27 protein-coding genes, 1 rRNA gene and 1 pseudogene (1 of these 29 running past the window's edge) are annotated in these 50,000 nt (G+C 35.3%); 21 read left to right on the top strand and 8 right to left on the bottom strand.

The features are described 5' to 3' along the window. Positions 1–1,327 precede the first annotated feature (1,327 nt). Both UABHE_RS00005 and UABHE_RS00010 read right to left on the bottom strand, forming a co-directional pair. A pseudogene (locus UABHE_RS00005) lies at positions 1,328–7,207 on the bottom strand (isopeptide-forming domain-containing fimbrial protein); the annotation flags it as partial. Positions 7,208–7,755: 548 nt separating this feature from the next. Then, entirely contained in the window at positions 7,756–8,547 is a 792-nt protein-coding gene (locus UABHE_RS00010; RefSeq protein ID WP_372368051.1) for an efflux RND transporter periplasmic adaptor subunit, read from the bottom strand. A gap of 254 nt (positions 8,548–8,801) precedes the next feature. On the opposite strand from UABHE_RS00010, the gene UABHE_RS00015 reads away from it, so the two are divergent. The 5 genes from UABHE_RS00015 (at position 8,802) to UABHE_RS00035 (ending at position 16,889) form a co-directional block, all read left to right on the top strand. Further along, on the top strand, positions 8,802–10,628 hold the full coding sequence (locus tag UABHE_RS00015) for a TolC family protein (RefSeq protein ID WP_372368052.1): 1,827 nt from the start codon (positions 8,802–8,804) through the stop codon (positions 10,626–10,628). Beyond that, on the top strand, positions 10,628–11,014 hold the full coding sequence (locus UABHE_RS00020; protein WP_372368053.1) for a DUF3467 domain-containing protein: 387 nt from the start codon (positions 10,628–10,630) through the stop codon (positions 11,012–11,014). The genes UABHE_RS00015 and UABHE_RS00020 overlap by 1 nt, the downstream gene beginning before the upstream one ends. 9 nt (positions 11,015–11,023) lie before the next feature. Then, on the top strand, positions 11,024–12,856 hold the full coding sequence (locus UABHE_RS00025) for an efflux RND transporter periplasmic adaptor subunit (protein WP_372368054.1): 1,833 nt from the start codon (positions 11,024–11,026) through the stop codon (positions 12,854–12,856). After that, positions 12,856–14,988 (top strand): efflux RND transporter periplasmic adaptor subunit, encoded by a 2,133-nt coding sequence (locus tag UABHE_RS00030; RefSeq protein ID WP_372368055.1) that lies wholly within the window; start codon positions 12,856–12,858, stop codon positions 14,986–14,988. The genes UABHE_RS00025 and UABHE_RS00030 overlap by 1 nt, the downstream gene beginning before the upstream one ends. A 104-nt stretch (positions 14,989–15,092) precedes the next feature. Continuing rightward, positions 15,093–16,889, top strand: a complete 1,797-nt coding sequence (locus UABHE_RS00035; protein ID WP_372368056.1) for a TolC family protein — start codon at positions 15,093–15,095, stop codon at positions 16,887–16,889. Positions 16,890–17,003: 114 nt separating this feature from the next. On the opposite strand, the gene UABHE_RS00040 is transcribed toward UABHE_RS00035, so the two are convergent. From UABHE_RS00040 to UABHE_RS00050, 3 genes are all read right to left on the bottom strand, one after another. Continuing rightward, positions 17,004–19,184, bottom strand: a complete 2,181-nt coding sequence (locus UABHE_RS00040; RefSeq protein ID WP_372368057.1) for a protein kinase — start codon at positions 19,182–19,184, stop codon at positions 17,004–17,006. A gap of 100 nt (positions 19,185–19,284) precedes the next feature. After that, on the bottom strand, positions 19,285–21,249 hold the full coding sequence (locus UABHE_RS00045; protein WP_372368058.1) for a BatD family protein: 1,965 nt from the start codon (positions 21,247–21,249) through the stop codon (positions 19,285–19,287). Continuing rightward, positions 21,246–22,028 (bottom strand): hypothetical protein, encoded by a 783-nt coding sequence (locus UABHE_RS00050; protein WP_372368059.1) that lies wholly within the window; start codon positions 22,026–22,028, stop codon positions 21,246–21,248. Before UABHE_RS00050 ends, UABHE_RS00045 begins: the two co-directional genes overlap by 4 nt. A gap of 314 nt (positions 22,029–22,342) precedes the next feature. On the opposite strand from UABHE_RS00050, the gene UABHE_RS00055 reads away from it, so the two are divergent. The 12 genes from UABHE_RS00055 to UABHE_RS00110 all read left to right on the top strand — a co-directional run bounded on the left by UABHE_RS00055 (position 22,343) and on the right by UABHE_RS00110 (position 38,619). After that, entirely contained in the window at positions 22,343–23,665 is a 1,323-nt protein-coding gene (locus UABHE_RS00055; RefSeq protein WP_372368060.1) for a hypothetical protein, read from the top strand. 110 nt (positions 23,666–23,775) lie between these two features. Continuing rightward, positions 23,776–27,174 carry a tetratricopeptide repeat protein gene (locus UABHE_RS00060; protein ID WP_372368061.1) on the top strand — a complete coding sequence of 1,133 codons (3,399 nt, stop codon included), beginning with the start codon at positions 23,776–23,778 and terminating at the stop codon, positions 27,172–27,174. A 1-nt stretch (position 27,175) separates the two neighbouring features. After that, entirely contained in the window at positions 27,176–28,129 is a 954-nt protein-coding gene (locus UABHE_RS00065) for an SIS domain-containing protein (protein ID WP_372368062.1), read from the top strand. 26 nt (positions 28,130–28,155) lie between these two features. Next, entirely contained in the window at positions 28,156–29,841 is a 1,686-nt protein-coding gene (locus tag UABHE_RS00070; protein WP_372368063.1) for a peptide ABC transporter substrate-binding protein, read from the top strand. 3 nt (positions 29,842–29,844) lie between these two features. Beyond that, positions 29,845–31,494, top strand: coding sequence for a peptide ABC transporter substrate-binding protein (locus UABHE_RS00075; protein ID WP_372368064.1), 1,650 nt, complete (start codon positions 29,845–29,847; stop codon positions 31,492–31,494). A 90-nt stretch (positions 31,495–31,584) separates the two neighbouring features. Beyond that, the gene (locus UABHE_RS00080; RefSeq protein ID WP_372368065.1) at positions 31,585–32,511 is read left to right on the top strand and encodes an ABC transporter permease; all 927 of its coding nucleotides are present in this window, start codon (positions 31,585–31,587) and stop codon (positions 32,509–32,511) included. Position 32,512: 1 nt separating this feature from the next. Then, positions 32,513–33,394, top strand: a complete 882-nt coding sequence (locus UABHE_RS00085) for an ABC transporter permease (RefSeq protein WP_372368066.1) — start codon at positions 32,513–32,515, stop codon at positions 33,392–33,394. A gap of 10 nt (positions 33,395–33,404) precedes the next feature. Further along, the gene (locus tag UABHE_RS00090; RefSeq protein ID WP_372368067.1) at positions 33,405–34,397 is read left to right on the top strand and encodes an ABC transporter ATP-binding protein; all 993 of its coding nucleotides are present in this window, start codon (positions 33,405–33,407) and stop codon (positions 34,395–34,397) included. A gap of 18 nt (positions 34,398–34,415) precedes the next feature. Then, the gene (locus UABHE_RS00095; RefSeq protein WP_372368068.1) at positions 34,416–35,414 is read left to right on the top strand and encodes an ABC transporter ATP-binding protein; all 999 of its coding nucleotides are present in this window, start codon (positions 34,416–34,418) and stop codon (positions 35,412–35,414) included. Then, positions 35,407–36,603: a bifunctional phosphopantothenoylcysteine decarboxylase/phosphopantothenate--cysteine ligase CoaBC gene (coaBC, locus tag UABHE_RS00100; protein ID WP_372368069.1), complete on the top strand. Its 1,197-nt coding sequence runs from the start codon at positions 35,407–35,409 to the stop codon at positions 36,601–36,603. The genes UABHE_RS00095 and coaBC overlap by 8 nt, the downstream gene beginning before the upstream one ends. Before the next feature lie 10 nt (positions 36,604–36,613). Beyond that, a complete protein-coding gene (locus tag UABHE_RS00105; protein ID WP_372368070.1) occupies positions 36,614–37,243 on the top strand; it encodes a hypothetical protein in 630 nt (209 codons plus the stop codon). 5 nt (positions 37,244–37,248) lie between these two features. Next, a complete protein-coding gene (locus tag UABHE_RS00110; protein ID WP_372368071.1) occupies positions 37,249–38,619 on the top strand; it encodes a hypothetical protein in 1,371 nt (456 codons plus the stop codon). Here the strand turns inward: UABHE_RS00110 and UABHE_RS00115 are convergent. The 3 genes from UABHE_RS00115 to UABHE_RS00125 are packed head-to-tail and all read right to left on the bottom strand — an operon-like array spanning position 38,594 to position 46,361. Beyond that, the gene (locus UABHE_RS00115) at positions 38,594–42,484 is read right to left on the bottom strand and encodes a protein kinase (protein ID WP_372368072.1); all 3,891 of its coding nucleotides are present in this window, start codon (positions 42,482–42,484) and stop codon (positions 38,594–38,596) included. The genes UABHE_RS00110 and UABHE_RS00115 overlap by 26 nt on opposite strands. 11 nt (positions 42,485–42,495) lie before the next feature. Next, on the bottom strand, positions 42,496–43,707 hold the full coding sequence (locus tag UABHE_RS00120; RefSeq protein WP_372368073.1) for a prenyltransferase/squalene oxidase repeat-containing protein: 1,212 nt from the start codon (positions 43,705–43,707) through the stop codon (positions 42,496–42,498). Continuing rightward, a complete protein-coding gene (locus UABHE_RS00125) occupies positions 43,704–46,361 on the bottom strand; it encodes an amino acid adenylation domain-containing protein (RefSeq protein WP_372368075.1) in 2,658 nt (885 codons plus the stop codon). Before UABHE_RS00125 ends, UABHE_RS00120 begins: the two co-directional genes overlap by 4 nt. A gap of 552 nt (positions 46,362–46,913) precedes the next feature. On the opposite strand from UABHE_RS00125, the gene UABHE_RS00130 reads away from it, so the two are divergent. From UABHE_RS00130 to UABHE_RS00145, 4 genes are all read left to right on the top strand, one after another. Next, a complete protein-coding gene (locus UABHE_RS00130; RefSeq protein ID WP_372368078.1) occupies positions 46,914–47,738 on the top strand; it encodes a cyclopropane-fatty-acyl-phospholipid synthase family protein in 825 nt (274 codons plus the stop codon). A gap of 16 nt (positions 47,739–47,754) precedes the next feature. After that, a complete protein-coding gene (locus tag UABHE_RS00135) occupies positions 47,755–48,195 on the top strand; it encodes a lipocalin-like domain-containing protein (protein WP_372368079.1) in 441 nt (146 codons plus the stop codon). After that, positions 48,182–48,961 carry an SDR family oxidoreductase gene (locus UABHE_RS00140; RefSeq protein WP_372368080.1) on the top strand — a complete coding sequence of 260 codons (780 nt, stop codon included), beginning with the start codon at positions 48,182–48,184 and terminating at the stop codon, positions 48,959–48,961. Before UABHE_RS00135 ends, UABHE_RS00140 begins: the two co-directional genes overlap by 14 nt. A 474-nt stretch (positions 48,962–49,435) precedes the next feature. Further along, positions 49,436–50,000, top strand: a 16S ribosomal RNA gene (locus tag UABHE_RS00145) (it continues 993 nt past the right edge of the window).

The raw sequence follows: 50,000 nt of genomic DNA on the forward strand, positions 1-50,000 counted from the left end.
GTACAGGAACATCGTCACCAATTTGGAAGTTCGTTAGGTCAACAACTCCATCATTATTGTTGTCTACACCAATGTTGGTTTCGACAGCAATTTGCTTAACAGATTCCATATTAATAGTATCTGCAACGCTTCTTGTTCGCTCTTCGATAATCTGATCGTTTGCATCGTCATCCACTGCACCTTGCAAAGTGGTAAAATCAACATCAAAGTCTATCGCAAATGTATCGCCTGGATTTGCTTGGTCTTGAACTACTGTGTCGTATGTTATTGTCAAAGTATTGTTAAGAGCCAAATCATCTAGATTAGCAGAAATATTGTTTAAGTCATCTGCACTTAGTTCTATGCTTAAATTACCGTTTCCATCGTCAACAATAAAAGGCGTTGGATCGACTGCAATGCCACCTATGACAAAACTTGTAGCATCAATCACAGTGTTTGTTGGTATATCTAATGATATATTTAAGTCAAAGGCGTCACTTTGACTGTCTCCAGCATGAGAAATATCAGCGGTATATGTAATTATGTCGCCAGCATCGAAATTGGCAATGTCTCCAGTGTTTATTACATTTCCATTTACTTCTTGTGTGAGTGCTGTTTGTAGTATTGGTTCTTCAACATTTAATTCAACTTCATTGGAAGTTCTTGCGTCTTGTAATTGATCACCGTTTAGATCAAAGGTATTGCGATGTTCAGTGTTGTTGACATTTATTGCTAGATCGTCGGTAACAAGAGCATCAAATTCGATGATGATTCTCTCAACGCTATCGTCGCGGTCGTTGTTTTGGATATCGCCTAAGTTGAATTGAATATCTTGCCCGTTTTGTACAACCGCACCAGCAACAGCGTCTAGATCAAAAGTAGGTGGAATTGCGTCGTTGTCTGCACCTTCTAAGTTTACGTCGTTACTAAAATCTTCGTCAGCAATAAAAGATAGTGTTGTGTTACCCAAAAATTGTAAACCATCTGCTAGAGTATCGCTTATAATTACAGCATCAAGGACTGTTTCAGGAAATTCTATATCGAGTCGGAAACGAACAACTTCACCGATAGCTACTTGTACATTATTTGGGTCGTCTGCATCTGTATGGTCAGCAGAGGTAGCTACTATTGATTTATTGAGTACCGGTTCAAATATAGTAACGAAAGCATTATCGTCATCTATAAAATTATTGTCTTCTCCAGGATCATTAGGGTCTCCTGTTCTTTCTACAGCTAGAACATTTGTTGGTGCAGCATCCACTAGTAGTTGTTCTTCCACGTCTCCTAAACTTGTAAAAGTAATATCTGCAACGTTTTCAATTGCTTCACCTAGTACTACATCATCCTCAACATCTATTTGAAATTGAACTGTAATACTTTCACCTACAGCTAATTGTTCAACAATAACTTCAATGCTATTGTTAGCTACATCTTCATTGAGCTCATCAGCGTTACCTGATATTGTTTGTAAAGACCCTGCAACTAAAGAAATTCCGTCAGGAATTAAGTCTGTTAAAACAATATCAAAAGCATCTGCGTTACCATCGCTTTCTAGGGTAATTTGGAAGAACAGTTGGTCTCCAGCATCACCTTCAGTATTTTCGACTGGTAAGCCAGTTTCTGCATCGATAACCACTTTTGATACTGTTACATTTGGTTCAACGACGTTTATGGAGGCTGTAGCATCATCAGCATCAGGGTTACGCCCTTCGTAACTAATGGTTACAGTGTTATCAAAGCTTTCACCGTCTTGCACTATGTTTGCATTGAGTACAACTGCTTGGTATTCCACTGTAATTGTATTGTTAGCTGCAGCTAATCCATCAGTAAAGTTTGTATTAACTACTGTTCCAAAATTAAGATCAAGTTGTCTTGCTACACTGGTGTCGCCAGCACCGATATCGCTAATTGCCTGATTTGTAGCTACATCAGCGAAGTTACCAATATCGGTTGTAATTCCCGTTGCTGCCACAATGGATGTTACACCTACAAATGCTAAACCTTCATCAAGAATGTCATTGAAGGTAAACTCTTGCAGTGTCGCTTCAGGAAGTTCTATCGTTACACGATAGTTAATAATGTCACCAATGGTGAAATCTGTGTCTCCAATGATTTCTTTTTGCACTTCTATTGTGTTTATTTGTAGTTCAACTTCATTGGAATCAACAGCGTCAAAAGTTCTTTGGTTATCAATCGCTGTTGCATCATCATCTAACTGTCTTTGCTCTTCTTCTGAAGGATTATCTTCATCTAAGGGGATACTGTCTGTTAAATTTGGAACAGAGGAATATTCTGTAACGCTAAAAGTGTTGGTGATAAATTCATTCCCATTTACACTTGTAGCAAGTTTTACAGAAAAAGTGAAGGTCAACTCTTGGTCTACAGCAATCGTATTTGATACATCAGTGTCTACTGGATTTGCAAATTGTATGGTACTCGTGCCATCGCCATTGTCGATTTCTAAACCGACAAATCCGTCTGGTGTATCTGTAAATATTACAGTTCCTGCTGTAAATAGTTCGTTGTCTAGTACATCTTCTATAACAATATCGAAAGCAGCTCCCGTAGCGCCAAGTTCTAAGTCTTCACCAGTAAAAGGGTTAACAGCACTAGGGTTTGCTATCTTGAGAGTGATTTCTATTGTGTCACCCGCATCAAAAATCCCTTCGCTCATTTCTTTTTCAACAACGATTTGCGGTTCAGTGACAATTACATGCTCGATATCTTTTACCGCAGATGTCCCATCATTGAGAACATCCGCAAAAACCTCGTTGTTGAGTACTGTTTGTTCTGCGCCTAGAAATTCTACAGAGCTTTGATCATCAACATTAGTTATTTCTCCTGTCTCAACAGATGTGTAACCTATAATTACTGCTTGTCCTGGTTCAAGATCTTCAATATCGCTTAAATCGAATATATTTAAAACACCGTTTTCTACAGTAAAGTGTGTACCCTCTATTAAACCAAACCCTTCCGCTGTTACAGAGTTGGTATCTAATTTTCCTACAGGAGTATCTGTAAAGATAATACGCGTTGCAGCTTCTAGGGTATCTTCTGCGCTGTCTATATCACCATTTCTTATTTGGTTTTGGTAGTTGATCGTTGTTTGGTTTTTGTCGGCATCAAATAATGTTTGTATTACTTGAGCGTTACTAATTTCAGGTGTAGTAAGTGGATTGTTTAACCCAACATTTGCGGCATCATTGGTTACAATTGCTTTGTATTCTACTATAAATGTGCCACTGTCATTAAATGTTTCGACATCACGAAAAGTAAAGGCTAAGTTACCAGAGACATCTCCGCCAAAATTAACACTTGGTATATCACTTAGGTCTGTTACGGCGACTGGCTTTATATCGACAACAACATCGTTTTCTAGTATTTCATTTTCGGCAACAGGATCTTGCCCAACAACAACGCTAAAATTTACTCTCATGCTTTCACCAACACTTAGATCCTGTGTACCGCCAAATTGCGTTATTTCTAATTCTCCGGTGGCGTTGTTGAATGTAAATGAGTTTGCGTTTAATGGACGAATGAATCCTTCTGATATAATTGCTACCGATTCAGGATCAAAAGTTGTGTTTGTTGGTATTGTTTCTAAGTAGGAAACAGGCGGATTTATAGTAAAAGATGTTGTTCCATTATGAGTTAGTGTAGTAGAAAACTCTATAACATCACCTTCTTGTAACGCAGCAATTCCTGCGGCATCTAATTCTACATCGTTTACGCGCGCAACCTGTTCTATGTCAATAGTTGTTGAGTCTACGTTGGCTACAGTTGTATCAATAGTAAATACCATTGTGCCGCCAAGACCGAGATCGTCTGTCAAACTTAGTTCGATATCATCAATTCCATCGAAAATAACTTTACCTTCTCGTAAAGTAAAGTGTTTGCCTTCTTGTAGTTCGACTGCTCCATTTGTTACACCTGGAATATCAAGAGAAACACTATTAACTACTGTTGTCGGTGGAATGTCGCTAGTTAATACGATATCTAAAGCATCCGTGTCACCTGCCCCAGTAAGAGTCGTTTGAAAAACAAGATTGTCCCCCGCTGCAATAACATCAGCCGCCGCATTAACATCATCTACAAGAACACCTTCAACGAATACTTCTAGTTCTATTTCTACTTCTGGTGATAGAACTGTGTCACGAGAAATGACTTGCGTAAAATCAAAAGAACCATCTGCTGCATTTTGTCCATCAAAGTCATCGTTTCCATCACCATCAATATCAGTAATTACACGTTCACTACCCTCAAGAAAATCGAAACCTGGAGGAAGGTTGTCTACTAAATTTAAGTCGTTGGTTCCGTCTGGTAATGTTACTTCTAATTGAAAAGTTACTACTTCACCGATGGCAACTTCGCGATTAACGTCGTTATTAACCGAGGTATTGGTAATTTGCTTGTCAATTTGTACGTCTTGAATAATGGCAACAGCTTTGTCACTTAGATCAAGGCCAGGATTACCGTTGTCAGCGATCGCAAAATTTTCGCCACCTTCTGCGGTAGCAAAGTTATCAATAAAAGCTTCATTGACATGCTTGGAGTTAGCAGGAACTTGATCGACAACTACAAGGTCGTAGGTAATAACGACAATATTTGAACCTGTGTTATTGGCGACTTCAACTTCACCTTGTACAGGATCGATTTGCAAAAATGCAGCAGGATCAAGGGCTCCTGACGGTAGTACACTGTTATCTGGATCACCAGGGTCGTCTATAAGTTTAATTCCGTCTTCAAAAATCTCTAAGCCTGTGACTATATCTCCGTCATCCGCTCGCGTAAAATCTAATACGTTTCCTGCTCCATCGGTTACTTGTAGATTTAACCCTTCAGGAAAATCATTTAAATCTGGAATTTCAAATCCTGGAGGAAAGTTGTCGGATATTACGATGTCGAAAGCTCCGTTTCCGGCAGTTCCGGTATTTTCAACAACAATTGCAAACTTAACTAAGTCCCCACCATTCACATCTTCAACATTTGAGTTGATGCGGTTGTCTTCTAAATTTTCCGAGTTGATGATTCCAGAAAAAGCAACTCCATTACTTCCTGGATCAGCAAAATTTACTGGGCCTATTGGACCAACTAATTCAGCATCGGGATTTGAAATAGAGACTACTGCTTTATCAATGTCAAGTACAGCTTCGCGAATTGTAAAGTTAATGATTCCTTGTTCAGCTAAGCCAGAAAAGCTACCAATCATTTGGTTCGTCAGTTTTAAACCTTCGCCAAATGGTGCATCGGTTGTTGTTACTGTAAAAAGAATCTCTATTTGGGCACTGTTAGCGTTTTCTACTTCAATATCGCCAAAATCAAAAAGAATGGAGTTTTGCGCTTCGTCTATAACTATATCAGGAATAAATTCATCGATGATTGTTCCGTCTGGATTGGTTGGTAACCCTGTTGTACGATCACCGAAACGTATTACTCCTGCTTCGGGAGGATCAGCACTAATTTCGTTAGTAAATACAACACCATCAAACTCTATAGCTTCGAAAACTGGCAGTGGTAAAAAGTCTTTTATGAAAAAATCTTCGACATCTGTAGTTGGTAAATCTATGAATAAACTAAAAGTTACTGTGTCCCCTGGAACAACGGAACCTGAGTCGGAATTGATTCCATTTAATGCAACTATTTGCTTTTGGGCTTCAATGTCGTCGATAGTTAATACAGTGCCACTGTCATCGAATAAAAAACGATTACCATCTATTTCTGCACTAACTGTTATATTGTTGGTTATGTTGTCACCAACATCTACGTTTTCGCCGTCGAGTTTAAACTCTTCCAAGACGGTTGTTTGGAATTTTATTTGTCCTGTTAAACCACCGTTATTTTGTGCCCTATCGTCGGATAGTCCACCTGTAAAATCACCGTCTATACGAAATTCAACGCTAGTGGTTTCATCTGCGTTAACAACAACATCAAAATCTGTGGCTGCAAATTGGGTAGCTACTGTAGCTTCGCCGTTATTATTAAAAATTTCAAATGTAGGTGAAAAGTCTTCAAAAAATATTTGTCCATCGGAGAATGTGTCGTTGAACACTAAATTTTGCAGTTCAAAAAAGTCAGAAACTTGGAAATTAATTGTGTATTCAATTGTATCTCCAGGTGAAACACCCTCTACATTTGTGTTGGCGTTTTCGACAATAGCTGCATTTTTTTGGATCGCAAGAGCTAGGTCTTCTATGGTACTTTGTGCGTCATCTGTTAACACAACTGTTTCTGGGGCGTCGGCAATGCCATCGTCATCAGTATCGATAACAAGATTGTCAGGGTCGGTAAACTCTGCTGTTACCTCTGCTTCGTTTATGGAGACACCAGCTCCACCATTGACGGGGTTTACAACATTAGAACCATCACCGGCGAACTCTTTTACAAACGCCTGGTAGGATATTGTACGATCAACTCCTAGTTCCCCGTCAATGCTTCCAAGGTCTATAGTCAGTTGATTTGTGTCAGCATCGAAATTAACAATTCCACCGCCGTTGTCGGTAACACCGACAAATTCTAGGTTGTCAGGAAGTGTGTCGACTATAATTATGTTGTCTACTGTTTCCTGATCAGCAATATCAAGACTTAAAGTGAATGTTCTTACGAAGTTAGGCCCTGTTGCTGTTTCTCCTTCTGGAGCGTCGTTTTCTTTCTCTAATTCAATTACTGTTGGAGTAATTGGTGAAGTGAGCAAATCACCGCGTATTGCTGGATCTTGCCCAGGGTTGTTTAGAGCGTCATTTCCAAAAGCGAACAGTCCTTGCGCTTTTATGTCAATTGGAACTCCAAGTAGTGATTCGTTATTTAGGGTTCCTGTTATATCAAGGTTTACTGTTTGTTCTGTTGTGAAGCTACCAAAGGGAATCTCTACAGCAAATACTGTGGCAAGTGCTATTGTTCCATCTTGGGTATCTTGTGTTAGTGGTTCGCCTGTGATTGGGTGATTGGCGGTAAATACACCGTCGCCATCTGCGTCTTCAAATTCTATTTCTGATTTTGTTAGTTCTGTTCCTGCGAATTGAATACTATCTATATCTACACCTTGCGGTACAGTTAAGTCAATAAACGGTTTAAAACCTTCTTGGTCGCCACTGTTCTCGAATGTAATATCAAAAGAGAAGGCTTCATTCAAGAAACCTGACTCAGGAACATCTAACTGTACATCGGGTACAGCATCTAGCATGATCCGTTGTTCTAGCGGTTCAAGTAGTAGTTTTTTTCTTTTATTCATATCTATGCCCCCGAAAATTTAATTTTAATAGTGCTACTCAAATTGCGTTAGTAATATTTATATATTTGTATGATATGATTTTTGATATATGTATGTATATTAATGCTATGCAGCAATTTTAATGCCGATTTTTGAGTAGGCGTGTGATTTTATTTGTTTTATGCTTATAATAGGGCGTGTCATCATTCAATACAGATAAAAATATAACGGATTCATTTAATGGTACGCCAGTAGTATTGAGCCCGAGCCCGTTTGCGAGCCCGCGCCCGAAAACTTTTTGAGAGCGACAGAAAGTGATTTATTGGTTCAATACTAGTTTTTTGCGATGGAAAAAGAAACTTTGCTTCTTTGATAAATTGTTAGTGAAAGTTTCGGAAACGGGCTCGCAAACGGGCTCGGGCTCGAAAAACACACAATATTTTGAATGATGGCACGCTCTAGTTAAAATTGCATAAAAAAATTAACTAAAATTTATTAATTCGGAGTTTTTTTTGACGACGGGCCGTCAATCAGGGGCGAGATTTTGCGACGAAAAATCGTTATTATTTCTAGGACTGTGTTATAGCCGTTTGTATTTTACAAATAATTCCTGTTTTTAATGAACGACTTTTGTTTGGTACAGTAATTGTTACTTTTACTGTATTGCTTGCCGCATCAGTGACTGGATCAATAAACGATATATATCCATCATATATTGCGTTGTTATAGTCAACTGAGATTTTTACTTTTTGCTTGAGTTTGAGCTTTAGACTTTGTTTGAAGTTGGGGTAGGATATAATTCTTATTGGATCTAACTGTACTAATATACAAAGTGGTTCTGAAGGAGAAATACTCTCGCCTTTATGTTTTAGTAATTGACGAATGATACCAGCGATCGGAGCACGGATAATATGGCGATCAATTTGTCGCTTTATGCGCTCTGCTTCGTAGCGGTGGACTCGTTGAGCTTCTCTTGTTGATAATAGTTTTGCTGTGGCAAGGTCTACTTCTGCTTGGGATTTCTCTACCTCTTCAGCGCGTATGTGATTTTGTCGTTGCAACTGTAAAATCTTTTGGAGCTTTTTTTGCGCTAGCTTCAGGGTTGTTTGTGCTGCATCAATATTTCCCTTACTTTTAGCGCGTGCGATTGCTATTTTGAGAGACGAACGTAGCAATGTTGCGTCGAGATAAGCGATTACTTGACCTTGTTTCACAAAGTCACCTTCTGTTGATTTGATTTTGTATAGTATACCTGGTTCTGGCACCGCAACCTCTATTTGCCGAAAGGGTTTTGTTGTACCTGAAAATGTTTCTTGGGCGCTTAAGGTAACTAGCAAAAGCAGTAGGTATAAATAGCGCATTTTTTTAGATCTTTCATTAAAAAGTAAGCTGATACTAATGAATGGCATGTATTTTGCGTTACACTAAAATCAAATTATAAGGCGTATACGAATATTTTTTGAAAAATATACGCACGATTTATTATATATAATATAAGTATTAAAAGAAATAAAAAAATAAAAAATAAAAGAGAAATATTAAAAAGAGATGTGCTCTTTGTTTATTAAATTAGCTTATAACTGCAATTATTTGTGTCTATAGTAAAGGATGTTGTATGAAAAAAATCATAATAACACTGTTGATTTTTATAGTCATATGTGGTTGTACTCCGTACGGAGCATCAAGGGATTCAGTTAAACCATTAAAAGAATATCGTAATTTTTTGACCAAAGAGTATAAAAAACGTGCCCAGAAAAAGGTAATGTATACAAAGAAGGAACCACTGATTGAGATTCACAATCTTTGGTGGTATCGAGATATACAAAGCCAGGTAGGGAAGACTCCCGGAAGTTACTTACAGTTAGGTGAGCTCTACAAAAAAGCTTTGAAGTATTCTAATCAAGTGCGTGTATTTTCCGATATACCTGTTATTCGTGAAACTGGTATTATGGAAGCAAAAGGGGATTTTGATCCGATTATTTTTGCTGAAGGTGGCTATAATCGTATTAATCGTCCTGTTACTAGTGTATTAGAGGTAGGTGGAAATGATAATCGTTTGAAAGAGAACGAGCTATATTCTGAGTTTGGTATTCGCAAAAAATTTGCCCCAGGGACACGCGTAGAGTTAAAAGAAAAACTACAAAGAATTCAGAATAATTCTGATTTTTTTGACCCAAATCCACAGTCAGTAGCTACATTAACTTTATCTATTATACAACCTTTTTTGCGCGGAGCTGGAATTGAGTATAATGAGAGTGTTATTCGCCTTGCTGAGTTAGATACAGAAATTGCCAAAAATGAATTTAAGAGGCAGATGGAGTCACATCTGCTGGAGATTACACGTGCTTATTGGACTTTGTATCTAGCGCAAGTGAATTTAAAATTAAAAGAAAAATCGTATGAGAACATTCAAAAAATTGCGCAAGAAATGAAGCAGCGCAAACAATTTGATGCTTTGGAAAGTCAAGTTTATCATACTCAAGCGAATGCTGCATTACACGAAGCGCAGATGATAAGACTACGTTCAGAAGTAAAAAATTCTCGAGATCGTTTATTGTCACTTATTAATGCTCCTGAATACCAAAATGTGAAAATTGAAAATTTCATTCCTCTTGATGTACCTTACACGCGTTGGAGAAATATAGATATGCAGACCTCCATTGAGCGTGCACTTCACAATCGCCCTGAATTGGAACAATCTTATTTGCAGATTAGAGCGGCCACCGTACGTTTAAATATGAGCAAGAATGAATTATTGCCGATACTTGATGGAATTGTTGAATTTGGGCTTAGTGGCTTGCGCGCAGAAAATGATATGGAAGGGGCTATTGGAGATCAATTTTCCGAAGGCAACCTAGGATTTCGCGCTGGTTTTCGTTTTGAATTTCCTTTGCCAAATAATACAGCAAGAGCAAGACATTTGCGTAAGCAAGTGGAAAAAAGACAGTTACTTCGTCAATTTAAAACAACAGCTGAAGGTATACTTTTCGAAGTACAGGTATCTGTTCGCGAAGTGCAAACAGCTTATCAGGAATTTTTAGCGCAACAAGCGGCATATGTTGCGAGTACAAAAGAGGTAGAATCTCTTCGTAAGAGGCGTGTTCTCGAAACAATACTTGAAGGAAATAAAAATACAGCTCATTTTTTGCAACTAGTGCTGCAAGCCCAAAATGCTTATCTTGATACACAATTTAGACTTGTAAAATCTATGGTTGATTACAATTTAGCACTGACAAATCTTAAACGAGCGGAAGGAACATTTTTAGCTTTCGAGCGCTTACGACAAATAAAAGAAACAGATGAAAATGATTTGCCTACTTGGAAAACCGTACTTGATGAACGAGGTAAGTTGGAAAGCAATAACAAGAATGTACGTATTTTTCAAGATGATGAAAAACAGTTTAAATATGATGATAAAAAAACAACGAAGGAGAGCAAGTGATGTCTGGTAAAACTAACAAAAAAATTACGGTACGACCTGCACAAAAAAAACAAACATCGGCGCCTGTAAAACTAAGCTTTCAAAGTACAGATGTCTCTTACTGTAGCCAGTTTAGTGTACAAGCAACTACCCATGAAGTTTTTTTGAATTTTGCAGCTTCATTATTTCCAGGGGTAAATCCTGGAGAAATCGTTCTTCCCGTGCATACTAGAGTTGCAATGAACTATGTAAATACAAAACGCTTACTTGCTGTTCTTTCTGAAACGGTAATGAAATATGAGAAAGAGTACGGCGAAATAAAAGATGTTGTAAAAAATGAACTTCCTGTTGATAAAGGTGGGACTGCATCAAAAACGACGGCATCATTTCCTAAGATTAAACGTTAGTAAATTATTATGTCTAATGAAATAGCTCATCAACAATCTTTGTCTGTTAATCCACTCGAGATCCAAAGTACTGTACTGCAAATTTTTGAAAATTATCATCAACAAGAGGATTTTTATCGAACGTTGCTTGACTTTATAAGTGTGTTAACAAATGCTCGCGGAGCATTGCTTTGTGAAATCATCAATAAAGAAGTTAATTTATCAATTAAAAAATTATTAGAACCTGAAAACAAACATTGGCAATTGGTGTGTACGGCAATAAAGAAAAGTGTAAAGAATAGCAAAAAAAATAGAAATGTTGTTATTGGGAACCTATCTCTTGCTAGTCGAAAATGGCGCTTTATTTTAGCTCCTATTATGGGAACAAACAAATTTTTATGTTTGGTTGTTGAGATTGAAAAAGAAGAGCAATTAACACCTTTTATTCTTATTTTACAGTTGATTGCTACCTATGTTCCTTTTATGCAAATAGGTAAAGATGCTCAGAAAAAAGAAAAAATTGCCGACCGAGTTGGTGTTGCTATCGAGTTAATCCATGGCGCTATTTGTGAAGGAGAACTGTATAAATCTGCGCAAAATATTGTAGAAAAAATACAGAGGCATTTAAAATGCCAGCGTATAGCTATGGGTTTTGTAAAGACGTTTAAAACTAAGTTAGTTGTAATGTCTGATGGCGAAACATTTGATAAACGTAGTTCTCTGGTAAAGAAAATAGAAGCAGCGATGGAAGAAGCTGTGCGCGAGAAGAAAACTATTTTTTATCCTTTACCTGATGAAGATCGCACTTTACAGCTTGATGTGGCGCATAAGGATTTGAAAATTCAAGCAAATAGTGATCATATAATTACTGTTCCAATGTTTAATCATAAAGAGCAAGCTATTGCAGTGTGGATTTTTATGTGGGAAGACACAGCTCCGCAACAAGAAGATATGAATCTTATTGAAGCGGTTACACCGCACGTTGCAGAAGTTATGTCTTTATTAAAAAAAACGCGAGCCAATATATTGGTGCGCGGAGCAAGATATTGTGGAACTTTTGTTCGTAAGTTGAGAACTTGGGTTTTTGTAGCAACTTTTGTTGCCGTTTTGTGGTTAGTTCAATTACCTTGGGCTCATCACATACGTGCAAAATGTCAAGTTGTTCCTACAACACGTTATACTATTTCAGCTCCTTTTGCCGGTATTTTAAGAACTTCGCATTGTAAACCTGGAGATTTAATTCAGAAAAATCAACTACTGGCAACTCTAGATGATCGCGAATTACAAATTGAATATATTGCTACAGAGCAATCCTTGGCAGCAATTACAAAAAAAATGTCTTTGTTGTTTGCGGAAGAAAAAATGGCTGATTATCATATAACGCGCGTGGAAAAAAAGAAAATTATACAACGATTAAAATTACTCAAATATCGTTTACAGCATTTAGAGATTCGTTCTCCTAACTCTGGCGTTCTTTTACAAGGAGATTTAGATAAGTTTATTGGTACTCCTGTATCTGTAGGAGAAGTACTTTTTGAAGTAGCGCCTGTTGATAAACTACTTGTGGAGTCTTACGTTGATGAAAAAGACGTAAGTTTTCTTGAATTAGAATCTTCGGTAGAATTGCGTGTTGACGCCTATCCTGAAAAATCATGGGAAAGCTCTTTGAAGTATATGTCACCTATATCCGAAGTAAAAGATGGAAACAATGTTTTTGTGTGTGAGATGGCTTTAGCTAATGATCAAAAACAACTGTTACCTGGAATGAGCGGTGAAGTTCGTATTTTGGCTGGAAAGCAACCCATTTGGTGGCTGTGGTTACATCGTCCTCTATCGTGGATTAAAACAAAGATGTGGTGGTAATGATGGATTCTCTAGTTGACTTAGCTGTTCAAGATTTAGAAAATTTACGCCCGCGTATGAGAAGTAATTTGAAATTTACGTTTCAAATAATCAAAAATGTCCCATGCTATGTTATTGAAGATCCTGTAAATTCTAGGTATTATCGGGTTGGAGTAAATGAGTATAAGTTCCTTTCTTTACTAAACGGTAAGAAATCTGTGGCAGAGGCTATGCGGATTATGGCTGATACCATGGCTGAAGATGCTTTGTTACAAAACGAAGTAGTGCAAATGTTGCACTGGCTTGGGAATGTTAATTTACTCGAAACGAATAAGCCTCAAGAAATAGATGACACTTGGAAACTTTTTGGCTTGTCGCATGGAGTAAGCAAACTACTATTTCCTAAGTTTCCTTTTGGTAGTCCCGATAAAATTTTAAGTAAGATATTGCCTTTAATGCGCCCTTTGCTGGGTTGGGGATTTTTCTGTGTGTGGATAGTGTGTGTTGTCGGGGCTTTGTATTTGGTTCTTAGTCAGTGGGATCGTTTTGCTTTGACAGCTGGTCGTGTTTTAAGTGTTAATAATTGGTTACATTTAGCTATTGTATGGTGTTTATTGAAGGTAGTGCACGAATTGTGGCATGCTTTAGTTTGCAAGTATCATGGTGCTGGAGTTCGCGAAACAGGTATTCTTTTTATTTTGTTTATTCCTATGGGATATGTAGATACTAGTAGCTGCTGGAATTTGTCTTCAAAATGGCGAAGAATCCATGTGGCTTTTGCAGGTATGAAGATAGAGCTTTTGGTTGCGGCAGTTGCTACTTTTATATGGAGTGAAACGTCTGTTGGTTTGCTTAACCAAGTATGTTACGAAATTATTTTGATGTCAAGTATTACCACTCTATTTTTTAATGCTAATCCGCTGATGAGATTTGATGGGTATTATGCTTTAGCTGATTATATCGAAGAAGTAAATCTCTATTCAAGAGCACAAGGATATTTACAATATCTTGGAAAAAAATATCTATTAGGTGTTTTATGTTCGTTTAATGAAGATTCGTTTAAAACGCGGCTTTTCTTGTTTACTTATGGTTTAAGTGCCCTGATTTGGCGCATTTTGATCTATGCAGGAATTGCTTTAGCAACAAGTTTACTTTTTCTAGGTGCAGGAATTGCTTTAAGTATCGTGTACATTTTTGTGTTTGCAATACTACCTTTTGTAAAATTACTCAAGTACATGTTCATTGGAAATGAAATGTTAAGACCAGCTTTGTGGCGTTCTGTTGTTCTTACAAGTGGTTTAGTTTATTTTGTGTATGCTATATTTACTACAATTACATGGGAAAAGGGACTTGAAGCTTCAGGAGTTATTGTTTATAAAAAACAAGAAATTGCGCGCGTGTATTGCCCTGGTTTTGTGAAAAAAATATATGTTGATGTTGGGCAGTCTGTACGTAAAGGTGAAAAGTTGTTAAAGCTAGAGAACCGCGATGCAGACAATGAGTATATGAATTTACTGTTAACTATACAGGAAACAAAACTTAGAATTCGTCAACTGCAACAAGAAGATTTAGTTGCTACAAAGATAGAAAAAGAAAAGCTTCTGTATCTTGAAAAGCAGAGAACAGAACAAAAAAAACTAGTAGATTCCCTGGTGATTGTTTCACCTATAGATGGAATTGTTGCAACGCGGAATATTACGCAGTTACTTGGAACTTATCTTGCTGTTGGTTCTGAGGCAGTTACTATTTTTGACTCTAAAGACAAACAGTTTGTCATTGCTATTCACCAGGATGATATTGACCAGTACAGTGTGCTTTTGAGTAAAAGAGATTTGGTTATTTATGTTCCGAGTTTGGAGAAAAATTTTTCAGGAACATTGGATAAAATTCATCCAACAGCAACAACTAATATATTGCATCCAGCACTTGCAGCTATTGGTGGAGGTAATTTACCAGTACAAAATGATGGTGAAGGAAATTATCAATTTGTTGTTCCTTATTTTCGAGCTGAAATTTCACTTTCTAAACATAAAGATTTAAAAAGTGGTCACCGTGGTTACGTGCGTATTTATGAACAAAAGAAAACTATTGGTATGCATCTTTATTTTATGATTGAAGATTGGATTCAAGATACGTGGAGTCAAAACTCTTAGGGATGTGGCGGAAACGAGATTTGAGTCTGTTGCTTAAATTGATGGCTCGTTTAAACACGCTGCAAGGTGTTGACCTTTGGTTCTGTGGTAAATGGAGGAAAAAAATGAATATATTTTTAAATTATTTATTTATTGCAATTATAATAGTAGGTTGTACGCCTTATGGCTCTCCCAAAGAAGAGGTAAAGCCTGTAAAAGAATATCGCGAGGAGCTTACAACTGAGTATGTAGAACGAATAGAAAAAGAAAAGAAAGAAACTACAGAAGCAAATAGAACATTGAAACCAAAAGTGAAAAAAGCAAAATATGAAGATCCGTTAATTAATATTCATGAATTGTGGTGGTATAAACAAGTAAGAGGCAAAAAAGGCGAAAAAACTAAATCTATTGTTTTAAAAGATTTATATTTGAAAACTTTGAGCCACTCAAATCAAGTGAAAGTATTTGCTGATATTCCAGTTATTCGTAGTACCGGAATCCAAGACGCTGAAGGTGAGTTTGACCCGGTTGTTTACGCTGAAGGTGGCTATAACCGTGTCAATGAGCCTGTGGGGAATGTTTTGAAGACAGGTAATGACAATGACTTTAAGGAAAACGAGTTATATTTTGAAGCAGGTGTTAAGAAAAAGTTTTCTCCAGGTACGCAGTTGCATATTGGTGAAAAACTACAGCGTATACAAAATAACTCAGAATTTACAGATCCTAATGCTCAATCCATAGCTACTTTGTCTGTAAGCATTATTCAGCCTTTACTTCGCGGTGCAGGTATTGAGTACAATGAAAGTTTATATCGTTTAGCACAAATTGATTCGCAAATAGCAGAGAAAGAATTTAAACGGCAATTGGAGACACATCTCTTAGAGGTAACAAGAGCATATTGGGGGCTTTATCTCACACAAATAGGTTTGATGTTGCGGCAAACAATGTTAGAGAATATAGAAAAAATCCATCGTGAAATGAAAGAACGCAGTAATTTTGATGCTTTGGAAAGTGAAATTTATCATACAGAAGCAGCTTTAGCATTTCATCGCGCTCGTATTATACGAGCAGAAACTGCTGTGAAGAATGCCCAAGATAGACTTCTTGCCTTAGTTAATGATCCGCAATATGTTAATCAAGCAATAAGTGATTTAGCTCTTCTTGATATTCCTTTTACTAAGTGGGCTGATGTTGATTTAAACAATTCGTTATTGTTGTCGATTAAAAATCGTCCAGAACTAGAGCAAGCGTATTTACAAATACGTTCTTCAACAATTCGTTTGAATATGACAAAAAATGAGCTACTGCCAATTTTAGATGGTATAGTCGAGTTTGCTTTTACAGGGCTGCGTGCTGATAATGACATTGGAGGAGCCTTTAGTGACCAGTTTGCTGGAGGAGATCCTGGAGCTAGATTTGGATTTCGTTTTGAGTATCCTATATGGAACAGAAAAGCGCGCGCTAGGCACACTAGGCGTCAAGTAGAGAAGCGTCAGTTGATCAATCAATTTAAAACAACAGTAGAAAATGTACTTTTTGAAGTAAAAGTTTCTATTCGAGAGGTAGAAACTGCTTACCAAGAGTTTTTAGCTAGGCAAAAAGCTTTTATTGCAGCTCAAAAAGAAATTGATGCTCTTAAGAAGCGTCGTGTACTAGAGACTATATTACAAGACAGCAAAGGTGTTAGTAGTTTCTTGCAAGCATTACTTCAATCACAAAATAATCACCTAGAAACACAGTTTCAACTAGTAAAGTCTATGATTGACTATAATCTAGCGATAACTAATCTAAAACGTTCAGAAGGAACTTTTCTTGCATTTGAGAAAATCGAAAATGTGATTGAAGAGGACGAAAATGGCTTACCTGTGTGGCGCACAATACTACGTGATTATGAAAATAAATACGGAGTGCATACGAAATAATCTATTGATATTTAACAATGCTAAATATTGTAAGATGCGCTTAAACTAAGCGGAAGTGTAGGGCGGTATTATGCCCTACACCTTTAAATTGACTCAGAATTAAAAATAGCATTACTAACTATGATTGTCTGCTTTTGGATTGTGTAGTCTTTCTGTTTTTTGGTTGGCTAACTTTTGAGGTTGTTTTAGGCTTTTTTGGACTTCTTCTATATGAGATATTAATTCATCAACGCAATTGTGTCTGAGTTTTAGTTCTTTGCTCATCATTTTTTGTACTAACTGCGAGATATTGTTAGAAAGTGTTTTATTTTTTTGGCGTGGGTCTGGTGTTGAAAACAAACGTTTTTGCATGACGTCTATAGGTGTTTCACCGTCAAATGGAACGCTACCAGTAAGCATATGAAAGAGTGTTGCGCCTAGGCAATATATATCGCTGCGAATATCAATTTCACTTTGATATATTTGTTCAGGTGACATGTAGTAAGGTGTTCCCAGGACAACTCCTACTGTTGTAAGAGAACATGGACGCTCTGTAGTTTTTAGTATACCAAAGTCAATTAATTTTGTGGTACCGTCTTTTGTGACTAAGATGTGTTCTGGTTTTATGTCGCGGTGAACGAGACCTTTTGCCTCCATGTATTTTAAAGCATATGATATAGATTTGATCGTTTCCAATGAGTATTTAGGAGACAATTGTTGGTTATGGTCGATCATTTCCATTACGGAAGTTCCAGAGATGTATTCCATGACAATATAACATATTTTGCTGCTTTGGAAATAATCGTAGCCTTTTATTAGATTTGGGTGATCTAGTTTTGCTATGGTTTCTGCTTCCTGTAAAAACCGCATCGCGTCTTTCACATTGGAGCTGTATTCTGGAGACAGTACTTTAACCACCACTTTTTTTGCTGTTATATTTTCACTTGCAACATAAGTGATTGACATCCCTCCACGGGCCATCACCGATTCAATAGTGTATGAATTTCCTTTTGTTCCTGGTATAACAGTATTGCGTGGAATCTCGCTGCTTTCAGGAAGCTGCTTTATATCACCTATCTCTTTTTCTAGTTGCTTTATTTTAGTTTCCAGACTAACAAGTGTTGACTGTGCTTCTTTTACCTCTTTTTCTTTTGAATTAACTTGAGAAACGAATTTCTGGCGATTGAGACGCACAGAACTATGCTGAATTTTTGAATTTTTGAATTGGAGCCATACACGAATCAGATTAACTAGCATTTCTGCTGTTATTGGTTTGGCAATAAAGTCATCTCCATATTGCATTGCTTCGAACTGTTTTTGGGTCTTAGTTTCTGAAGATATAAAAATAATAGGAGTATTTGTGTGTTCGCGAAATTCTCGTATTTCTCTTGCAATATTAATTGCATCATCATCATCAAAATGAAAATCTATTAAAATAATGTCTGGATTGAAGTTAGCAACAGATTTTATCGCTTGTATTTGATCTGTAGCAGCTTCAGTTTTTAATCCAAAAGTTTTCAATAACAAAGAATAAAATGTTGCACAAGCTGTATCGCTATCTATGACTAATATTTTAGGGATTTGCTTATTTGTAGGGCAAAGTTCTGCTACTGCTTGTTCTAGTTTCTTACTATCAAGAGGACGAGTTAGTGCTAAGCTACCTATTTTAGCTATTTTAAGCTGTAGACTAAAATCGCTACTATCGATGATAAAAATAGTTGGAATGTTGCAGTTTTCTACTATTTTGCTTTTGACTATTTTTTCTGCAATTGGGAAGTCAATATTTGGATTTTTTATGTCTATAATAATGCATCGAGGAATACTAGACTCTAGCGCATTAAAAAAACTTTTTTCTTCGTGAAATAGTCTATTATGAGAAAGCAATTCAAATTGCGGAATTTCTTGGTTATTTTGGTAGATAAAAATTTCAGTGTAGTCATCATATTCTACTGGTTGGTAGTTTTCAACATGGATATCTTTGATTTCGTTTATGTTGATATCTACTTCTTCTTTAATTTCGTTGATGTATATTGTTATTTGTTTTTTTTGTTGAATAGTACATTTTCCAATGTTAGAGATTTGTTCAAAGAGATTAGTTAAATCTTTGATTTGGTTATTTAATCCACGATATCCAAAAATTTTGCAATTTTCTTTTATCCCTATAAATTGTTTTTGTACTTCACCCCACTCTTCTTGTTTCCAATCACTTTGGTATATCTCTTGCCACAAATGCTCTATTTCTGAAATAGCTTTTGGTAGTTGCTTTAGAAAGGAGTGGGATAACTTTAATAGTTGCTTGTTGAAATTAATTGTCATTTGCTACACTTCTAAAATTATAAGAATTTGGAATATTCGGATATTGCTTTGTACTTAGATGTATGATTAATTAAAATTTTGCTTTGATTGTTTTATACGGCTATTTAACTTTATTGGTCTTTGTAATAATTACTCCAAAAACTACGATTGTGATAAGTGCTAAAGTTAGTATAAAAGCATTATTTTTCCACCATGGCTTTATTTTTTTATTTTCTATGTCTACTTCTACAGGAGCTATTGATATATCAATATATTTATATTTTTTTTGTTGTGGATGAAAATAACAAAAATAAGGGTGTACAGCGACAAGCCCTTTTTTTATGTACTCTAATTGTATGTTTATATCTCTTTTGACTTGAAGTTCTTCATTTGATAAATATTGTGTCGGGCTTAAATTTATTGACTTTACTTTGAAAAAATCACTTTTTTGTAGAAACGTGTTGGTGATAGTTTCTAAGTTTCCTTTCCCTGATATTGAAAGGATAAGTTGAGTCAAGCTATTATTTTTCCAACGAGCAGTAGCTGAAAAATGTCCTACAGCACCTATAAAATTACTAGGGGCATTAGGCAATGAGATTACTTTAAGTGTTAAACTTGATGTTGCTAAAGGAAAGGCAACTGGTTTTGCACCAAAGTCTTTGTTTAAAGGATTTTTTCTAAAAAAATCATCGTTAAAGTCTTTATCTTCACCGAATTCTTTATCAAAAAGATTTTTTGATTCGGTTGTAAAGGTATAAACTTCAAATTTTTCCAAACCAATATTTATTTTCTTAGAGTCTGTAGGAATTATTATTAAGTTGTTCGATATTTTTTTGTAGATAAAGACTTCTTGGCGTTCTAGGGCCTGTATTTGTTGTTCTAGGTTTCTATTGTAGTAAGATGTTGATTTTTTCAGCGCAAATGACAGACGTTCAATTTTTGTATCGTACGGGCAATAAAAATCGAGTTTTATTGGACAAACTTGACCTTGATAAACTTCAAAAAAGAGTGGTTGGAGTTGCGCAAAAAATCTAGGGAAGTTTTCGCTTTGTTGTTGTACTACTTCTAAATTTATAGGCGCTTGAGTATAAAGTTTCTTTTCTCCTTTACACTGTATATTGACTATACTAGCTAACCCTATTTTTTGCGGTTGCAATTTGTAGATATATTTTATAACGGTACTTTGTTTATTGGTTATAATTTCTGTTGTTACAATTGTTTGCGGTTTCGATGTTTGTTTCAAATTTGTTAAAGAAAATGAAGGTATATATTTCTCTTTGCCGCTTACTATTATAGTCAAGATAACTTGATCTTTTTCGTTGACTTTTTGTTTATCTACACCAGCCCACATTTCAGGTTGCGAGTATAGCACGTTAATCATTATAAGTACTATAATGAGTTTTTTCCATAGTTTACTGTATGTGTAGCGCGATATAAAAATGTACAGTTTGTTAATACACGTAATGAGTAAAAAAGAAAGATAAAATGCGTATGCAAATTGCATTGGAAAAGGAATGAGCAAAGAAAAACAAAAAAAAGATGCTGTAATAATTAGTAGTAAATGTTGAAGATAGTTTTGAAAAGGTTGTTTACGGTATTTATTGGTTATTTTATTTTTGCAACTTTGGGTATCTACAGAAAGAGGTATTTTTTTTAATAGAGTATTAGAGTACTTTTTGTGCGTATATTTTACTTCGCGTTCTGGAATATTTAGCATAAAGGCTATCTTTTCTGTAGAAGGGTACAGTTCTCTAAGTAGTAAGCAAATCTTGTGATTTTCTGGAATACAAGTTAATAGCTGTAATTCTTTGTGTGGCGCAACCTGTTTCTCCAATATAATATTATGACACATTTTATTGGTTTGGACTTGTATCCATTTGAGAAAACACACTTTGTTTTTGAAATTATTAAGATTATTGTAAGTGCGAAAAAATACTTCTTCTGTTACTTTTTGTGCTAACGTATTATCGTGTAGCTTTGTTAGGGCTAGTAAATAGATAACTGGAGAATAAATATCTATAAGGTAATAATAGGCTGTGATTACACCTTTTTGCGAGTAATGAATAGCTGTTTGAACCCTGTTCATTCATTTTTTAGCTTTTTATTTGCAACACTTTTTTGAAATGCTATTTTTTTAGCTTCTTTGTGAGTAATGAAGAACTTAGGATTTTGCCCCAGTAAAAAACTTACTAGTAGTTCTTTTTTCTCTTTTTCATTAGGCAATTCATCTAAATAAAGCATTATTAATTTTTGTTGGCTTTTTGAAAAACGTATGATAATAAGTTCAAGTGTTTCATTTTCACGTTGTATGACAGACAAGTAAGAAGAGGTTAGTATTCTATTAAATGAGTGCTCTTCTTTATCGTGTCCAATAATTTGTAGTATGATTTCTATATGCTCGGCGATGATTGCGTTCAGTTGAGAGATAAAATCTGATAGCTCTGAATGCAATAACGGTTGTTCCCCTTGCTGTATTTTTTTTAGGCGGCTAAATAGTAAATCCCAGTCTTCTTTAGGAATGTTTTTTGTTAATTCTCGTGTTGGGGGATGTACTACTGCTTCCGAAACAGGTTCTACTTGTGCTTTTTTTAGAACTTCTGATATTTTTTTTATAGAAACTTGTAGACTAGCAAGCTTTTTACGCTCTTCTGCTCCAAGCACATTTTTGGTTTTTTCTGCTTCAACAAAGATACTTTCTGCTCCAACAGGATATTCTCTTTTTTTTATTATGTTGAAGTTTTGTTTGTCAGTGAGCATGTCGAATTTGCTAGGCTTTACTTCATTGTTTTTTTGTAGCTTTCCCTGAAGTTCTTTTTTGATTCTTTGCCAGCGTAATTTTTGTTCATTATTATTTTCAGAGACCACTGATAGACCTTTCTAAAAATGTTAGCTAAGGCACTTTATTACGCGTTTTTTTGTAAAGTACCTTGGTGATCACCAAAAGTTAGTCCCAGTAAATTTACTTATTTTGATGAAGTAAAGCGTTCTATTATAATATAATATATATAATTTTACAAAATTTATTGATAATGGTTAGGTATGTGACCAAAATAAAATGTCCCAATTACGGTGAAGTTTTGTATTTTAGCTAGGTATTATAAATGTAGTACAACCGTAGTTTTATTAGATTATTTTGTCTACATCCCTTGTAAAAAACATCGCCTAGTTAGGATTGTATTATGATTAAATGGTTATTTTTGTTGTATATAGTTGGAACTTTTACTTTTGCTGAAATAATTACCTTAAAAGATGGCACTGTTTTGCATGGAGTGGTATTGCAATACTCTGAAGAAGATTTTATTTTAAAAACATTTGATAAAAAAGAGTTTACAATAAAATGGGCTTTTCTTCACAAAATCAATAAACAAAAACTTCAGAAAAAATTAGGGTTAGCAACTGATACTCCTAAAATTAGTTTGACTAAAGGAGTTGTTCTTTATTTACGCAATGGTGCAACTTTGAAAGGTCGCCTTTTATCTAAGGGATCATCGATAACTGTAAAAACAAAAAATGGTGATATTTCTGTTCCTCGAAATAATGTTTTGAACATTGAAAAACAAAAAATAGAGATTACTGATGTATACTCTATTAATGAGATTTATAGTAGAGAGCAAAAAAAATATAATTTTGATGACGCTGATGAACAATGGAAATTGGCTAATTTTTTAGTAGCAGTTGGCGCTGTAGAGCAAGCGAAGAAACATTTTGAACGCGCGCAGGAGTTATCTCCTGATTATGCTGAAAAATCAAAAGATTTAGCTGGCACATTTGATAAGTTTTCAGAAGAACAGGCAGAACAGAAGGCTTATCGTAAATATCAATTATATTTGCGTGCAGGGCGATATGGAGATGCGAGGTCTGCTTTGGAAGAGCTACGCGCTTATAAGACAAAAGAAGAGATAGATGATTATTTAAAAAGAATTTCTCAGTCAGAACAGTCTTACTACAAAAAAAGTATAGCACCGCTATTTTTTCGTAGAATTTCTTCTGAGATTACTTCTTTAAGTTTAGATCGTAAAAGTACTTTGGAAGTGGTAAAAGAAAAATTACTCAACGAAACATATAGTAAAATCATGAAAGAAATTGCAGAGAAGTACGCTGTTTCTGAAACTGAGGTAGAGAATTTTTTACAAAAACGTGGGAAAGATAATCTTGAACGTTATAATTTTGGCCGTGGCACCTTTGTTGTGGGGTTGGGGCGCGATACTGAACGGGTTGAAAATTTTGATAAAATTCAATCTTTTTTTAAGGCAAGAAGAGTTGCTGTTTCTTCTCAGAAGATTAGTGAAGAAGATTGGTGGAAAAAAGAGTCTTCTTCGCAGAAAAGAGAGTGGCTACATGCTTTCTTCTATTTAAATAAACTACAGATTGAAAAAGAACAGTGGAAAATTTGTCCACAGTGTGCTGCAAAAGGTTTTGTTAAATCGGGTAGAAGGAATCTTCTTTGTCCTTCTTGTCAAGGAGTAAAATTCGAAAGAGTTGTTGCTGTAAGCAAGCGATAATTTAAGTAAAATTATAAACCTTTCTAGACATTTAACAATTTTCTGTCATAATGTGACGACAATTAGGGCGTGTCCCTGTTATATAATTATGGAAACTTAGTGGTAAGAGTATGCAGATTTATGATTGGATAACTAACTATATATATAGAAAACAAAAAATAAGTGAGCAGGTATACACTTCTACAACAAAAATAGTTGGCCGAGAGACAGAACTAGGTGTTATTAATAAGTCTTTTGAAAAAGCGTCTAATAACAACGGTGGTATTTGTGTTGTAAGTGGAGAGCCTGGATATGGTAAAACTTTTTTGTTGGAACATTTTTTCCAGAATAACTTGTTAAAAGAAAAAACAATTCTTTTGAGATATAGTTGTTGTGACTCTATTTCTCAACACATTGCTTTTGAACCTTTGATTAAAATGCTTTGTTCCCCGCCTAAAAAATTACTGCAGTTAAATGTTGATTTACCAACACCTAATTTTTTCAAATCTAATGAGAATTTAAAAACGCTGTATTTTAAAATATCTTCTTTGTTTAAAAAAATCTCTCATCAGAAAACAATGGTTTTGTGCATTGATAATGCTCATTACTGTGATAAAAGTACACTCGATTTCTTTAAGTTTTTCTCACGGGAAATAGGCGAAGTACCAATACAAATTATATTGTGCTTCGATGGCAAGAGAAGAAATGATTTTGATAATGCACAAGAGATTCACTTGGATCGTTTTTATGATTCTTTTGCCATAAATTACTTACACTGTCGTTTTTTCCCGAATACATTTTCTCATGAATTTGTTCAGAAGTTTGTGAGTGTAACTCGCGGAGTTCCTTTTTTATGGGATGAGTTGGCAACTTTGTTTGTTGATGAAAACACTATTGGAATAAAAAATGGAGTGTGGATAGTCAAAAGAGAAGTAGAGTCTATCTATTTTCCTGAAGATACAAAAGAAATACTACAAGAACGTTTGCGTCTAAAAATAAGAAAAAATCGCACTCGATTTTTACATGCTGCGAGCGCAATTGGGAAGATGTTTTTCTATAGTGCTGCTGAAAAAATTTCCTCTACTTTGAGTAAAAAGTCTTACCACAAAGAAAATGATATTGTTAGTCGTTTACCCGAAGAAATTATGCATCGTTTTTCTGATGTTGGTGGTGAATATTATCAGTTTAAAAATACTTTGTGGCAACAATTCATACAGAATCAACTTGATGAAACAGAGGTTAAAAAAATACACCAGTTGGCGCTAGGTGTTTTTCGCAGATATTCCGGGTCTGTAAAAGCATATTTACCGCAACTTATTTATCACAGTGATAAAGCAGAAGAATTCTCTTTATTTACTAAGTATTGTTATCTCGCTGCAAAAGAAGAGAAAAAAAAACTTGCGTATATAAATGCTATTTTCTTTTGTCGAGAAGCATTACCACACCTTGATCAAGAAGAAGACCTTCGTGAAAAATGCAAAATTTTGCTTTGTTTGTCCGCTTGTTTACTCAAAGAAGATAAGTTGGTTGAAGCAAAAGTTCATTTACTGCAAATTATAAATAAGTGTAATGAGGAAGACAACCACTACATAAATGCTTTATTTTTACTTGCAGATGTAGAACGAATAGAAGAGAACGAGGAACAAGCTCGTAGTTATCTTCATGAGATTGTATATAGCAAATCGAGTACACCTGAGCAAAAAATTATTGCAATTAATAGGGGGGTTCAGCTTCATTTACGGCAAAAAGAGTGGCAAACGGCGCTCGAAATGCTGCAATACGGGGAAGATATTGCAAAAGAGTTGGAAGATAATAGGTTCTTAGGAGCGGTGCTGTATAATTTTGCAAAATGTTTATTACAAAAAGGAGATCTACAAGTTGCTTTTGATGCATACCATCGGTGCATCAATCTTTATGAGAAAGACAATAATTTAGTTGCTCTTGTTCAGTGCTATAACTTTGTAGCGCATATATATAGTTTACAGGGTCTTATAAACAACAGCATTGAATTTTATGAAAAAACAATGAGTTTACTGGATCAAATCGATGCTAAGGAACAAAGAGTAAAGGTGGAACTAGACTTCGCTCAAGTATTATTGCAAAGACGTTTTTATAAACGTAGCGAGAGTTTGCTAAACAATAGTTATAAGTATTACAAAAGCGCTAAAAATATGAGTAAGGTTGCTATGGTACTTTGTCTTCAGGGAAGACTTTATGTGGAAATGGGGAATTTTCGTTTAGCAAGAGAAAAGTTAGAAGAATCCATTGAAATAAATCGCGTACATCGCGACATTGTTAGTCAAGCAATGTGCGTTGAAAATATTGGTATTTTCTTCTTGCACAAAGGGCAGTGGGAAAAAGCAAAGCCTAAGTTTGAAAAATCAGCACTTATTTGGGAAGCTGCTGGAATGCGCAAGAAACAAGTTGTTACTTTGAATTCCTTGGGCGATTGTTATTGGTATCAAAAAGAAAATGATAAGGCGTTAAGTTATTTTTATAAAAGTCTTACTATTAGTGAAAATGTATTTCCTGATCATGAAGCTCAGACTTTGAACAAATTAGCTAAAGTTTTTTGCTTTGAGTGTGATTGGGAAAAAGCTCATCAGAGTTTAGAAACAAGTATTGCAATTCAAACTAAACTTGGTGTGTTGCTTGAAAGGTGTCGTACGTATACGATACTTGGAGATTTATACTTAAAGCAAGGAAACTTTACCGATGCAGAAGTGCAATATCGAAGTAGCTATGAAATTCATAGTGGACTAAACGATAATAATGGAAAAGCGCAGGATCTTTTGCACATAGGAAGAATGCACTTAGCTGCAAATCGCATTGATGATGCAATGGCTGAATTTAATGAAAGTTTGCGTTTGTACACAGAAGAAGAGAATCTGGAAATGCAAGCAATGTTACACGAACAGCTAGCCAGAGGATTTCGTAAAATGAAAGACTTTGACCAAGCAAACATTATGCTAAACAAAGCGCTTCAGTTGAAAAAAGATTTACCTGAATGGAAAATGGCAGATACTTATTACGATTTAGGACGTTGTGCCCTATTTTCCGAAGATTTACAAGACTCTATTTCTTACTTTCACAAAGGGTTAGAGTTATACCAAAAAATTCATGATCGCTATAACATTTCCAAAATTTTAAACAACATTGGAGAAGTGTTAATTCGCCAAGGATATTATTTGTTGGCAATGGAACATTTTGCGCAAAGTTATATCCTAAAAGAAAATATGCAGGATGTAGAAGGTTTAGCTTACACTCACATGCATATTGGTCGCGTTTATATGCGTTTGAATCGCATGGATAAGGCAACGGAGAATTTTGAGAAATCGGTGGTTCATTGGAAAATACTTGGACATGATGAATATGTTGCAGAACTTAGTTATCAACTAGGTGAGTTGTATGAACGTGAAGCGCAAATTGATCAAGCGCGCAATAATTTTATGCGAGCATATCATTTTTTCAAAAATATTAATCGTAAACGTTTAGCAATTATTGACCAAAAGTTAGAAGAGTTGGAATAAAATGTCAACAATTGAATATGCAAAAGAAATATTACGGGCAGAAGCAGAAGCTGTATTGGGTGTTATGCCTCTTATTGATGAAAATTTCACAAAAGCTGTTTCTTTGATTTTGACTTGCGAAGGTCGCATTGTTGTTTCTGGTATGGGAAAGTCTGGAATAATTGGTGAAAAGTTGTCTGCTACTTTGGCTTCAACAGGTACTCCCTCGTTATCTCTGCATCCAGCAGAAGCAATTCATGGTGATTTAGGGCGCGTTGTTCAAAAAGATATTGTGATTGCTATTTCTAATGGCGGAGAAACAGCCGAAATTATACGCTTGTTACCATTATTAAAAAAAATAGGGGCAAAAGTAATTGCAGTTACAGGAAAACCTAACTCGACGCTAAGCAGTAATAGTGATTTAACACTTACTATCGGAAAAATTAGTGAAACATGCCCTTTAGGACTAGCTCCTACAGCAAGTACCACCGCAATGCTAGCTCTTGGAGATGCTTTAGCAATGTGTGTGTCTAAGCAGCGTAATTTTACGCGCGAAGAGTATGCCTTGTATCATCCAGGTGGAAGCCTTGGAAAACGATTGATGACCGTTGCTGAAGTAATGAGGGTAGGTAAAAATAATCCCGTAATTGGCGCAGATCGCAGTGTAAAAGAAGCAATCATGACGATCACTTCCGCTCGCGCTGGTGCTGTGACAATCGTCGATGAGAACCAATATATATTGGGTATTTTTACAGATGGAGACCTGCGTCGCCATTTGAAAAAAAGTGTTGATTTAGAACAAACGTGTGTAGGGGAGGTGATGACAGAAAAACCTTTCACTATAGATTCTGCAATGCTTGTAGAGGAAGCATATCGTTTATTAAAAGAAAAAAAAATAGATGAACTTCCTATTGTTGATGAAGAAAAGAAGTGCGTGGGAATGTTGGATGTTCAAGATTTGTTAGAAATTGTGTAAGGCAATCCTAAATTCAGGAGATATTTATGAAGATGTATCATGTGTTGTTGTTTGTTGTTGTGTTCTTGATTTGCGCTTGTGATTCGCGTGCTTCAAAGGGAAGTTTAACAGAGTATGAAAAACAAGGAAAAAGTGTTTTTCGTTTTACCAATTCGCAAGAACCTGCAACTCTTGATTTGTCGAAAGCAACAGGAGTTTATGAAAATCGTATCCTCAATTTGATGTTTGAAGGTTTGATTCGCTACGGAGATGAAGGAAAGTACTCTGAACTAGGAGTAGCAGAAAAATACGATGTTAAAGATGAAGGGAAGACCTATGTTTTTTCATTGCGAAAAAATGTTAAATGGTCAGATGGCGAACCAGTAACAGCACATAACTTTGTTGCGGCATACCAAAGAATTCTTAATCCTGCTACAGCAGCACAATATGCCTATATGCTTTATGATATTGTAAACGCAGAGGACATCAATAAGGGCAAGGAAAAAGATTTGAACAATCTTGGTGCAAAGGCTTTAGATGATTATACTTTAGAATTAAAGTTAAGGCAAGCTGTTCCATATTTTATTGATTTATTAACTCATTATACTTTTTATCCTGTGCCTCATCACGTTATCGAAAAGCACGCAGATCGTTGGACTGATACTGAAAATATTGTTGGTAATGGTGCCTTTGTATTAAAGAAGCGCGTTATGAATAGCGAAATGGTGTTTGAAAGAAATGAGCATTATTGGGAAAAAGATAGAGTCAAATTAGATATGATATTTGCTTTTACTACAAGCGACCAAGAAACACAACTTCGTATGTTTCAAAGTGGTATGGTTGACTGGGTTAGTAGTCCTGTTGCTAAGAGTGCTTATCCTAATATTACAAAAAACAGTGAGTGGATGGCACCTCCATATCTAGGAACTTACTTCTTTAATTTTAACACTACGAGGAAACCTTTTGATGATCCGCGCGTACGTCGCGCATTGAGTTTGGCGATTGACCGAAAAATTATAGCAGAGAAGATAGCTTTAGCGGGACAAGTACCCGCATATCACTATGTTCCAAAAGGAATAGCTAATTATACCTCTGAGTATCAATTAGAAGAAAATTTACAAGAAGCGAAAAAGCTTCTCGCTGAGGCTGGATATCCAGAAGGTAAAAATTTTCCTGAGTTTACGATTCTTTACAATACAAATGAAGACAACAAGAAGATCTGTTTAGTTATTCAGAATATGTGGGCAAAAAATTTAGGTTTGCCGGTTAAAATTGAAAATAATGAATGGAAAACGTACATTGACAGGATGAAAAAAATAAACTACGATGTGATTCGTCGTGGTTGGATTGCTGATTACAACGATGCCTTTAACTTTATGGAATTGTTCATGAAGGATGGCGGTAACAACAACTGTGGTTGGAGTAACGCTGAGCATGATGAACTCGTTACTAAGACAAAGACGGAAACTGATGTAAAGAAACGCGCTGAGTTGTTCCGAAAGGCCGAGAAAATTCTCCTAGAAGAAAGTCCAGTGATGCCAATTTATTTTTATGTGGCTGATCAAATGATTAAACCATATGTTCGCGGATTTTATCCACGAGTAGAAGGTAACGACCACGGACAAACAGATATTAAGAATGGTAAATTTAATGTAGCGGACAATCATCCAATTACACGTATATGGATTGATATGGAAGCTAAGAAAAAGTATTTGGGTATAGGAGATAAATAAACAATGCAACTTGTGATTACATTATGTGCTATTTTCTGTTTGCTCTTGACTGGCTGTCCAGGGAAAAAAACTTCTCGTACTATGCCGGATGATGAAGGAAAAATGGTATTACGCGTTTTAAATGGTGCTGAAGCAGCAAGTTTAGATCCTGTCAAACGCGAAGGAACACCTGGTACAAATATTTTAGGTAATGTATTTGAAGGGCTACTACGCGTTGACAACAAAACAGGGGGCTATTTACCTGGAGTTGCAGAAACTTGGGAAATTTCAGAAGATGGTCGCGTGTATACGTTTTTTTTGCGCAGAGATTCCAAATGGTCAGATGGAGTTAAAGTGACAGCGCACGACGTTGTTGCAACATACCGCCGCGCGCTCAATCCTATTACTGAATCGCGTAATGCTAGCCTATATTTTATAATAAAAAATGCTAAATCTGTTTTAGAAAAAGAGAAAAAGCCTGAAGAGCTAGGGGTGTATGCTGCAGATGATTACACTTTAAAAATTGAGCTAGAAAATCCCGCAGGTTATTTTTTGAGTTTACTAACGCTTGTGCCTTTCTACATAACGCCAAACCACGTTATTGAAGAGCATGGTAGTAATTGGACAGATCTCAATCATATTGTTTCCAATGGACCGTTTAAATTTTCTTTACGCCGTAGAAATGATCGCACAGAAGTTGTTAAAAATGAGCAATATTGGGGAAAAGATGAGGTAAAATTAGATAAAATTATCTTTTTTACTACAGATAACGGTAATACGCGTTTACGCTTGTTTAAAGCATGTGAAGCAGATTTTCACGTTAGCGGTCTAGAATCTTCAGCATATCCTAATATTAAAAAAAATCCTGAATGGGTCGCGGCACCGCGTTTAGGTATTTATTATTATATTTTTAATACCAAAGAAGCACCTCTAGATAATCCTAAGGTGCGTAAAGCGATTTCTTTGGCTGTTGACCGAAAGGTTTTAACGCAAGTACTTGGTGCTGGACAAGTTCCTGCGTATTATATTATCCCTCCGCGTACCAATAACTATCAAGCAGATGCAAAGTTAGAAGAAAATATTGAAAAAGCTAAGCTTCTTTTGAAAGAGGCTGGTTACGGTGAAGGAAAAGATTTTCCTACACTTACTATTTTATATAACACTAGCGATGATCATCGTAAGGTAGCACTTTTCATTAGCGATATGGTTAAAAAGAATTTAGGGATTAATATTAAAATAGAAAACGCCGAATGGAAAACATATCTTGATCGACGTAAGCATGGTAACTACCATATTGCTCGCGCTGGATGGATTGGTGACTACAACGATGCGGATACTTTTTTAGAATTACTGGCTGGAGATAGTGAAAATAACGATACATTTTGGAAAAATGCAGCTTATGATGAGTTGTTTGCTGAAACGCGTCGCTTAAGTGATCCAGCAAAACGTTTGAAGGTAATGCAGAAAGCAGAGGCTCTAGCTTTAGATGAAATGCCTCTTATGCCTATTTACTTTTACATCGCTGACACATTAGTAAAACCTTACGTAAAGAATATTTATCCGAGCAATAAGTCAGATGTAGAGCAAGGATTTTATGATTTGCAAGCTCGCGCTACTTTACGTGATGTATATATCGACATGGAAGAAAAGAAAAAATATTTCACAAATGATTAGTGTTCTGTAATATTGATTGTATTACTAATACATTAAGATCAGAGTACTAGAATAGTTTTTTGTGAAAAAAATCACTAAACGGAGAATTTTATGTTTCGATACATTGTGAAACGCGTACTTGGAATTATACCAGTATTGCTTGTCATTATTACCATTACTTTTTTTCTAGTGCGTTTTGCGCCTGGTGGACCTTTTTCGTCTGAAAAACAATTACCAGATGAGATTATTAAAAATCTTGAGAAAAAATTTCATATGGACCAATCACTTCCTGTCCAATATTTGTATTATTTAGCCATGATCTCTGGAGGAGATCTCGGGCCTTCTATGAAGTACCACAATAAAAGTGTTAATGATATTATCGGCGAAACTTTTCCTGTGTCTTTACGAATAGGCTTTCTTGCAATGCTGATTGCTATTTTCATAGGAACAACAGTCGGGTTTATCGCGGCATTGCATCATAATTCTACTATTGATTACATGTGTATGAGCTTTGCGATACTTGGAATCTCGGTTCCCAATATGGTACTTGGACCTATTTTAGCGGTGTTTTTTGGAGTGTACTTAGGGTGGTTGCCCGTTGCTAACTGGGGAGGATATAGTCACTATGTTTTGCCTGTTACGACATTGTCTTGCTATTATATTGCGATTGTTGCGCGTATCTCTCGTGGTAGTATGCTTGAAGTTATCAATCAAGATTATATCAAAACCGCAAGAAGCAAGGGACTTAGCAATTGGACGATTGTTACACGTCATGCAATAAAAGGTGCACTTTTACCTATTATTTCCTACTGCGGACCTGCTTCTGCATTTATCATAACGGGCTCTATTGTGATTGAGCAGATTTTTGGTATTCCTGGAGTTGGGCGACATTTTATCATGGGTGCAATTGACCGCGATTATACAATGGTAATGGGAACGGTAATACTAGTGAGTTTACTTGTAATGTGTTTTAATTTACTTGCAGACATAGCATATTGTTTAGTCGATCCGCGAATTAATTTACATGAAGAGAAATAACATGGAACAAAAACAACAAATAAAAAAATCAGCAAGTGATAGTGGACTTAGTTTGTGGAAAGATGCTTGGAGACGTTTACTTAAGAATAAAATGGCTGTATTTTCGATGATTGTTCTGGGAATTATGGTTGCGATGTGCGTATTAGCACCATATATTTCAAGCCATGATTTTGATGCTATTGACTATTCTGCTATTCAAAAAGAACCTTCTAGCGAACACATTTTGGGAACAGATGATATTGGCCGTGATATGTTTACGCGTATCTTGTATGGTGGACGTATTTCTCTTAAGATAGCTATCATGTGTACTTTTATTAGTTTATCTATTGGAATTACATTTGGAGCCATAGCAGCGTATGCTGGTGGTCGCGTTGACAATATTATGATGCGTTTTGTCGATATTATGTATAGTTTACCGTATATGTTTCTTGTTATTATACTTATGACGGTATTTGGCAAAAATGAAACTATTTTATTTATGGCTATCGGAGCGGTTAGTTGGTTAACAATGGCACGTATTGTTCGCGGCCAAATACTTTCTCTCAAGGCCAAGGAATTCGTTGAAGCAGCACGCTCTTATGGCGCTTCACACGCCACTATTATTTTTAAACACTTAATTCCAAATGCGTTTGGTACAGTAATTGTATACACGACAATAACAATACCGCGCGTAATTTTAGTGGAATCTTTTTTGAGTTTCTTAGGCTTAGGTATACAAGAACCAAATCCTAGTTGGGGATCTCTATGTAGTCATGGGGCAAAAATGATGGAAGTTGCACCATGGATGATTATATTTCCTGGTTTAGCACTCTCTATCACATTGTTCTGTATGAACTTTTTAGGTGATGGTTTACGCGACGCACTAGACCCAAAGATGAAGTGAGGTAGCACTTATGAGCGGAAAAGTAGTACTTGAAGTCAAAAACTTGCAAACTACCTTTAAGACAGATGAAGGTATTGTGCATGCTAATAATGGTATTTCTTATACTATCCATGAAAGTGAAATTATTGGCATGGTAGGAGAGAGTGGTAGTGGAAAAAGTGTTTCATGTCTTTCGATAATGGGCCTTATTCCTATGCCTCCTGGTCGCGTTGTTGCGGATAAGTTGGAATTTTACGGTGAGTCACTTTTGAACAAAAATGGCGAGTTGAATCAGAAAAAGCTAAATAAATTACGTGGTCACGATATCACTATGATTTTTCAAGACCCAATGACCTCATTAAATCCGTTTCTGACGGTAAAAACGCAAATGATTGAAGCTGTAATGCTTCATAAAAACTTGTCAAAAGAGGCAGCGATTAATTTAGCCGTGGAGAAGCTAGACCTTGTAGGTATTGCTGATGCGCGAAATCGCCTTGATAGTTATCCTCATGAGTTCTCAGGTGGTATGCGTCAACGAGTGATGATTGCAATGGCGCTTATGTGTGATCCCAAGCTTTTGATTGCAGATGAACCTACAACTGCACTTGATGTGACAATCCAAGCACAAATTTTAGAATTACTAAAAGAGCTAAACGAGAAGTTGAAAATGTCAATTATTTTCATCACACACGATTTGGGAGTTATTGCTGGACTTAGTCACAAAGTTTTTGTTATGTACGGTGGAACTATTGTTGAGAGTGGTCCAACAGATTTACTTTTTGCGAAAACAGGGCATCCATATACCCAAGGGTTGTTAAACTCTATACCTAAATTGCATGAAAAACAGGAACGGCTTACAACAATTGAAGGATCTCCTCCATATCTACTACAGAAACCTGATTTTTGTCCTTTTCATGCGCGTTGCCCAAAAAAGAAAGATGAATGTTTACAAGGGCTTCCAGGGTACGTAATTCTGGATGAAGAACGAGAGCACAAAGCAGCGTGTGTTTTGTATAAATCTTGACGTATAGAGGTTTGAGTTATGACACAAAATAAAGAGTTAATACTACAAGTAAAAGACTTGCATGTAGAGTTCGATGTTAGTAAAGGTGGAGGGCTTTTTTCCAAAAAGCGCACGATCTTAAAAGCGGTGAATGGAGTAAGCTTCGATCTTTACAAAGGCGAGACACTTGGTCTTGTTGGCGAGAGTGGTTGTGGCAAATCTACAACAGCACGAAATATAATCCAGTTACATCGTCCTAAATCTGGCGCAGTTATTTTTAAAGGTGAAGATCTTACAAAGCTCACAGATAAAGAACTAAACGAACATCGCAGTGAGATTCAAATGGTGTTTCAAGATCCATATGCTTCTCTTGACCCACGTATGACTGTTGGAGAGGTAATTGCGGAACCAGCTAAGATTTTTCGCCTTTACAAAAATAAGAAAGAATTAAATGAAGCAGTAGTACAAATGATGGAAAGAGTTGGTCTAGAACCGCGATTTCGCAATCGTTATCCACATGCTTTTTCAGGTGGACAACGCCAAAGAATAGGTATTGCTCGCGCGTTGATTTCTTCGCCTAAGATTATTCTTGCTGATGAACCTGTTTCAGCTTTAGATGTTTCTATTCAAGCTCAAGTACTTAATTTATTTGCAGATTTACAAAAAGAATATGACCTAACATATGTTTTTATTGCTCACGATTTAAGTGTGGTAAAACACATGTGTACAAGAATAGCGGTTATGTACTTAGGCAATATTGTTGAATTAGCTCCTACTGATGAATACTTCAACGAAAAGCCTCGTCACCCTTATACCGAGGCTTTGATTTCAGCGGTTAATGTGCCTGACCCTGAAATAGAAAAAACTCGGAAACGCGTGGTTCTAAAAGGTGAAGTTCCTAGTCCACTTAATCCACCATCGGGATGTCCTTTCCGTACACGTTGTTCTAAAGCACAAGAGAAGTGCAGTACGGAAAAACCATCGTTACAAGAATCGAAACCAGGTCACTACACAGCGTGTTTTTTCCCAAATGAATAGTAATATAAAAAATAAAAATATTGTACTTGGAGTTACAGGAAGTATTGCTTGTTATAAAAGTGTGATGCTTGCTAGTTTACTTGTACAACAAGGTGCTAATGTCGATGTTATTATGACTCCATCAGCACAAAAGTTTATTCAGCCAGCTACATTTCGTGCGATAACACGTCGAGATGTAGTTACTGATTTTTTTGATGCAAATTCACCTTTAGGTTTAGATCATATCTCACTAGCGCAAAAAGATGCGGTAATTGTGGCCCCGGCAACAGCAAATACAATAGCAAAAATGGCCCATGGTTTTAGCGACGATCCTTTGACTTGTACGGTATTAGCAACAACAGGACCTGTGATTATTGCTCCTGCAATGGAAACACATATGTATCAGAATTTTATTGTTCAAGAAAATATTCAAAAACTCAAAGAGAATGGATTTATTATTCTTGGGCCAGAAAAAGGTTATTTAGCTTCTGGCGATATAGGTGTTGGGCGTATGACAGAGCCGGATGAAATTCTTGAGCATCTAAATGTAGTTTTCGGAGAAAACGGTGACTTTTCTCGCCTTCGCGTTTTGGTTACTGCGGGAGGAACCCAAGAAAAAATTGATGCAGTTCGTTTCTTGGCAAATCGTTCGTCAGGTAAAATGGGTTATGCTGTTGCTACCGCTGCTAGAGATCGTGGTGCTAAAGTTACTTTGATTACAACGCCAACCAATTTAGAAGTACCTAAAGGAGTTGATACTGTTTTTGTAGATACAGCGCTTGATATGTGTCAAGAAGTAAAATCGCACTGCGCAAAGAATGATGTTCTCGTTATGGCAGCAGCTGTTGCTGATTGGCGTGCTCAAAAATCAGTAGAGCACAAAATGAAAAAAGGTAAACAGCAAGTTTGGAACTTAGAAATGATACGCAATCCTGATATTTTGACAGAGATTATCAATGAAGATCTTTTCAAAGTGGGTTTTGCGGCAGAAACAGAAGATATTATTGAAAATGCTTTGCAAAAATTAATATCTAAAAAATTAAATTTAATTGTCGCTAATGATATCTCCGGTGAAAATACTACGTTTAATAGCGATGAAAATGAAGTTTATATCATTACCAGGGAAAAAGGTAAAAAATTACCTTTGATGTCTAAGAAAGATGTGGCAAATAAGATATTAGACAAAATAAAACAATTACTTGCCAAGTAGGATAATCATTATGAAAAAATATACAGTATTATTTCTTATTTTGGGGTGTATTTTATTTGCAGAAGATAAAAAGGACCCTTTTGAGTTTTCTGCTCCTGAAGATTGGCGTCCAGAGAGAATTTTCTTTCCTCTTAGCTTTGCTCCAGATATAAAATATAAAGGTTTCGAAGAGTTGCGTTTTGCTCCAGGGATGTTTAAGCCAGAAACAGAAGATTATTTTTGTTATGTATTCTTTTTCTGGATAGAAGAAAAAATTTCTATTGACAAAAAAGAAGTACATAAGATTTTACTCGCATATTATAAAGGACTTTGTAAAGCAGTTGCAGATAAAAGAAAGCTAAAACTAAATTTTGATACTATCAAGGTGTCTGTAAAGGATGATGAGAAGTCTAAAGGTAAATTTTATGTAGTTGTTGATTGGTATGATCCTTTCGTTACAGGAGAAAAACTTTCTTTACATATGGATATTAACTTTTTTTATAGCAAAGATGAAACAAAATCAATTCTTTTTGCCTGCGTTTCTCCTAAATTTCCTACAAAGGAGAACAAAACATGGGCGACTATGTATGATATTCGCGATTCTTTTAAGTTAAAGTCTGTCGAGAAACTTGAGAAAAGTTCTACTCCAGGTAAGAATTAGTTAATATGAGCGGTTCTTCGCTATACTTATCAGTATTTCTTGTGGGATTTCTTTGCTTTGCTGTAAGTATGGTGCAGTGGCGATTGTCTATGTACTTTTTTTTTGCGTGGCTTCTTGTTGAAGGAGCCTTTCGCAAATGGTTTCTGCCAGGTTTGGCAACACCACTGATATTTGTTAAGTATGCTATGATTATAGGACCGTTCATCCGCTGTTTAATTAAAAATAAAATAAGTTATAACTTTCCTTTTATTCCTATGATTATTGTGTATGCGTTTTGGGGGCTAATTGAGTTTAGCAATTGGCGTGCTACAAGCGATATACGCATTTTTCTCATAGGTGCAATGATTCACTTCTCTTTTATTTCACTTATCATTATCATTCCACGCCTTCTAGATACGCGAGAAAAAATATGGAATTTTTTTCGCTGGGGTGCAATTCTTTCTATTCCAATACTACTACTAGGAATGTATCAATACTCGTTGCCTCAAGGTCATTTTTTGAATAAATATGTTGGCGATGATAGTAATATTGCTAGTGTTTTAGGAAAAGCGCGTATTACTTCTACCTTTTCATACATAGGACCGTTCGGGCAATATTTAACTATTTTATTTGGCTTTTTGATGATTTTGATTATGCAGGAGAAAAATAAAATATTGTCAACTGTATACTACGGTTGTTTTCTTGCTGCATGGTTGAATACTTTTATGACGGCATCTAGAGGTGTTGTGATTATTAGTTTTATATACGTTCTTGGTTTTATTGTTCTTTCTAGGTCGCGCGAAAATATTTTATGGCGTAAATTTGTTGTTAGGCTTTTTGTGGCTGGCATGCTAACTATTGCAATGTTTATGTTTACACAAATAGGACAAGACAGTTCTCAACGCTTACTTGAGCGATTCTCTCGAGGGAATCAAAAAGGAGAAATCGCTTATCGTATATATAAGATGGTTAGAGTAGCAAAATTACAAAACGCTGGGCTTGTAGGTTATGGCATTGGTACTGAATTTCAAGGTATCAAGCGCATTTTAGATATTCGTCGGAAATTTGGTATTTCGTTTGAAGGAGAAAAGGATCGTTTGGTTGCAGGAATAGGTTTGGTTGGTTATATTATTGTTATTATTATGCGTGTTGTTATATTTTTTTGGATTTGGAAAGTATTCCTAAGGATAAGAGACCAAAGTTTGCGTCTTATTTTGGTTTTTTCAGTTATTTGCCTAACTCAGGGATTTCTTTTAGGAGGTGTAATTTATAACTTTTTAGCTAGTGTCCAGTACTGGTTTAGTTTGGGGCTCGCTGTTTCTATTTTGCAAATAGAGAGTAGAGAGCGGTTACTTTATCAAAAAAGAAGACTTAATTTTTGTTACGATGCAAGGTAATTTGATTACTTAAAGCTGTTTGGTAAAAGCTATATTTTATTTTGTCTTGGGTTTTTTCGTAATAGACCTTTAAGTTTTGTAGTGCTTGTCTACGTGCCTTGATGTGTGATCCGTATTGCGTTTGCGCTATATAGTTTTGCATTAGTATTTTTTCTATTGCGATATTCTTTCCCATTTGAAGTAGCGGATGGTGATATGTTGGGTATATTCTTTTCTCTAAATTGAGTTTACTTATATTATTTAAATAATGCGGCAAAGCGTTTTTGTCGTATTGCCAAAGCAATTTTACTAATTCTATGTTATACAATATAGAATTGTTCAAGTTAATTGCTTTTTTGAAGGACTCAATAGCTAATTTTTGTTTGTTTTCTTGGTTTAAAATAACTCCATATTGATAAAAATCATTTGCATACCAATGGTCTAGCTTTTTTATTTGTAGTAGCATTTGTTTGTAGATGTTAATTTTTTTTACGAGCGATAATTTTAAATATTTGTTTATTTGTAGAGCTGCTTGAGGATGGTATTTTTGAGTAAAAAACATCAATTGCTCTATGAAATGCCGGTCATAGATTTCGATATTTGCTGTTAAGCGATCACGAATAGCGCTAGCCACTCCTTTTTTTACAACGATATCTGATTTTTGATAGAATTTTTTTATCAATAGGTCTATTTTTTTCTCACCATAATCTTGAAAAACTTCAGCGAAGTAAGCGTATCTACGTACATTTTTATTCTTGTGTTTTTGATATTTCCGTATTATTGCCAGCCTCTTTTTATGAGGAAATTTAGCATTTTGCTTTCCGACAATTGGTAGTACCGGAAAAACAGAAACCTTTAAAATAAATGCTTGCATATCCGTGGATTCTTTTTCTAAAAAACGAAGAGTCTCTTCTCCTAGATAAGCGTACATTATATACGCATAGCTTCTTAGAAATTTGTCTTTACTGGTTATAAAATCTGTAGGAATTATGCCTTTATATTTTGTTTGGAGGTCTGTTGTTAATGATTTGTGATAGCCGTAGACTCGCATTGTTGAGTTATTCTTCTCATTTTTATAATAGTTTTCTATGATATCTTGACGTCTTCTTTGGCTGAGATAGTTAATAATTAACATTGTTGTTGAGGTTGTCGGATTCGATGATAGAAGTTGCTGAATAATTTTTATTGGTATTGAATAGTTTTTTAAGCAAGCAGTACTTAGCACCGCTTGTTGTGCCTTGTCGTTTAATAAAGGTAAATGAATAGCGAGGTCTGTCCACATTTCTTTATATAGTGGATCTTTCCGTTTACTATTCATTGATCTCCAGAAATACTTAATCGTAAAACTAGATAAGTTGGGATTTTTATCGTAGACATACTTTTTTATAATAGGAAAACACAATTGCTGATGTTCATCGCTTTTTTGGTAATAGTGCAGTGCCACTAGAATAGATATTTCTGGTGATTCTTTTTGATCAATTAGTGCTTGTATATGGGAATAAGGTAATTGATAAGTTTGTAAAAAATGTGGAATAAATATTAGTTTTTTGTGTGGAAAGTAAGGAAATTTTTTATTATTTATATTTGTGTGTATTGAAATGGAACGTAGAGCACCATCATAGATAACCTCTGAGTAGATATCACGATTTTTTATCGCTCGGAGACGTAGTTCATTTACTAGATTTATTTTTAACATATATAAAAGAGTTTTGGTTGCTATATAACGATGAAGTACTGGTTCTTTTCCATTGGATGCAATACTTTTTGTTTGTTCTAGAGATATTCTTGAAATATGTTCACTATTGCGATCTAAAGAAATTTCTGCTAGCTGATAATACAGTGCGTTTTGTTGCTCTTGATGTTTTAAGTTGATGATTTCTGTATAGAGACCAGGGTTTGTTTTGCGAAGTAGTGAAATATGTTTACTATAGCGCATTATAAATAGAGCTTTTTGAGCTTGCTTTGAAATTTTTGGATCTGATAATTTGCCAATAAATAATTGGCACTGCTTTTGTGAGAAGTTTTTTTGTGATAGGGTTTTCATTTGCACGTAGTGTTTGCGGTACAAATTTCGGAGCTTTGCTATTTCTAAATCAGTAAAATTTTCAGGAATGTAGCGCCATTTTTCCAAATCAGTAAAAAATTCAAGATAGCGATCTTTTATCAGGTCCATATTATAAATAGCAATGCTTGTGTATTCTTTAAAAATTTCTAAGTTAGTTGGGTCTAGTTGTCTAGCTTTTTGCAGGTATAGACTAGCATCCTGGTATTTTCTTTGAGAAATAAGTGATTTAGATAACCAGAAGTAAGTGTTACTTTGTTTTTGGATTGCTAATAACTGTCTAAAAAAAGACTCTGCTTGTTGGTATTGATCTAAACCCATGGCGGCACGACCTAATAATAAAAAAATTTCAGGAAAATCGGTAGCTTGATTTTTTATATTAGCAAGTACTTGTTGCATTTGAACGAATTCTTTTAGGTGTAAGCAAGATTTTGCAATATCAATGTATAGTTGTTCTGTTTTTATTTTAGCTAGCTTTGCGAAGTTAAAATAGTTTTTGGCGAGTTTGAAATTCTTTTTTTGGTAGTAAATCTGTGCCGTATAGTAAGGAACATAAAATTTTGTATTTGGTGTTTGGGGATCAATTTTTTTTAGTGTATGCAAAGCCTCAGGCCATTTTTTTTGGTGAATATATATTTCTGCTTTTGCCAGTTGAACTATGTCTAACTCTTTTTGTTTTTTAGTTAGTATTGCATAATGCTTTTGAAAAGATGAAGCATTATATTTTTTAGATGCAAGTATACATTTATGAATGTGGTATGTGTGAAGAGAAAGCTTTGTTTTTACTTGCTCAAGTTCTTGATTAGCTTTGTCATAAAATTCGTTTTGAATCCATTTTTGAATAATGAGTATTGGTTGTTGACTTTGTTTTGGTCTCTTTGAAGTTGGAAAGATTTTATACATACAAGTTGCGCATAAAAAAAATAGTATTACTACTATATACTTGTAGTTTATGTGCCAAAAAGAGCGTAATGAATTTTGTTCTATAAAAATTTTGAGATGATTTGCAAAATCTAGAGCTGTTCGATAGCGAGAATCTCTATTTTTTGCTAAGGCTTTATTGCAAATACTCTGTAAATACCTAGGGATTTTTTTGTTGTGACATCGTAAAGGAATGATTTTTTTTTCTGTTAAATTTTTGACAAACTCAAGAATATTTTCTCCTGATGTAGGCATATGATTACTTAGGATTTTGTAAATCAAAACGCCAAAAGAATATATATCTGTGCGATGATCAACTTTCTTAGATGTTTGCCATGCTTGTTCCGGTGACATGTAGCCTAAAGTACCAACGACAACCCCTGTTTGTGTTAATGATTTGCTCTCCATTATTTTTACAAGGCCAAAATCCATAAGCAGGGGTTTTCTTTCCTTACTTATTAGTATATTCGATGGTTTAATATCGCGGTGTATAATTCCTTTTTCATGAGCATAGTGCATTGCTTCTAAAATAGGAATAATTAGTGATATTTTTTGCTTGAAACTGAGTGCATTTTTTACAAGATACTCTTCTAGTGTTTTTCCTTTTACATATTGCATTACTATATATGGTGTGCCATTTTCTGTTGTAGAAAGATTATATAGCTTTACGATATTTGGATGATCTAACATTCCTATGGATTTAGCTTCAAGTAAAAATCTTTGTAGATTTATATGGCTGTGTTTATAAATGATTTTTAGAGCTACTTTTCTCTTTAGTTCTGAATCATATGCTAAATAAACTACTCCCATTCCTCCGCGACCTAGTGTATTTACGATTTTGTATTTATCTATAAATTTAGGGGCCTTTTTGATGAATAGATCTATTTCTCTGTAATCTTGCATTTGATTTTACTCTACTTTTCCATTTTTGTTTCAAGTCTTACGGGAACAGTTGCGCGTTTTAAAAATAAAAGCGCAAAGCAAGTATCTACTTCATTTTTAAATCGGCCATCTTTTTTTTGATCTTTTAGCATTTTTCTTGCGCCTTCTAGATACCAATTGTGCGAAGCAAAATTTTTAACACCTGATAATATACCGGCACGTTCTAATCCATAAAGATAATAATATAGATGGCCACCATTCGGATTTTTGTTTATTTCAAAATTGTGCGCTATCCACGCGCAACCATCTCGTATACTTTCGTTTATTTTGGGAAGAAGTTTTTTCCATTTACTACTACGCCATTTTTCTAAATACGCTTTTGATATGACCATGCAAGCTACACCAGCTGTTGTCATACTTCCTGATACTTTTCCATGGTTCTCTCTATACTTCCAACCACGTGCTTTCATACTGACTACGGTTGTTGATGATCGCGGGTATAATTTATTTATGGAGTTTTTGTTTTTTAGTTTTGCTATGTCTTTTTCCAGTTTTTGTCTCCATTGCCAGTCGATTGGTTGATCTGCAGCAGGAACAATAAATGGACGTTTGATTTGAGGACCATCTTTTTCTTGAACTTTGATAAAGTGACGTACTACTTTATAGTAGATTTTTTTATCCACAGGTAAACCTAAACGCTCTGTCGCAAATAAACCAAGAAGTGCATATTGGGTGTTTGACAAATCACCTGTTCCGTCAGGATATCCCCATAACCCGTTAGATGTTGAGGTGGATAAAAATTTCGCTGCTTTGACCATACGCCGTTGTTCTTTGCTACTTGCTAAAGCACGAAATGGATGAAAGTTTCTTTTTTTTAATAGTTTTTGTTTCTTGGTACTAAGTTTTTTTCCTAAAGCACCAAATTTGGCTTCTACTGCCATTATATATAATGAAACACTATATACTTTTCTGAAGGGTAGTTTGTTGAGATACTTAAAAGCTTTTTTGATAGTTTCTTTTTCTGGAGACACACCTGATTTAATGAGTGTATAAACAATTAGAGCTGTTTTGCCCATAGGGTAATTATCGCTATGACTACCCTCCCAAAAACCATCGCGATTTTGTTTTTTTAATATAAATTGAATTCCTTTTTCAATGGAGGCATTTATTTTTTTTGTAGTAATTTCTTGTGCTAGTATCTGAACACAAATTAATAAGGTGATTGTGATAGACAATTGTTTCATAATGACCCCTTTGTGATGTAGGATTGTATTGTTTTGCCTATAATTTCAGCAGAAGGTTTTAAAAAGAAATTAAAATGGTTGCCAGGGACTTCGTGCATGTAGAGTTTTTTTATCAAACGATTCCATTTTTTATAATCAATAACAGTGAAATATTTTGATTTTTCCTCAGGTTTAAAAAATACAACTGAACCATTATATTTTTTAGGAAAATAGGATAGAGTTGCGAAAAAATTGAGCCCTACAACATCGGAAACTTTTTTGAATTGTTCTAGAGTGACATGCTCAGAAAATTTGCGCTTTTGTTTTAGCATTTTTAACAAATGCTCATATTGTTCATCCTCTGTTTGGCAATTTTTAAATCCCTCTACAGAAAGATCTACTTGCCATATAATCTTCATCATGAGTAGTAATTGTTTTAAGGCACCGTTACTAAATTTTTTTGGTTTTAGTAAATAGTACATTGAATTGTGCCATAAAGATTTGAACATTCGTAGTGAATTACCCAACACCTTTATGCTTAGGCCTGAGTCAGCGTCTAATAAAGCTAATAGAGAAACCGTTTTTCCCTGCTGTGAAAGCTGTTGTGCTGCCTCGTAAGCTAAAGCTCCTGCCATTGACAAGCCACATAGCATATATGGTCCTTCGGGCTGTATTCTTGTCATAATATCGATATAGAATGTTGCCATTTTTTTGATACTAAGAAGAGGAGATTTCTCGTCATGTAGTCCTGGAGGCCGGAAACTGTAAGCTGTTTGTTCACTATCAAGATTTTTTACTATTTCGATGTAAGATGCTGTGTCACCTGCTAAATCTGGGATAAAAAATAATGCTTTTTTTGAAGATCCAGATTTCAGTTTTACTAGGTAGGGTTCGTTAGAAGATGAACTTTTTTCTACTAGTGAGTATATGTTTTTGATCGTTGGATTTTCGTATAACGAATCAAGGGCAATATCACAGCCAAAGTTATTTTTTATTTCGAAAAGCATCTGTGTTGCTAATAAAGAGTTACCACCAATTTCAAAAAAATTATCATCTAATTGTATTTCTTGTAAGGATAGCAATTTTTGCCAAATAGTCATAACTTGCCCTTGAGTTTCGTTGCTAAAGAGGGTATAGTCGGAAGTCTTTTCTTGCACTGATGCTTTTACAATAAGTGCTTGGCGATCGATTTTGCCATTTGCGTTAATAGGGAATTGTTTCATTATAATAAAATTTGCAGGAATCATGTAGTAAGGCAACTGTTCTTGTAAATATTTACGGATTTGTGTTTTTGTTATTTCAATTTCAGGTTTGGATTCTATGTAACTTACTAGTTTTTTGTGACCAAGCTCTGACTCTTCTACTAAAACAACTGCCTTACTAATGCCTGGCATGGTAAACAACTGGTTTTCTATTTCTCCCATTTCTATGCGAAATCCACGAATTTTTACTTGATGATCTTTTCTACCAACGAACTCAATATTACCGTCTTCTATTACGCGAACTAAATCACCTGTTTTATAAAGTCTTTCTCCTGTTTCTGGATGTTGAACGAAAGCTTTTTGGGTAATTTCTGGTCGGTTTAAATATTCACGAGCTAAACCATCACCTGCTACACATAGTTCTCCTATTTCTCCTTGATTTACCAAATCTAAATTTTCATTGTAAACATAAGCTTTGCTGTACGCGATGGCTTTCCCAATAGGAACGGTTTTAGCATCTTGACTTACAGACCGAATGTTGTAAGAAGTGGAAACAACAGTATTTTCTGTTGGTCCATAAAGATGCACTAAGTTTTTTGGTGGATTTTTTAATACTTCTCTTACCCAATGGACATTTACCGCTTCTCCGCCAAAAAAAACGTAGTCAAGTTGATTAAACATATCAGATTGTTGTGATGCTAACTGATTGAAAAGAGCTGTTGTTACTAAAGTAACATTTACTCTGTGTTTGCTAAATATTTCATGAAGACGTTCTGCTATAAGTATGTCTTTTTTGGCTACGATTACAAGACTTGCTCCATTTAAAAGTGCTGTCCAAATTTCAAATGTTGCGGCATCAAAACAAGGACTTGATAATTGGGCGACACGATGTTTGGTCGTGATGTTCATATAGTTAGTATTTTTTACTAATCGAACAATGCCTCTGTGAACAATACCTATACCTTTTGGAGTTCCTGTACTGCCTGATGTGTACATGATAAAGGCTAAGTCTAATGCTTGGCATTTTTCTACCAAACTTTCTGTTGAATATTGCGCAAGCTCAATGTTTTGTAAGTCGATAGTTGTAATATGTTCAATCTTATTGTTGGTTATAATGAAGTTGGTTTTAGTATCTTGAATCATGAAATCAAGGCGCTCTTTAGGATAATTTGGGTCTAAGGGAAGACATACAGCTCCAAGTTTTAGAATGGCTAGAAAAGATAAAATCATATCAATGTTGCGTTCAATAAAAACTCCAACGATGTCCTGTTTTTTTATTCCAAGAGTTTTTAAGTAGTGTGCGATTTGATTTGTTTTTTTATCTAGCTCTTGGTAAGTAAGTGTCTTATTATCAGATTCGAGAGCAATTTGTTGTGGCGTTTGTTGTGCTTGTCTTTCGAAAATTGTATGAACGCATTTATTTTTAGGATATCCCATTTGATTTTCATTAAGGGGATTTTTTTGTGGATTCATATTTTTTCCTAGGTATTTTTTGAGTAATATAATAATATTTAATGCAGAGAAAGCGTGTTTTCATTTGACTTTGCTGTAATTTAAGACAATATTTTTGCGATTATGTTTCTCTATGTGTACTGTCTTTTTGAGAGGCTGCAAAATTAGGAAGTGTTGACATCTAGCTTTTTATATAATTCTAAATATTTTAGTAGTGAAACTCTTGAAAGTACAGGGGTTGTACTCTGTAGCTGAAAAGCAATAATGAAAGTTTCTAAAATAACCAAATTATTTAAGATAAAAGCTGATTCCTAACACAGTACTTTATTTTTAGCGAATTTTTTAGAAGAATGCGCTCCACTAAACCTGCTCAAAAAAACATTGTGTTATATATATGGTGTATGTATAGTGTTTTTTTGCACTAGAGACGCCCGCTAGATTTTACAAAATTGTGATAATATTATGTAAATATTAACAGGGTACCTCTAATATAGTACAATCCTAAGTATAATACAATACTCAGGCTATATAAATTAAATTATCGGTAAGTTTTATAATTGTAGGAAGACAAAAATGGCAGGATCTTATAGTAAAGCAATGGATGAGATTTATGGACATAAGCTCGCAGAGATAGGTGATAAAATACCATCGCGACATTTTGGATATTATCCTCCTGAACAACCAGAAGTTAGTATTCCTGAAGCTCAGGAAAGGTACATTCGTCATATTACAAGGCATATCAAAAAAGGCTCATATATTTTAGATCTTGGTTGTGCATTTGGTGAAACCGCTGTGTGGTTGGTTGAAAATCTAGATTGTCGTGTACTAGGTATTGATATTGTTAATGCTCAAATTGAGCAAGCAAAGGCTTTTGCTAAAAAGAAAGGTCTTGAAGGTCGTTTGGAGTATCAAACTCTTGATGCGTGTAAGATGGATTTTCCCGAAAATACATTTGATTATATTGTGTCTTTAGGGGTATTGGTTCATGTTCCAGAAAAGGACAAGGTTTTTAAAAATGCGTTTAAATCTTTAAAGACAGGAGGAGGGATAGCATTTAGTGATCCTATTATGGGTGAGAAATGTTCATGGATTGCAAAACAAATTGCCACACAAATTACCTTTAATGTTAGTTATATGAAAAAAGTCAGTGAATATAAAACATTAATGCAGGAAGTTGGATTTGAAAATATTGAGACAGAAGATGTAACAGAAATCTCTTGGATTAAAACATGGGAGTTAAGTAAAAAAGAAAAGTATAATACAGTTCTTGAACCATTTAAGTATGAGAACTATTTTTGGGCAAAACCTGCTTTTTTAAACATGGCATGGATTTTTGCAAAGCCATGCTTGAAGAAGAGAAGCTGGGGATGGTATTTCTTTTGGGCAGAGAAAAAGTAATTATTGGTGAAAAATAATGGATAGATTTTTTGGCGTTTGGAAACTACAGTCATTTTTAATGTCTACAAAAAGTGGTTTGGTTAAGTTTTCCCCTTTAGGGAAAAATCCCGTTGGCACTTTGATATATACAGAAAATGGTTACATGTCGGTGCATCTAAGTAAGAGAAACCGAAAACGTTTTAGTTCTCAATACGCAATGGTAGGCATAGGAAAAAAAGACGAAGTGAATGATACCATTCGTAACTATGTTGCTTATTGTGGTCTTTTTTCTCTTGAAGGCGATAATACTATACATCATAAGATTGATAGCCACATAATTCCTAACGAATTAGGTAAAGATTATGTTCGTTACTATAAATTTGAGAATGATCGTTTGATTTTAGATACAGCGCCAATGAAAATAGGTGTATTTTCTTTAGTTGGTTCTTTGGTATGGAAAAAGCATGATGAAGCGTAAGGTTGTTCTTATTACAGGATGCTCAAGTGGCCTTGGCTATGAAACGGCTTTATGGCTTGCTGAAAAAGGTTATATTGTTTACGCTTCTATGCGTAACTTGAAAAAAAATAAGCGTCTTGTTGAAGAAAGTAAACAACGTAACCTTAACATACATATTTGTGAACTAGATGTTTGTAATATAGACACTATAGATAACTGCGTTTCTGGAATTATTGAAAATGAAAAACGTATTGATATTCTTATAAACAATGCTGGGTTTGCGGTTTTGGGTAAGTTTACAGAAAGTACCAATGAAGATTTTGAACGCCAGTTTGCTACAAATTTCTATGGAGCGCTTAATTGCTCTAGAGCGGTTTTGCCTTACATGATTGATAATAAGGAAGGAACAATTATTAACGTTTCTTCTATTTTGGGATTAACAGGCGCGGGAACACTTAGTGCATACTGCTCTTCCAAGTTTGCTTTAGAAGGTTGGAGTGAATCTATACGTTGTGAGCTGAAAAAAAAAGGGATAAACATTGTTCTTGTTGAACCAGGTTTTTTTCGAACAGAGATATATAATAATGTGTCTTATGTTTCTGAGAATAAAAAACAGTATAGTATATCATCTATGGGAGGTTCTCCTATCAGAGTAGCTAAGAGAATAGAGTCTATTTTAAAGAAGAAAAGGCCTCGTCGTCGTTATACTATAGGTTATGATAGTTATTTTGGATGTATGATTAAAAGGTTTTTTCCCGATTTTATATCAGAAAAGCTTGTTAAATAATCTTTATATCAAGACTATGAGTATAGTTTTTGATTCTTTTTTAGAAAAAAAATATACGGTAAGTTCATGTTAATGCTATTTTTATGTCTTTTGTAAAAAAAAAGATGTAGAAAAAAAAAGAAAAGATATTGACTGTTGAAGAAGCCGTGCTATAATCCCTTCTCCTTGAACGAAAGGGCAACCAAAAAAAACTGGTTGTCAAAAAAGAGGAACCAAGTTTGTTCAGTACTTTTAAGAAACTTTGAAAAAGATTTTAAAAAGAAGTTGACAAACAAAAGATAAGTGATATACTTGTCGAGCACGAAACGAAAAAAACGACTTTGAACAAGTTGTTGATCTCAATAAAGGCAAAGAAAAAAAATTTGGTTTTATTGAGATTTTAGATCTTTGAAAAAAAGGGAAAGAGAAAGAACGAGTGTGTGAGCTCATTAAGTTTAAGAACTTTGTGAGAAGAACAAAACAGGAGAAACTTTTTATTTGAAGGGTTTGATCCTGGCTCAGAACGAACGGTGGCGGCGTGCTTATTCCATGCAAGTCGAGCGAGAAGTTCCTTCGGGAATGGAGAGCGGCGAAAGGGTGAGTAACGTATAAATGACCTACCTCTAAGAGGGGGATAACAGTTCGAAAGGACTGCTAATACCGCATAAGGTTACAGCGATGCATGTTGTTGTAATTAAAGGTGGGGGACCTTCGGGCCTCATGCTTAGAGAGGGGTTTGTATTCTATTAGCTAGTTGGTGGGGTAAAAGCCTACCAAGGCATTGATGGATAGCCGGCCTGAGAGGGTGGACGGTCACACGGGCACTGAGACACGGGCCCGACTCCTACGGGAGGCAGCAGGAAGGAATATTGGGCAATGGACGCAAGTCTGACCCAGCGACGCCGCGTGGAGGAATAAGGCCTTCGGGTTGTAAACTCCTAACATGTGTTAGTAAGGTGCAGATAATAATACTATCTGTAATTGAAAAAGGCACAAAATGAAGTCATGGCTAACTCCGTGCCAGCAGCCGCGGTAATACGGAGATGGCAACCGTTGTTCG

The sequence above is a fragment of the Candidatus Uabimicrobium helgolandensis genome (genome assembly GCF_041508025.1).
Classification (GTDB): domain Bacteria; phylum Planctomycetota; class Uabimicrobiia; order Uabimicrobiales; family Uabimicrobiaceae; genus Uabimicrobium; species Uabimicrobium helgolandensis.

What these genes read in the sequence shown, in the direction of transcription:
- UABHE_RS00010 (WP_372368051.1), bottom strand. Translation starts at nt 8,547, where the DNA reads ATGCGCTATTTATACCTACTGCTTTTGCTAGTTACCTTAAGCGCCCAA.
- UABHE_RS00015 (WP_372368052.1), top strand. Translation starts at nt 8,802, where the DNA reads ATGAAAAAAATCATAATAACACTGTTGATTTTTATAGTCATATGTGGT.
- UABHE_RS00020 (WP_372368053.1), top strand. Translation starts at nt 10,628, where the DNA reads ATGTCTGGTAAAACTAACAAAAAAATTACGGTACGACCTGCACAAAAA.
- UABHE_RS00025 (WP_372368054.1), top strand. Translation starts at nt 11,024, where the DNA reads ATGTCTAATGAAATAGCTCATCAACAATCTTTGTCTGTTAATCCACTC.
- UABHE_RS00030 (WP_372368055.1), top strand. Translation starts at nt 12,856, where the DNA reads ATGATGGATTCTCTAGTTGACTTAGCTGTTCAAGATTTAGAAAATTTA.
- UABHE_RS00035 (WP_372368056.1), top strand. Translation starts at nt 15,093, where the DNA reads ATGAATATATTTTTAAATTATTTATTTATTGCAATTATAATAGTAGGT.
- UABHE_RS00040 (WP_372368057.1), bottom strand. Translation starts at nt 19,184, where the DNA reads ATGACAATTAATTTCAACAAGCAACTATTAAAGTTATCCCACTCCTTT.
- UABHE_RS00045 (WP_372368058.1), bottom strand. Translation starts at nt 21,249, where the DNA reads ATGAACAGGGTTCAAACAGCTATTCATTACTCGCAAAAAGGTGTAATC.
- UABHE_RS00055 (WP_372368060.1), top strand. Translation starts at nt 22,343, where the DNA reads ATGATTAAATGGTTATTTTTGTTGTATATAGTTGGAACTTTTACTTTT.
- UABHE_RS00060 (WP_372368061.1), top strand. Translation starts at nt 23,776, where the DNA reads ATGCAGATTTATGATTGGATAACTAACTATATATATAGAAAACAAAAA.
- UABHE_RS00065 (WP_372368062.1), top strand. Translation starts at nt 27,176, where the DNA reads ATGTCAACAATTGAATATGCAAAAGAAATATTACGGGCAGAAGCAGAA.
- UABHE_RS00070 (WP_372368063.1), top strand. Translation starts at nt 28,156, where the DNA reads ATGAAGATGTATCATGTGTTGTTGTTTGTTGTTGTGTTCTTGATTTGC.
- UABHE_RS00075 (WP_372368064.1), top strand. Translation starts at nt 29,845, where the DNA reads ATGCAACTTGTGATTACATTATGTGCTATTTTCTGTTTGCTCTTGACT.
- UABHE_RS00080 (WP_372368065.1), top strand. Translation starts at nt 31,585, where the DNA reads ATGTTTCGATACATTGTGAAACGCGTACTTGGAATTATACCAGTATTG.
- UABHE_RS00085 (WP_372368066.1), top strand. Translation starts at nt 32,513, where the DNA reads ATGGAACAAAAACAACAAATAAAAAAATCAGCAAGTGATAGTGGACTT.
- UABHE_RS00090 (WP_372368067.1), top strand. Translation starts at nt 33,405, where the DNA reads ATGAGCGGAAAAGTAGTACTTGAAGTCAAAAACTTGCAAACTACCTTT.
- UABHE_RS00095 (WP_372368068.1), top strand. Translation starts at nt 34,416, where the DNA reads ATGACACAAAATAAAGAGTTAATACTACAAGTAAAAGACTTGCATGTA.
- coaBC (WP_372368069.1), top strand. Translation starts at nt 35,407, where the DNA reads ATGAATAGTAATATAAAAAATAAAAATATTGTACTTGGAGTTACAGGA.
- UABHE_RS00105 (WP_372368070.1), top strand. Translation starts at nt 36,614, where the DNA reads ATGAAAAAATATACAGTATTATTTCTTATTTTGGGGTGTATTTTATTT.
- UABHE_RS00110 (WP_372368071.1), top strand. Translation starts at nt 37,249, where the DNA reads ATGAGCGGTTCTTCGCTATACTTATCAGTATTTCTTGTGGGATTTCTT.
- UABHE_RS00115 (WP_372368072.1), bottom strand. Translation starts at nt 42,484, where the DNA reads ATGCAAGATTACAGAGAAATAGATCTATTCATCAAAAAGGCCCCTAAA.
- UABHE_RS00120 (WP_372368073.1), bottom strand. Translation starts at nt 43,707, where the DNA reads ATGAAACAATTGTCTATCACAATCACCTTATTAATTTGTGTTCAGATA.
- UABHE_RS00125 (WP_372368075.1), bottom strand. Translation starts at nt 46,361, where the DNA reads ATGAATCCACAAAAAAATCCCCTTAATGAAAATCAAATGGGATATCCT.
- UABHE_RS00130 (WP_372368078.1), top strand. Translation starts at nt 46,914, where the DNA reads ATGGCAGGATCTTATAGTAAAGCAATGGATGAGATTTATGGACATAAG.
- UABHE_RS00135 (WP_372368079.1), top strand. Translation starts at nt 47,755, where the DNA reads ATGGATAGATTTTTTGGCGTTTGGAAACTACAGTCATTTTTAATGTCT.
- UABHE_RS00140 (WP_372368080.1), top strand. Translation starts at nt 48,182, where the DNA reads ATGATGAAGCGTAAGGTTGTTCTTATTACAGGATGCTCAAGTGGCCTT.